This is a genomic window from Erysipelothrix inopinata, assembly GCF_014396165.1.
GTDB lineage: Bacteria > Bacillota_I > Bacilli_A > Erysipelotrichales > Erysipelotrichaceae > Erysipelothrix > Erysipelothrix inopinata.
Map to the genome: position 1 here is coordinate 1,211,102 of NZ_CP060715.1, position 55,043 is coordinate 1,266,144.

The following is a 55,043-nucleotide window of genomic DNA, read 5'->3' on the forward strand; positions in this document are numbered from 1 at the left end:
GAATTAAGTTGTAAATAGCGGTATTAATAAATACTGCCAGACTGCAGAAACCAACAGTTAATGCTACTTCAAAATATGTTAGTGTGGTTAATTGGAGTAAGGGTCTCATAATCATAATTGAACCTACGAAACCAATACAGTTAAGGACGTATACAATTTTTCGATAGCGGTTCATCGGAGAGTAAATAAGGAAAATAAGATACATGGACATCACGCCATTAATAAAGAATGAAATTGTTTGTGTATGAGCCAGTGATAGCCCTAGTGGACCTCTAAATATATTGAGAAGTACCCAGGTAATAATGATTGCAAGTGCTGATGGCAAACTGTAACGAAGTACGTGTTGTGATATCTTAATTTCTGGTTTGCTGTAGTTCTTTTCAAAGAGTAAGAGCAGAGATGGAAGTCCACTTGCAAAAATATTTGTTAATGTAACTTGAAGAGGAACAAATGGGAATGGAATGACCATTGCGATTGCCGCGAATGTGACAAAGAAAGTCATCAAAGTACGAAGATAAAACATTGAAGCAGAGCGCGTAATATTATGAATGACATTCCGTCCTTCTTTGAGAACATCAACTAATGTTGATAAACGACCGTCAGTAACGATGACTTGAGATACGTTTAACGCAGCATCACTTCCTTCACCCATCGCAATCGCACAGTTCGCAGTTTTAAGTGCAAGAACATCATTGATACCATCGCCCGTCATTGCCACGTGATTGCCTTCACTTTGAAGCTGTTTCACGAACTCTAATTTTTGTGCGGGAGTAGCTCGACCAATCACACTATGATTTAAAATAGCATCATGAAGTGCTTCTTCAGTGTGAAGCGTTCGTGCATCGACGGTATTATTGGCATCGAGAACACCAACTTTCTCCGCGATTTTAGAAACTGTGATTGGATTATCGCCAGATATAATTTTAACAGCTACACCATTATCTTGGAAAAAGGCAATCGCATCTTTTGCATCTTCACGAATTTGATCCTCAAGAATGATGAATCCGAGTGGTTTCACTGGTTGAAGGGGTTCATTTTTTTCAATGGGTAATTCGCAACTTCCCAATAAAATGATACGAGATCCATTTTGAATTGCCTGGGTAATTTTTTCAGGTGTGTTTAAATCAGGAGCTAATACCTCGGGTGCCCCCATGATGATATTTAAGTTTGATTCAAAGTTTAATGCTGCCCATTTTCTTTCGGATGAGAAGGGAATCATTGAATGAATGGATTCCGCATGTCCTTTATTAAAGTGTTCTTTAAGTGCGTCTGCTGTGAAGTTGGAATCTATATTATTTTTCGCATACCGTTCGATTGCATCTTCAAAGGAGTCATCCAAGGCGAGTGTATCAATGACTGATAACTTTCCGTAGGTAATTGTCCCTGTCTTATCAAGACAAAGTGCATCGACTTGAGACAATGATTCAATGGCATAGAGTTCTTGAATAAGGGCACGTTTGTTTCCAAGTTTAATCATACTTGCAACTAAAGAAGTTGTGGTGAGGAGTACTAATCCTTGAGGAAGCATTCCGAGTAGCGCGGATGCAGTATTTACGACGATACTGTTTAAAGGTTGATGTCTTACAATAAGACCTTGATAGATTAGAAGAGCACCCATGGGTAAAACAAATAAACTTGTAATTTTGGTAACGCGCTTGAATGTATACAAGAGTTTTGAAGTAACAGGGCGTTCGCTTACGGCATGATGTGTAAGCTTCATGGCATAACTATCAATACCCACATGCTTCGCAATTGCATGACACTCACCACTAACAACGTAACTTCCAGAGAAGAGTTGGTCGTTTATATTCTTTTCAATGGCATCTACTTCACCGGTAAGCAAAGATTCGTTAACTTCGAGCGAGCCGCTTAAGATGGTTGCATCAACACTGATTTGATTGCCTGCTTTTAAAATAAGAATGTCATCCAAAACAATCTCTTCATTTTTAATCAGTACTTCTTTCCCTTCGCGTAGAACCCAAGTTTTAGGACTTACTATAATTTGGAGTTTCTCAATAAGCTTTCGAGCTCTCATTTCTTGAATGATGAAAACCAAGGTGTTAGAAATAATAACGCCCATAAACATAAGACTAGAAAAAGCACCCACATAAATTAGTGCGGCTGCGATAACCATATTATAGAGATTAAACGGGTTAAATGTATTTGTAATTATTATTTCCCAGTTAGATTTTAACTTGCGATTTATAACGGCATTGGTTTGTTTGTTTTTAATGCGTTGTTTAATTTCTTCTTGAGTTAAGCCAGTATGTACGTTCATTCTTAATCACCTTTAGTTGTCTTGTATTACTATCTTAGTACAAACAAACCTTGACTACAATAATTGTGGTATAACTTCCATAATTGCTATATGATGAGGTATAGAGGTGATAATTATGAAAATCGCAGTTATTGGTGGAGGAATTGTAGGCAGTACAACTGCTTTTTATTTAAGTCAAAATAAAGACTTTGATGTGACACTATTTGATGAAGGCGTTGGCCAAGCAACATCTGCTGCCGTAGGAATTATTTGTCCGTGGGTAAGTCAACGTAGAAATAAAGAATGGTATGATTTGGTACGAGAAGGTGCAGAGTTTTACCAACCATTAATCTCTGATTTGGAAGACGACTCATTTTACTATAATAATGGTACCCTTATTTTTCATGATACGTTACTCGATAAACTGGAAAAGATTGCAATAAAACGATTACCAGATGCGCCAGCTATGAAATCAATTAAGAAACTCTCTGAATCTGAAGTTAAAGAGCTGCTCCCAGATGGTTTTACAGCAAAAGAAGCTTTATTTGTAGAAGGTGGATCTCAAATTGATGGAAAGCAACTTGTATGTCTTCTTAAAGATAAAGCATCACGAAATGGCATTCGACTTGAAGAAAAAAAGGTTGTGGTAACGTTTGAGAATGGACATTACATCATTGATGGTGAAGTGTTTGATGGCTGTGTCATGGCTACAGGAGCATGGATCAATCAGACTATGGATGGACTCTTATTTGATGTAAGACCCCAGAAAGGGCAACTGATAGAAACTAAGATACCTATCACTCACAATAACTTTCCAGTACTTATGCCAAAAGGAGAAATCGACATTCTGATCAATAAAGAAGGGAATGTTGTGGTTGGTGCCTCTCATGAAAATGATAAGGACTTTGATTTGAATCAAGATGAAGCGGTTATTGCGTCATTAATTCAAGGTGCTCACGAATGGATACCTGAATTGACACGAGATGATGTTGTATCGATCCGTGTTGGTACACGAGCTCACACGTCAAATTTCTCCCCGTTTTATGGTCCAGTGTCAAGTTATCCACATTTATACGTTGCTTCAGGCTTGGGATCAAGCGGATTAACGTCAGGTCCATATATTGGTTATATACTTGCGAAGGCGTTTGTTGAAGAGATTGAATCGTGGCCATTACATCCTGATCAATTTCGAATTCAATAAAATTTAAATTATGGTGATAGTGAACCAATAAATAGCATGTTATAATGAGGATAATCAAAAAATGAAAGAGGTGCGATCATGATTAATATTCATCTGTGTGATGATGATGTTGAAGTAATTGAGAACTATCGATATTTAATTAAGAAATATGCAATGTCGCGTTCTCTCGATGTTCACCTACAAAGCTTTAGCCGTGGTGAAGATCTTATTTTTGATCTCGAGGGGAATGTGTCGACACCTGATATTATTATCTTAGATATCTTTATGGATGCAATGAATGGTATTGAGACTGCTAAAAAAATAAGAAGTATGGGTTGTAATGCGCAAATCATCTTCTTAACAACGTCTTCGGATTTTGTATTTGAGGCATTTGACGTCAGTTCATTTAATTATCTTGTTAAAGGGGATACCAGTGACGAGCGTTTTCGCGAGGTCCTCGGAAAAGCGATTACAACAGTAGAAAAGAAGATACCAGATTTCTTTAACTGTTCTTTTGGATCGGAGTCTCGAAAGATTCCGTTCAGAGATATTACTCACTTTGAAATTTACCGTCGTGTTATGCGTGTACATTTTAATCAAAATGAAACGTTTGATTTTTATGAAACGATGGATCATCTTTCAGAAACTCTTGTAGAAAAAGGATTTGTACGGGTTCACCGCTCTTATTTAGTGAATCTAAAACACATTGCCTTATTTAAAAACCAGGCAATACGTCTTAGCAATGGTGAAGAATTGCCAATGGGTAAAGCTTACCAAGAGGATGTTAAGGAAGCCTTCAATCAATATGTAGCAGAAAATTGGTGATACTATGAAGTACTTGTTTATTTTTAATGTAATCAGTTCGACGCTGTTTCTTTATTACTATATATATAGTTCTATTGGAGTGATGGCAGAACTTGTGCCCTACAAACGCAATGCGCGATCTGCAATGATCCTTTCGGTTATTCTTAATTCGCTCATCTCTGCATGGGTGAGAATAAATAACATTGATTCATATGTCGCATATCTTCTTATTTTTCTAATTATGTTGCTGACATTTTATCTTTGTTTAAAAACCGATTGGCAAGTTGTGTTCTTTGCTGCAACGCGATTTGTATTCTATCTCTTTACTGCGAGAGGTTTTGTAATATCTTTATATTCTTTGATTATGCACCAACCTATTCGTGATATAAAGGGATACAGTTTCGAATATTCAATTATTTATTTGCTTTCGATTATCCTTGCACTACTGATTCATGCTTATTTGAAACGCAATGTTTTAATTAAAAGTCGTTTGCAGGTGCTCTTTCGAAATAAAGAACAAGTACTTTTCACGGCATCCATTAAATTTGTATTGGGATTATACTTAATGATTCTTACTTATGGTAATCATTACGAAGGGAACGATGTCTGGTTTTCATTGATTCAATTGTTATCGTGTTTTATAGTAACAGGCATTGCAGCGTTTGTTTTAGAAAATTCAATTCGATCTGCTGAAATTGTTGAACATGAAAGACAAACAATCTCTCTTCAAAAACAAGTAGACATGCAAGTCAATCATTACCATGCTTATCAAGAATTTACATCCCAATTTCAAGAATTCAAAAAGGAATATCTTGAAAACCTGTCAAAGGTTAATGAGTTATTGAGAAAAAATGACACAGATTCTGTAATCAAGATTTTGGATACAATGGGGTCATCTTTAACACGACGTGTGGGAGCGCATCACCAGTATTCCAACAATCCTTTCTTAGATGCATTGTTCCAAGAATTCGCAAACCAATGTCGTAGAAATGATATCGAGTTTGAATGTCGTGTATATTGGGATAAAGAAATCAATATTAGTGAATTAGAACTGGTACGTATTTTCTCAAATCTACTTCAAAATGCGTTTGAAGCAGTTGAGAAATTGAGTGATCATCGCAATATCAATATTAATACACAAGTACTGGATGAATGGATTGTTGTTGTTATTGAAAATAACTTTGAATTAAAAGAAGAGACAAACAATCTTGCAAAAGGATTAGGCATGCAAGTCGTTTCAAAAACGATGGAAGATATTGGCGGCCTTTATACATGGTCAACTAAAGAAAATACTTTCCGAGTATACCTCAATTTTCCGAAAAATAACTAAGGGCGATGGCTTTCGATAAACCAACGTGACCGCTCGTAATAGATATTACGACGTTCATTTTGAATCTGACATTCGTACATAATACCGCTTCCTCCCACTGGGGAGAAAGCTTTTTTTATGGCGTAAATTTTCTTAATTGGATATTGATCGCCTTTAAAATGAATGACTAAAGGTGTGAGTTCACCATAGGCATCCATATAAACTGTCACATCGATATATTTTTTGTACAAGTTCATAGTCTCACCTCGTAATCGAATTATACCAAATATGTTGCGTAATTCAACCGAATTATGCAACTTAACCTAAAATAATGACATAAAGTATCAAATAAAGTATAATATTTGCAAGAGGTGATTCTATGAAACTTTCGGAGTTAATTCAAATATTTCGTTCGCGTCAGAACTTATCTTTAGAAGAAATTGGTGACTATGTATCTGTAAGTAAATCTACGGTTTCACGATGGGAACGTGGTGAAATTAAAAATATATCCAGTGAAAAAAAAGAGAGACTATCGGCATTGTTTGGTATTGATGTTCAAGATTATCTTGACCACTACTTTTTTAAACCAATATTAGGGGATGTTCGCGCTGGTTATGATTTGCTTGCTTATCAAGATATATCTGGATATGAAGTTGTATCAAAACAAGAGTATGATAGTGGCGATTACTTTCTCAGAGTTCAGGGTGATTCAATGACAGGATCACGTATTAATGATGGTGACTTAATCTACGTTCAAAAAAGTAGTGTCGTAAATTCAGGTGACATTGCTGTAGTAATGCTTGAAAATGATGAAGTGACAGTAAAAAAAGTGATCTATAAAGACCACTTGATGATATTAGAAGCGACAAATCCTGAATATGAAACGCGCTATTTCACTGAAGAAGAAATAATGAGTCTTCCCGTTCAAATACTTGGGAAGGTTTTGAAGGTTCGGGTAAACTTTAATTAAAGTAGATCATGACGGTATAGGTAAATGACGGTGATAACCGTAATACTTAAACTCATGATAAAGACAATCAGTAACGCATGAGGATGATCTTGAAAAGGGAGATTGATATTCATACCATAAAAACTTGTGATAAAAGTTGGAATGGAGAGAATTAAGGTTATTGATGTGAGTGTCTTCATCGTTTTATTAAGCTTGTTAGAAAAAAGTGAATCCGAAACATTCATCATTGAATCAATAATCTGTTGATACATTTCAATGTTTTGATCCAATTGATTAATTTCAATTCGAATATTGGTGAAGTCACTCGCGTAAGTTTCATTCCAAAGTGGTGTATATTTTTCCTCGGTAATATATCGTGATATATCTCCAATTGCGTTTATTCCCGTTTGATAAAAAATAAGTTTGCGACTCATGCCAAAAAAGTTTTTAATATTTTCTTTTGATATTCCCGAATCCATAATATTTTCAAAATGGTCAATTCTTTGACTAATATCATTAATTAAATGTTCATATGTTTTGAGAATACTTAAAACAAGTTCTGGGAATGAATCAGGCTTTTGGTGGAGCAGATTGTCAAGGTTCTCTTTGACATAAACAGTTATTTCAGTTCCATCTGTTTCAACACAGAGGCGTTCTGTTGCAGTCTCATCTTTAGGGACGGTAAGAATAATATATGTTTTTGAGTCCAAGGATCGAATGTGAGCAAGCTCACGGCGGTCAGTTAAAGATTCAATAACATATTTAGGTAAATTAAGGTTCTGGGGGTCATTGTAACGAATATAGTTCATAATGTCTCTCCTGTTCTTTAACTTAATTTTAACTGAAATACGAAGAGAATTGAAATATAATTATAAAATTAGATATAATGTGTGTAGCAAGGAGTGATTGCGATGTATAAAATAATGATTGTGGAAGATGATGAAACTATCCGCACAGAGCTCAGTACATTTTTAGAAAATAATGGTTATGAAACTTATTGTGTAACCGATTTTAAAACTGTGGTGGAGCAAGTAACCCAAGAAGCAGTAGACTGCATTCTTTTAGATTTGTCTTTGCCAAATGTAGATGGATATTATTTAGCTCGAGAAATAAGAAAAATAAGTAGTGTTCCCATTGTCGTTGTGACAAGTAGAAACAGTACAATGGATGAATTGATGTCGATGAATTTGGGAGCAGATGATTTCATCACCAAACCCTATAATTTGCATATTCTACTCGCACGTCTTCAATCTGTATTGCGTCGCGCATATGAAACGGGAGAATCCCAAGTTTTAATATTAAAAGGGGTTGAACTTGACTTGCCACGTGGAATTGTAACCTATCAAGGGCAAAAACAAGAACTCACTAAAAATGAACTAAGAATTCTCTCTTTTCTCATCAGTAATCGTGGAAGTATTGTTTCGCGTCAAGATTTAATGCAGTATCTCTGGAATACAGACTGGTTTGTTGATGATAATACATTGACTGTGAATATTAACCGACTTCGAAAAAAATTAGAAGAAATTGGCGTCGTTGATTTCATTGAAACCAAACGTGGTATGGGGTATACCATTCATGAAGATTAAAGATTTTATTCACGACAAGCTCTATTTATGCGTCCTTGTTTTGGGAATCATGGGAATCCTGACTTTTTTTCTTGCAGTCTTGGGAATACAAAAAGAAATCATTATCATTATTGATGCATTCCTCATCCTAATTCTCGTAACGGTACTTGTTACCGAATATGGAAGACGTGCTGCTTACTATCAGGAATTACTATCAAACCTTGAAACATTGGATCAAAAGTATCTTATTTCAGAGCTTGTTCAGATTCCGAATTTTATGGATGGCGTCATCCTGCATGATATTCTTAAACAAAGTAACAAATCAATGGTGGATCAAGTCCGAACGTATCAAACTTTACAAGAAGACTATAAAGAATATATTGAATTATGGATCCATGAAGTGAAAACGCCTTTGTCAGGTGCTAAATTAATGGTTTCCAATCATCCATCATCGTTTGATAAAGATTTGATGCGAGAATTAAACCGAGTCGAAGATTATTTAGAACAGGCATTATTTTATGCTCGATCAAATGCTGTGGAAAAAGATTATATGATTCAGGCTGTGAACCTCGGAATGTATGTTCGTAATGTGATGAAACAGTTCGCAAGTATTTTTATTCAGAAGCAGGTTCATCTTGAACTGGAGGATTTAGATTGCACAGTCTATAGTGATCCAAAATGGTTGGAATTTATTTTAAAACAAATTGTTGATAATGCGCTAAAATATGTTTCCACTGAAACGGGTTCAATTCGCATTTATGCACAAGAAAAAGAACAAAGTGTTGTCCTTAATATTATCGATAATGGACCTGGAATTCCATCAAGTGACTTACCACGAGTTTTTGAACGGGGATTCACAGGAAGTTTGGGACGCTATCACAAGCAAGCTACAGGTATGGGATTATTCCTCGTAAAAAGACTTTGTGATAAACTGGAGATTGAAATTAAAATTGAGTCAGAAATAGGCGTTGGCACTTCAGTTCAACTTATCTTCCCCAAATCAGACATGATGTTCAAGTAGCCTTACAGAGATGTAAGGTCTTTTTTTATATGAATTCGGTTATAATACCAATAGGTGATCATGATGAATACATTGAAACTAGCTATGAGAAATGTAAAGAAAAGTTATAAAGAATTTGCAGTTTATTTTGTAACGCTTCTTTTTTCTGTGGCTCTTTTTTATGTATTTGGCTCTGTTGATTCTCAAATATCATTATTAAGTACTACAATTGATAATCATGGAGCAGTCACAGATGTCATGATGGTCATGCAGGTTCTTTCCTATTTTGTCATTTTTATTTTTGCATTCCTAATCATTTACGCGAATAAGTTTTTAATTAAAAGACGTAAGAAGGAGTTCGGTACCTATCTTCTCTTAGGGATGTCTCATTTTAAAATATCTTGGGTAGTTATTATAGAAACGGCTTTAATTGGAATGCTCTCATTGATCTTTGGGTTGATGCTAGGGATTGTGATATCTCAATTTGCTTCTGTTTTCGCAGCATATATTCTTAATACCTCGATCACATTTGAATTCATTTTCTCAATGAAAAGTTTACGTAATACCATCGTATGTTATGCCGTTGTATTTGCGTTGGTTAGTGTTTTTAACTTAAAAACGCTTCGCAAATATAGCATCTCCGATTTGCTAATTGCACATCGGAAGTCAGACACTTTTAGAAAATCGATTTTGTGGTTGTTGTTGGTGCTATCAGTTGGCGTATTACTTGTATATATTGCGTATAGATGGGCTATGGTTCCTTTCCATTTATTGGTAGCATTTCCTTTAATTTTTTTTATTGGATCTGTTGGAACATTCTTTATATTCTATGCAGTTGCGCATCTATTTATTGTCGTAATTCAGAAGTTTAAAAGATATTATTACAGGGAGTTGAATGTATTTATTCTTCGTCAATTCAGTTCAAAAATAATATCATCCTATAAAATGATGGCCACTGTATGTTTGTTAATGTTGACGTCACTCGCCGCTTTTATCGTTGGCTTTAATTTAAACAAAGTTTTAGAACAACAAGCTGAAATATCAGGATATTATGATATTTCTCTAGAGTTATCAGAAACATACTATGAGAGATTAGAAAATGAATACAGCCAATTGATTGATAGTTTAGATTACTATCATACGTATGAATCCGATGTATCACAACAGGATTTATTCACAACGAGTGAGGGGATTATTGTTGATCGCGATATTGCGATGATGAGACTTAGTGACTACAATCGTATTACGTCTGAAAGAAACATTCCAAGCATTCATCTTGGTGAATCGGAAGTTTATTTACACCATAGTGATGTGGAAATGGGAGCACAAATAAAAGATTTGAAAATAACCTCAGGAACAAAGATTGAAATTTTCGGGAGTACATTTGAGTTTATTACTGATTCTTCGGGTAATGACTTCAAATTAAGTAATGGTGGTATTGATGAATTGATTTTTGTAGTTGATGATGCGGTTATGGATGAATGGTCAAATGATGACATGCTTACCTTTAGACGAGAAGTTATAAATATAAAGATTAAAGATGATGTTGATGCCATCCAGTTAAAGAGTGACTTTATACTTGATAATAATGAGAATGAATTTACGTTTGTGACAACCCGTCAAGAAGTTTTGGAGACTTCATGGCAAATGAGACTCTTTATTACCTATGTTTGTGTATATTTAGGAGTAGTGTTCTTAATATGTGCCATGGTACTTATTGCTTTACAAGTTATGTCAGAAGTAAACGATTCAATCGATCAGTATCGTATTCTCGCTGATATGGGAGTGAGTGATGATCAAATTAGTCATATCCTTCGTAAACATGTAGCAATTTATTTCTTATTACCGTTAATGGTGGCATTGATTCATGCAACAGTCGGTGTTACGGCAGTGAATATGAACTTAGCAATTCTTAACTTGGCTCCAAGAGAAATGAATACCGCTGCGATTACGCTTGTTCTCTTCTTATTCATCTACTTTGTTTACTATACGCTAACGATGTTTAATGCGATGAGAATTCTTAAACAACGATAAAAAAAGAGTACTGTGTACTCTTAATTATTTATACATGATGAAATGATGTTCGCCGTTGTCATTGAAGAATTGATGACGGATGGTATAACCGAAAGGTTGATAGTCTGAGACCTCGTCAATTGAATGAGCGGAGAGAACAATGTGATTGTTTCGAGAATCAGCAGTATTTTGAATAAAATTCATAACTGAGCTCAAATCATTTTCATTGTCTGTATTCAAAACAATCTTCATAATATAAGTATATGGAATTTCAGTATTAAAGAGTTCATCGTAGTCGAATTGATCTTTAAAGCGCTTGAAGGTCTTCATGAAACGAATTGGGTGCATGATACATAGGCTTGCCCAAGATTGAAAGAGTTTTCCTTTTTCAGGGAATTCATCATGATACATGATGAGGTAAGTATTATCACCTTCAGCATATAAGATTTCTTCCTCAATACAGTGTTCTAAAAAACGCGTAATAAAAGAACGACTCAGGGGGTCTTCGTCTTCAGAGAATGATTCCAGTAAGTTATTAATAGTATTTTGATTGTTTTGATTCGTAATGGGTCGCATAGTGCCTCCTCTATAATGATATATTGTAGAATAAATTCAAACAGAAAGCAATATGACAAGCTTGTAAGGTAAGTGTAAGAAGAATCGATGGTTTGAAAAGTCGATAAAAACTATACTTGAGTTACAAGGAGGCGGTAGTTATGAAAAACAACGTCAATAAATATGAAGAAATGGAAGCACTATACTTCGAGTTTTGGAATAACATGGAGGAAGATCAAATGGTATTGATGGAGTTATCAGGTACCTTCTTCCCAGGAATTTAATAAAGGAGAAATATATGTCAACAGTATTAGATGTACAAAATATAGAAAAATATTACGGTAAAAGCGGCAACATCACAAAAGCATTGGATGGCGTTTCATTCAAAATTGAAGAGGGTGAGTTTGTCGGAATTATGGGACCTTCAGGTTCTGGTAAGACAACATTGTTGAATTGTATCTCAACGATTGATACGGTTACAAGTGGACACATTATTGTCAGCAACAATAATATTACAAATCTAAAGAAAGATCGTCTTCAAAAATTCAGACGTGAACAATTGGGTTTCATCTTCCAAGATTTTAATTTGTTAGATACATTAACGGCATATGAAAATATTGCACTTGCACTGACAATTCAAAATGTAAATTATAAAGAAGTGAATCATCGTATCCATGAAGTTGCGAAACTATTGGATATTGAAGACGTCTTACAAAAATTCCCATATCAAATGTCGGGTGGGCAACAACAACGTGTTGCGAGTGCTCGTGCCTTGATTACAAATCCAAGCCTTATTCTTGCTGATGAGCCTACAGGAGCTCTTGACTCGAAATCAAGCCGTATGTTACTGGAAAAACTTCAAGAATTAAATGAGGAACAAAATGCAACGATCATGATGGTTACGCATGATGCATTCAGTGCAAGTTATGCAAATCGTATTCTCTTCATCAAAGATGGAAAAATATTTAATGAACTTGTAAAAGGTAATGATTCACGTAAAGAATTTTTTGACAAGATAATCGATGTTGTCACCTTATTAGGAGGCGATGCATCAAATGTACTTTAAACTTGCGATGCGAAATGTTAAGAAAAGTTATAAAGACTTCTTTATATATTTTATCACCTTAACATTTTCGGTATCATTATTCTACGTCTTTAATTCATTTGAAAATCAAGCAGCAATTATGGAATTATCCGAAGGCCAAAATATGATGGTAAAGGCTCTGACAACAGTCATGAGTGTTATGTCGGTAATTGTTGCTTTTGTTTTCGCCTTTTTGATCCTTTATGCGAATAGTTTTCTAATAAAACGTCGTAAAAAAGAGCTGGGACTTTATACACTCTTAGGGATGCAAAAGAAAAAAATATCACTGATTCTTATTACAGAAACGCTATTTATTGGTGTTATCTCACTGGTAACTGGACTGTTACTGGGTTATGTACTAACTCAAGGAGTTACTGTATTAAGTGCTCATATGATGGCAGTTAATATAAATTATAAGTTTGTCTTCTCGTTAAGCGCTACTGTTAAAACAATCTTAAGCTTTGGAGTAATCTTCTTAATCGTTATGATATTTAATCAAACAATATTAGGGAAATTTCAACTCATTGACTTACTTCGTGCCAATCGAATTAACGAAGAAAGTAGTATTAAAAGAATGTGGGTTGCAGTTGTATTCTTCATTATTGGAGTGATAGGACTTGGTGCAGCATATCGTTGGGCGCTTGAACCACAACAGTTAATTATGAGTTTGGGACCTATTGTATTATTAGGGAGTGTTTCAACATTCATTATCTTTAAGTCATTCTCTGGATTTTTACTGAAGTTCATGCAAACGAACAAACGTCATTACTTTAAAGGTCTGAATATGTTTGTATTGAGACAAGTGAGTGCTAAAGTTAACTCAACATATAAAATGATGGCATTGATTAGTTTGATGTTGTTGTTTGGTATCGGAACATTGGTAACTGGATTTAATCTAAACTCAGTTATGAATTCACAATTAGAAGCTACGACACCATACGACCTTACAACCTCTGTGATGCAAACAACAGATCCTCAATCAGACGTAATGTCAAAAATTGGTATCAATAGCATTGAAGGCGTTAAACACGCACAACAACTTGAAATCATCGGTATTGGCTTAGATACATCCATCTTCAATGATTCATTAAAACCAGGCAAAGAGTTTGGCTTTGATTCTTCAGTATCATTTGCAAAATTAAGTCAATACAATCAATTTAGACAACATGCTAATAAAGAACCACTTGTCTTAACAGGTAACCAAGTCTATTTACACAAAACAGGAATGGAATCACAAATGAGCATGTCCAATGTTCATGAGATTGTGGATCTTGATAAAGCGCATGTTACCATCAATAATGCTGAATATTCAATTTTACATGATGATCAAACACTCGCTGTACAAAATGGCGGCTTTATGGAAACCTTATTTATTGTGAATGACGATGTGTATGAATCCATGAGACCATCTGTTGATTATATTAATACAGTCGTGGCGGTAGACTTAGAAGAAGAAAATAATAGTAAAGTTGAATCTACTTTAAACCAACGTTTTGAAGCACTTGTAGGTGAAAATGGTCATGTGTACAGTCTCTCATCAAAAGATATGATTGAAAACATGCAAGGTATTGAGCTTATGTTTACTTACATTGGACTATACTTGGGAGTTGTCTTCTTGGTAAGTAGTGTTGTTGTCTTAGCACTTCAACAAATCTCTGAAGCAAGCGACAACCAACAACGCTATCAAATTCTTAACAAAATTGGTGTTGAAGAGAAGATGAGCAATCGTTCCATCTTCAAACAGAATGCTATGTATTTTATGATTCCTCTCGTCGTTGCTTTAGTCCACTCTTATGTCGGAATTAAAGCTGTAAATATTAACTTGAATCTTGCTGGACTTGCACCCACAACATTACAACCAGCAATTATTACAATGACTATGGTACTCTCGATCTATCTCATTTATTTTGTTATTACCTACATGACAAGTAAATCAATTATCAAAGGTAAGTAAAATTTCTAATTCGAGAGTGGTAATATTCCAACATTATGATAATATATTATAGGTTGGAAGGAGATTGAAATGAAAAAATTAGGAATGTTATTAATGGCTTTTGTCCTTGTAGGATGCTCTTCATCAAAAGATGTAAGTATGACTGCAGAATCAGAAACATTAAAGAGTGATGTTACTCTTAAAGTTAAGGATGACAAAGTTGTGGGATGGACTGAAAAAGATGTAATTCCAATGTCAAAAGAGGAACTTGACAAGTCTTATGGAAGTCTATACGCACAATTTGCAAATTCAAAACAAGTACCGGGAGTTACATTTGAATATGATCATAATGGTAAAGAAGTTGTGATTAATATCGATGTAGACTTTAGTAAAACAGAGGGCGAAATTGTTAAGGACTACTATAGCTATCTTGAAAATTCTGCAACAAGTTTAATCTTTAAATCAGAAGATAAAGGTGTTTCAGTAATTAAAGAACTTCTAGAATCACAAGGAAGTTACAAAACTAAGTAGTCAAAGACCTATATCAATAAAAATACCGAGATGTCTCAATAGAGAAGTCTCGGTATTTTATTATCTAAGATACGATATATTAGCGAATTGCTTTACATGCGTCTTTAGCAGTAAATGCATCCAGTTGTTTAACTGTTAATTTTTGATTAACATTTAATGATAATTCAGTATCCGTAGCAACAAAATGGAAGTCGAAAACTTTACCACCAGCTACTGGTAGGTATTTGTTTGCCCCTTCTTTATTGACGCGTGCAAAATAAGTGTACTGTCCTACAGGTTCTGTTGTAGCAGTATCGACTTCTTCGGATCCTTTCTTACCAATAGTAAGTGCTCCGTCTGTAAAGGTGGCGATGACATCATCCCCGCAGTCATAAGAAATATTGGTGAGGACTGCCCCTATAGATTCTGGTTGGTAACCATCGAGTTCTTTTGGTTTTGTAGTTTCTTCTTTGGGTTTGGTTGCTGTTTCAGTAGCTTTGTCATCTTTCTTTTCCTCTTCTTTAGGAGTGCTTGAACAACCAACGAGTAGTAATACCATCATTAATCCTATAACTAATTTTTTCATATCATATCCACCTTTCCTTGTGTTGCTTCCATTTTAACCTATTTAAAACACAAATGAAAGTCTTTTCATGAAAAAGATTGAAATAGATGTAAAAAATTATGAAACAATGTTTCATAATTTGCAATCAGGATTTAAAATGTTCGTTACGGTCAATCAAAGCAAAAAAAAAACGGCCGAAGCCGATTCGTTTAATTTCTGGAGCAGGTGAGGGGAATTGAACCCCCGCCTCAACCTTGGCAAGGTCGTGTTCTACCATTGAACTACACCTGCAAAATGGCGGTCCAGACGGGACTCGAACCCGCGATCTCCTGCGTGACAGGCAGGCATGTTAACCACTACACCACTGGACCATTTTACAACACTGATAAAGAGCATAAATCGTTTCTGGAGCAGGTGAGGGGAATTGAACCCCCGCCTCAACCTTGGCAAGGTCGTGTTCTACCATTGAACTACACCTGCAAAATGGCGGTCCAGACGGGACTCGAACCCGCGATCTCCTGCGTGACAGGCAGGCATGTTAACCACTACACCACTGGACCATTTTACAATTAGAATGGCGGAGATGGGGAGATTTGAACTCCCGCGCCAGTTTCCCGACCTATACCCTTAGCAGGGGCACCTCTTCAGCCACTTGAGTACATCTCCGTGTTGATTTATTTACTCTTTATTTGAGTGCTAATACATACTAACATATGTTTTAGACTTAGGCAATACTCTTTTTCACTTTTATTTATAAATTAATTCGGAATCAGTTATAATAGAGATAACTTCGCAAAATTTACCTATTTTGTCGACGTTAAGCCGATTATTAGGAGGTAGCATGGAAAAAAGAAAATCATTCATTATCAACGTAATCTATTTTATATTAGTTTTGGGAATCGCTGGGATAGGAACTTACTTCGCTTTTAGTTATCTTATGCCGTTCATCATTGGTTTCTTAATTGCATTTATTTTAAGACCGGTAATCTATAAATTAACCCGTCACTTTGGAAATAAAAAATGGATATCGCTTCTTGTCATTTTTCTTTTCTATATATTAATAGGATTTGCAGTTTTCTGGATTTCAATCGCTGCAATTTCGGGAATTGAAAAATTCGCAGTAAAACTACCTGGATTCTACAACAATACACTTGCACCTTCTCTTGCAAATCTTTTCGATGGATTTGATGGTGTCTTTTCATCAAGTGATCCAAACATTGCAAGTACCGTTCAGGAAATTACGGCAGTATTAACAGCAAATGTAAAAAATATTGTACAAGGACTTTCGACAGGTGCCTTAAACTTTATTACAAAAGTTATCTCATCGGTACCAAGTTTACTAATTTCGACATTAATTGCAATTATTTCGTCGTTCTTCTTTACCACTGACTATAGAAACATTGTTAATAACATATTTAATGTCATTCCAGAGAAACGTCGCCAACTTGTTCTTGATATCAAAGATGGCCTTGTAGGAACAATTGGAAAGTATCTTCAAGCCTATGCTAAACTTATGAGTCTAACATTCGTGGAGCTATCACTTGGATTGTGGTTGGTAGGAATTACAAACCCTATTGGTACCGCATTTATTATCGCGATTGTTGATATCCTTCCCGTACTTGGAACTGGAACTGTCATGATTCCATGGTTTATCATTGAACTTATCTTAGGAAACTTTACACGAGGTATTGCGCTTGCCGTAATTTATGTCTTAATTACAGTTGTAAGAAATGTACTAGAACCTAAGATTGTTGGTGAACAAATTGGGCTTCATCCACTTGCAACGTTAATCCTTATATATGTGGGAATGAAGTTATTTGGATTTGCTGGGTTATTTGGATTGCCTATCGGTGTAACAATCGTTAAAACACTTCATGATGAAGGAAAAATACAGTTCTTCAGAAACATCTCAGATTCAAGAAATGAATCTAAAAATCAGCTTGAAGAAATACAGGATTAAATCTTTACAATATAGCACAACGGTGTTATAGTATTCACGCATATAAAAATGATCAAAAATATATTGACAATTGACATATGTATGTTAAGATAGAAAAGCTTGTGAATAAATAGGGTTTCTCTTCGGAGAAGCCCTAATAATATCAAGTCCACGGCACGCTTGGTAATGTGTGCATAATTTATTAGAGGAAGGAGATAATAAATGCCTACAATTAATCAGTTGATTCAAAAAGGTCGTACACGTCGTGTGTATAAATCAAAATCACCGGCACTTGGTCGTAGTTTGAATACGATTAAACGTCAAACAACAAAAGTTAACAGCCCACAAAAACGTGGAGTATGTACTCGTGTTGGTACAATGACACCTAAGAAACCTAACTCAGCTTTACGTAAGTACGCTCGTGTTCGTTTGAGTAATGGTATGGAAGTTACGGCTTATATTCCTGGAATTGGACACAATCTACAGGAACATAGTGTTGTATTAATTCGTGGAGGTCGTGTTAAAGACTTACCTGGGGTTCGTTACCACATCGTTCGTGGAGCAATGGACTGTGCAGGAGTTAACGAACGCCGCCAAAGCCGTTCATTATACGGTACAAAGAAACCAAAAGAAAATTAATAAATATCTAGAATGAGAGGAGTGAATTAATATGCCAAGAAAAGGACATGTTCCAAAGCGCGATGTAGTTGCTGATCCAATTTACAATTCAAAATTAGTAACACGCTTAATTAACAGAATCATGGTTGATGGTAAAAAAGGTAAAGCCCAATCAATTCTGTATAATGCATTCGCAATTATCGAGGAAAAAACAGGTCGTCAACCAATGGAAGTTTTCGAGGAAGCTCTCGATAACGTATTGCCAGTTTTAGAACTTAAAGCTCGCCGTATTGGTGGATCAAACATTCAAATTCCAGTTGAAGTAACCCAAGAACGTAGATTAACTCTAGGACTTCGTTGGATTGTTCAATATTCACGTTCACGTGGAGAAAAAACAATGGAAGAACGTTTAGCAGCAGAGATTATCGATGCAGCAAACGGAACTGGTGCATCAGTTAAGAAACGTGATGATGTACATAAAATGGCTGAAGCTAATAAAGCATTCGCACATTACCGTTGGTAAGAACATTAACGAAAGGAGAGAATTAAACTATGGCACGTGACTTTGATTTAAACATGATGCGTAATATCGGGATTATGGCCCATATTGACGCTGGTAAAACTACAACTACGGAACGTATTCTTTATTATACAGGACGTACACACAAAATCGGGGAAACTCACGATGGAGCAGCTACCATGGACTGGATGGCTCAGGAGCAAGAACGTGGTATCACGATCACTTCTGCAGCTACAACAGCAGCATGGAAAAACCACCGTATCAATATTATTGATACCCCTGGCCACGTTGACTTTACAGTTGAAGTTGAACGTTCCCTTCGTGTTCTTGATGGTGCGGTAACAGTTCTTGATGCTAAATCAGGAGTTGAACCTCAAACTGAAACAGTTTGGCGTCAAGCTACGAAGTACAACGTACCTCGTATCGTTTTTGTAAATAAAATGGATGCAACCGGAGCTGATTTCTACATGGCGGCTAATACAATTGTTGACCGTCTTGGAGCTAAATCTGCACCAATTCAACTTCCTATTGGAGTTGAAGATAACTTTACAGGACTTATTGATATTGTTGAGGAAAAAGCACACATCTTTGCTGATGTTACTCAAAAATCCGATGATATCGTTGAGGTTCCTGAAGAATTTAAAGAACAAGTAGCGCAAGCTCGTGAAGTTCTTTTCGATCAAATTGCAGACTTTGATGAAGACTTTATGATGATGATCCTTGAAGGTGAAACACCATCAATCGATCAAGTAAAATCTACAATCCGTAAAGCTGTAATTAGCGGGGAATTCTTCCCTGTACTATGTGGTGCTGCATATAAGAATAAAGGTGTTATTGCTATGCTTGATGCCGTTATTGATTACTTGCCATCACCATTAGACATCCCACCAGTTTCTGGTACATTACCAAATGGTGAAGAAACAGTTCGTCTCGCTAGCGATGAAGAACCATTCTCAGCTTTAGCATTTAAAGTTGCTACTGACCCATTTGTTGGACGTCTAACATACTTCAGAGTGTACTCAGGTGTTGCTCAATCTGGCTCTGGTGTTTACAACTCAGTTAAACAAAAACGTGAGCGTTTCGGTCGTATCATGCAAATGCATGCTAACCACCGTCAAGAAATCGAAGAAGTATATGCTGGAGAAATCGCAGCTGCTATCGGTTTAAAAGTTACAGGTACTGGTGATACACTTTGCGATGAAAAACACGAAGTCGTGTTAGAATCAATGATCTTCCCAGAACCAGTTATCAACGTTGCCTTAGAACCAAAAACTAAAGGTGACCAAGATAAAATGGGTCTTGCACTTGGAAAACTTGCTGAAGAAGATCCAACATTTAAAACTTATACTGATGAAGAAACAGGACAAACAATCATTGCCGGAATGGGTGAGTTACACTTAGACATTCTTGTTGATCGTTTGAAACGTGAATTCCATGTAGAAGCTAATGTTGGTAAACCACAAGTTGCTTACCGTGAAACAATTCGTGGTACAGCAGAGTGTGAAGGTAAATTCGTACGTCAATCCGGTGGACGTGGACAATATGGACACGTTTGGATTAAATTCGAACCAAACCCAGGCAAAGGATTTGAATGGGTCGATGCTGTTGTTGGTGGTACTGTTCCTCGTGAATATATCAAACCTGCACATGATGGACTTGAAGCTTCACTTCAAAATGGTTTAATTGCTGGATATCCTGCAATTGACATTAAAGCTACATTATTCGATGGATCATCTCACGATGTTGACTCGAGTGAAATGGCTTATAAAGTTGCTGCAAGCTTAGCATTCAAAGAAGCTGCTAAAAAATGTAACCCAGTTCTATTGGAACCTGTTATGGATGTTGAAATTACAGCACCTGCAGAATACCTAGGACCAGTTATGGGAGATATTTCATCCCGACGCGGACAAATTCGTGATCAAGAAGAACGTAACAATGCAGTTACTGTTAAAGCGTTCGTTCCACTTTCAGAAATGTCCGGATATACAACAGACTTACGTTCATTTACACAAGGACGTGGTAACTCATCAATGCAATTCGATCACTACGAAGAAGTGCCAAAGAGCATTGCTGAAACTGTTGCAAAAAGAAAAAAATAAATTCTGATACATAGTTATTGATTTTAAATTGTGTTTATCTTAATATATAGATGAAAGGCAATATTTGATACAGGAGGAAAATTGCAAATGTCAAAACAAAAATTTGATCGTTCTAAACCACACGTAAACGTTGGTACATTAGGACACGTTGACCACGGTAAAACTACTTTAACAGCTGCTATTACAACAGTATTAGCTAAGAAAACAGGTGGACAAGCTTCAGCTTACGACCAAATCGATAAGGCTCCAGAAGAAAAAGAACGTGGAATCACAATCTCAACATCACACGTTGAATACGAAACAGACGCACGTCACTACGCTCACGTTGACTGCCCAGGTCACGCTGACTACGTTAAAAACATGATTACAGGTGCTGCACAAATGGACGGTGCTATCTTAGTTGTTTCAGCTACAGATGGTCCTATGCCTCAAACTCGTGAGCACATCTTGCTTGCTAAACAATTAGGAGTTCCTTACTTCGTAGTGTTCTTGAACAAATGCGACATGGTTGATGACGAAGAGTTAATCGATCTTGTTGAAATGGAAGTTCGTGAAGCATTATCAGAACAAGGTTACGACGGAGATAACTGCCCAGTTATCCGTGGTTCAGCTCTTAAAGCATTAGAAGGCCAACCAGAATGGGAAGAAAAAATTATCGAACTTATGGATGCAGTTGATGCAAACGTTCCAGAACCAGTTCGTGATACAGACAAACCATTCTTAATGTCAGTAGAAGACGTATTCACAATCTCAGGTCGTGGTACAGTTGCTACAGGACGTGTTGAACGTGGAGAAATCAAAATCAACGAAGAAGTTGAAATCGTTGGTATCCATGACACATCAAAAACTGTTGTTACAGGTATCGAAATGTTCCACAAGATGTTAGACTCAGCTATGGCTGGAGATAACGTTGGAGCACTTCTTCGTGGAGTTAGCCGCGACGATATCGAACGTGGACAAGTTATTGCTAAACCAGGAACAGTACACCCACACAAAGTCTTCAAAGCACAAGTTTATATCTTGAGCAAAGAAGAAGGTGGACGTCATACTCCTTTCGTTAACAACTACCGTCCTCAATTCTACTTCCGTACAACAGACGTTACAGGAACTATTCAATTACCAGAAGGTGTTGACATGGTTATGCCTGGTGACAACGTTGAAATGACAGTAGAACTTATCGCTCCTATCGCTGTTGAGCAAGGTACAACTTTCTCAATCCGTGAAGGTGGACGTACAGTTGGTGCTGGTAACGTTACAGAAATCGTTAAATAATTTAACAAACTTAAAGAGAGGCTTGCCTCTCTTTTTTTATGTTCTTTTTGTTCAATTTCTTGTAATATGTAGATAAATTTGAACGAATCACTTATAATTAATAAGTTAGAAGAAAGCATGGAGTACTTATGAAAAAAACATTCATTATATTAATGATCTTGTCTCTAGTCTTGTTAGGCTTTGTAAGTAATAAAGATCAACAAACTATTATTGTATATTCAAGTGCAGAACAATTCCGAAACGAAGAATTACAAAAACAACTCAACGAAGAATTCCCTGAGTTAAGTGTTCGGGTAATGTATACACCAACCGCTAAGGCAGCAGCCAAAATCTTTGTTGAAAAAGAAAATACGGACGCTGACATAATATTAGCTCTTGAGACGAGTTATATGAATAAAATCAAGGACGCACTTGCGCCTATAGACGGGTTGTCTCGTATCGACTATGTCGATGAGTTTAAACCTGAAGTTGTCGATAATCAATACGTCATTTGGGAACGACAAGCTGGATCATTCATTATTAATGAAGATGTTTTAAAGAAGCATAATTTACCAATACCAACTTCATATGAAGAACTTCTGGATCCAATGTATAAAGATTTAATTGCAATGCCTGATCCTAATTCTAGTGGTACAGGTTACTTCTTTTATAAAAACCTCGTCAATACGATGGGAGAGGAAGAAGCACTTGCTTATTTTGATAAACTTTCATTAAATGTTAAACAATTTTCCGAATCTGGATCAGGCCCTATTAAACTCCTTAAACAAGGAGAAGTAGGAATTGGTTTGGCTTTAACATTCCAAGCTATGAACGAAATAAATAAAGGAATGCCTTTATCCATTCTCTTCCCTGAAGAAGGTTCACCATATTCAATGACAGGTACTGGTATTGTAAAAGGCAGAGAGACTAACGCAGATGTCATGCGAGTCTTCGATTATATTATTAATGATTTCATTAAATATGATAAAGAACATTTCTCGCCTGAACAAATTATGAATAATCAAGTGAACAGTATTAAAGATTATCCAACAGGATTTAAGTATGCAGATATGCAAGGAATCGATTCAATTAAAGAAAAGGAACGTTTATTAAAATTATGGAAATACTAAAAGATAAAGAAATTCTAAAAGTATCAGAATTAAATAAAACATTTGGGGACAAATTAATTTTAAATGATTTAAACTTTACTGTTAAAGAAGGAGAATTTTTAAGTGTTTTAGGTCCGAGTGGTTGTGGTAAAACAACGCTACTAAGAATCTTAATTGGTCTTGAGACTCAAGATTGTGGAACAATTCTTCGAGATGGTGTAGATATCTCAAAGCTTCAACCCCATGAACGTGAAATGGGAATTGTATTTCAAAACTATGCGCTATTCCCTAATATGACTGTTTTAGAAAATGTTTCTTATGCTCTAAAAAATCGTCCTGATATGAAATCTCAAGCTGACGAGATTGCCAAAAAAACACTGGACATGATTGGGATGACAGATCAGTTAAATAAAAAACCACACCAATTGTCTGGTGGGCAACAACAACGTGTTGCTATTGCAAGAACACTGGCAACCAATCCACGTATTATCCTACTGGATGAGCCAATTTCTGCACTTGATGTTGAGAACCGTGAAATCATGAAAAAAGAATTAAAATCAATTCAATCAAAATTTAATGCAACGATGATTTTTATTACTCACGAACAAGAAGAAGCATTCTATCTCTCTGATAGAATTATGATACTTCGTGAGGGTGTTATAGAACAACTCGATACACCTGTGAATATTTATCAACATCCAGCAAATGACTATGTTCGTCGTTTCGTAAATGATCATCTTGATCAAAAGTATGATTCTCTTGTGAAGACTACAGGTAAAGCCCTATGAAAAATAACAAGCTAAGAACATCGACAATACTTGTTCTAGCGATATTGTGTGTTACAGTTGTATTCCCAATTATTACTTTATTAATGAGTATTAATTTAGCAGATTTTAAAGAAGTATTTGGGTCACAACAATTTATGACACTTCTGAAGAACTCTGTCGTAACAACATTAATCGCAACCGTACTGTCAGTGACACTTGCTATGACATTAGCATGGTGTTTAAATCGTTCAAACATGAAAGCTAAGAACATATTTTCTGTTTGGTTTACACTGCCGATGTTAATTCCTTCCATTTCACATGCTATGGGACTTCTACTCTTGTTAGGGGATAATGGTATCCTTACCAACGTGCTAGGTATAAACATTGGATTGTATGGATATACTGGAATTATCATGGGATCAATTCTTTACTCTTTCCCAGTAGCTTTCCTACTTCTTACGGATAGTTATCGTTATGAGGATTATACAACTTATGAATCCGCTCAGGTTTTAGGACTTACCAAATTCCAACAATTTGTTTCAATTACATTGCCAAACCTTAAAAGACCTCTAATATCTGCATTCTTTGCTGTATTCACTATGATCTTTACAGACTATGGTGTGCCATTGATATTGGGTGGTAAACATATGACTTTATCGGTTTATATGTATCGTGAGGTTATCGGCCTTCTAAACTTCTCTAAAGGTGCACTGATTGGTACCGTGCTCTTGATACCTGCAGTTATTGCATTTATTGTAGATTTAAAACAAAGTTCAAGTAGCAACCAATCTACCGTTGTGAAACCTTATAATATCCAAGAGAATAAACTACGTGATGTTATTTCAACGATATATAGTTTCGTGATGGCGTTTCTAGTTTCGTTACCTATAATGGCATTCATCTACTTGTCATTTGTAAAGAAATTCCCAATTGATATGAGTTTCTCACTTGATAACATTCGTCATTCGTTTGAACTAGGGGTAGGATCTTATCTCTTGAACTCAATCACTATTGCATTACTCAGCGCGATCTTTGGTGTCGTGATTACTTACTTTACGGCTTATTTAACGAGTCGCAACTCGGGTGGTAAATCGAAGATGGTTCTTCATCTTATTGCTATCATTACGCTCGCAATTCCTGGTGTTGTATTGGGTCTTGCATATGTTCTATTCTTTAATGGAACATTCTTCTATCGAACACTCTTAATACTTGTGTTAGTTAATATCACGCACTTCTTTGCTTCGCCTTATCTTCTTGCTTACAACTCATTAAAGAAATTTAATAGTAACTTAGAGGATGTATCAAGTAGTTTAGGAATCAGTTCTTTGAAGATGCTAACCGATGTTTATATTCCATGTACACAAGATACTATTATTGAAATGTTTACATATATGTTTGTAAACGCAATGGTTACAATTTCAGCTGTATCATTCCTTGCAAACTTGAGAACAATGCCTATCGCATTATTAATTCCTCAATTTGACTCTCAATCTCTTATTGAGGGTGCAGCATTCATTTCAGTTCTCATTTTAGTGATAAATCTTATTGCAAAATTAATCATAAATGTGTATCGTAAGTATGCAGTCAATACAGTCGTAGAATAAGGAGATAACATGTTAACAAAAATAGAATTTGAAATATTATCTGGAGCGGTCCAAAATCGTCAATTAGACGAAGTTAAAAATGCATTAGCAAATGCTTACCAATGGTCACAAGTGGATCTTGATGAGACTCTAGCAAACTTGGTTGAGAAAGACCTATTGGTTGACGGGGAATATGCGTTAACTCAAAAAGGATTGGATGCATTAGAACCTTATAGAGTAAAAAAGGCAATTATACTTGCAGCAGGTTTTGGTTCACGCCTTGTCCCTGTTACACTTAACACACCTAAACCTCTTATCAAAGTTAATGGTGTTAAAATGATTGAATCAATGTTGGATTCACTACTAGAAGTTGGAATCACAGATATTACTCTTGTACGTGGATACATGAAAGAATACTTTGATGTATTATTGTATAAATATCCAATGCTTAAATTTATTGATAATGATGCATATAATGAAGCTAATAATATTTCTTCATCAGTCCTTGTTAAGGATATGTTAGATCATGCTTATGTAGCAGAAGCGGACTTGATGGTTTACAATCATCAAATTATTCGAAAATATGAATATAACAGCAACTACCTTGGAATTAAAATGGAAGAATCAGATGACTGGTGTATTGAAGTCAATAATGAAACCAAAGAAGTTCTTGATGTTCATGTTGGATTCAAAGGGAATAATAATTACCAAATGGTTGGAATCTCATACTGGTCATCAGAAGAAGCAGCAAACTTTGCAGATGATGTCATGGAAGTTTACAATAAAGAGGGCGGAAAACAAAAATACTGGGATGAAGTAGCACTTCGATTCCATAAAGATAAGTATTCATTCTTTGTAAGACCTTGTGTAGATTCAGACATCATCGAGATTGATACTTTCGCAGAATTACAAGAAATTGATGATGCATACAAAATATAGATATTGGAGAAATCCGATATCTTTTTTTATGTTTAAAGTCATTGATCAAAATGGTGAAAACAGGATTAAAATCATCAAAAAGCACCAAAATAAAAAAAAGAAAAAAACTGTGTTAAAACCCTTGAAATCTCTCTGTTATAGTGTATAATACTAAAGCGACTGCATAGAAGTGCGAGGTTGCCGGCACACTGGAGTACGTTGTCATGGCCAGTGAGAAGTCGGGGAATTTGCATGGAGCAGGCCTGTTTAACAGGCGGAAGAAGGAGGATTTCCATGGCGAAAAATTTTATTCGTATACGTTTAAAAGCTTACGAATCACGTACTATCGACATTGCTGCACAAAAGATTGTTCAAGCAGCTAATGATCATGGTGCTCAAAAAGTTGTTGGTCCCGTACCGTTACCAACAGAAAGAGAAATTGTTACAGTATTAAGATCGGTGCACGTTAATAAGGATTCTCGTGAACAATTTGAATCAAGAACTCACAAGAGATTGATTGAAATTGTAGGACCTACAGCAGAGACAATCGACGCATTAAGTCGTTTAGATCTACCAAGTGGTGTCGACATCGAGATTAAACTTTAGTAGAAGGGAGAAATCATGAAAGGATTACTAGGACGTAAATTAGGAATGACACAAGTTTTCACAACTGACGGTTCATTGATTCCTGTAAGTGTTGTTGAAGTATTACCAAACGTTGTTTTACAAAAGAAAACAATCGAATCAGACAACTACGAAGCAGTTCAATTGGGCGCATTTGATGTGAAAGAACAACGTGCAAACAAATCTGAGATTGCTCACGCTGCTAAGGCAAATACAGCACCTAAGAAATTTGTGCGCGAAATCGCTGGCTCAGAAATGATGAATTTCGAAGTCGGAGATGAAATCAAAGCTGATTTATTCAGCGCAGGCGACTTTGTAGATGTTACCGGAATCTCACGAGGTAAAGGATACCAAGGAGCTATTGTTAGAGGAAACCAAAAACTTGGACCTAAAGCTCACGGATCAGGATTCCACCGTGGAATCGGATCATTAGCAACTGGTGGATTGAACCCAGCAGTTATTAAAAAAGGTGGAGTTATGCCTGGACAAGACGGCGGATTCACTACAACAAACCAAAAATTAGAAATTATCAAAGTAGATACAGAAAACAACTATCTATTAATCAAGGGAAATATCCCTGGACCACGTCGTGGATTTGTAACTGTTAAATCAACAGTTAAACGAGTAAAATCAACATCTCCAGTGGAATTAGTAGATTATACTAAGGAGGATTCTGAAAATGCCTAAGATTGATGTCTTAAACCTTGAAGGCAAGAGTCTTCGTACACTTGACTTAAGCGATGCGGTATTTGGTATTGAACCAAATAACCAAGCAATCTTTGATGCAGTTGTAATGCAACGTGCTTCAATGCGTCAAGGTACACACTCAACAAAAAACCGTACAGAAGTTCGCGGTGGTGGACGTAAACCATGGCGTCAAAAAGGAACAGGTCGTGCTCGTCAAGGGTCAATCCGTTCTCCTCAATGGCGTGGTGGTGGAATCGTATTCGGTCCTAAACCAAGAAGTTACAAATACAACCTTAACCGTAAGGTTCGTCGTTTAGCATTACGTTCAGCATTATCACAAAAAGTTATCGATACAAATGTTACAGTTGTTGAAAATCTTGAATTTGCAACAATCAAAACAAAAGATTTCTTAAACGTAATGAGCGCATTAGAATTAAACAACAAGACACTATTTGTAGTAACAAATGAAGAAGATGCAACAAACGCATACTTATCAATGCGTAACTTACCAAACACAATGTTATTAAACGTTGAAGGTTTGAATGTTTACGATATTGTTAATGCAGATCGTCTTGTATTTACTGAAAAGGCAGCTGCTCAAGCTGGGGAGGTGTTCGCATAATGAAACGTAACCCTAGAGATATTATCGTTCGCCCAATCATCACTGAAAAAACTGTTGCAATGCAACAAGATGATAACAAAGTAACTTTCGAAGTTGCTAAGGGTACAAACAAAATTGAAATTCGTCAAGCAATTGAAGAAATCTTCAATGTTAAAGTTTCAAAAATCAACGTAGTTACAGTATTACCTAAGAAAAAACGTGTTGGACGTTACGAAGGTAAAACTAAAGGATACCGTAAAGCAATCGTTAAACTTGCTGAAGGTTCAACAATCGATCTTCTTTAATTAGAAAGTCGGTAAAAATTTATCGGAAGAATTACGCTATTTCCGGACAATTTGCGTAGGGAGGAAATTTATTAATGGCAATTAAAAAATATAAGCCAACTACTCCTGGACGTCGTGGGATGACTACTCTTGCTAACGAAACGTTATCAAAAAATGTTAAACCTGAGCGTTCATTAGTAGCTCCACTTGATAAGACTGGTGGACGTAATAATACAGGTCGTATTACTACACGTCACATCGGTGGTGGACACAAACGTCAATACCGTATTATTGACTTCAAACGAAATAAAGATGATATTGCAGGTAAAGTTGCAACTATCGAATATGATCCAAACCGTTCAGCAAACATTGCATTATTGCACTATGCTGATGGAGAAAAACGTTACATCTTAGCTCCTAAAGGACTTAAAGTTGGAGACGTAGTATTTAGCGGTTCTGAAGCAGATATCAAAGTTGGTAATGCTAAAGAATTAAGCCAAATGCCAGAAGGTACAATTATTCATAACATCGAATTAAAACCAGGACGTGGGGCACAATTAGTTCGCTCAGCTGGAACATCAGCACAAGTTCTTGGTATTGAAGAACGTTATGTAACAGTTCAACTTGCTTCTGGTGAAGTTCGTAAGATTCTTGGAACTTGCCGTGCAACAATCGGTGAAGTTGGAAACTCAGAACATTCACTTGTAACAGTTGGTAAAGCAGGTCGTATGCGCCACATGGGCGTTCGTCCAACAGTTCGTGGTTCTGCAATGAACCCTGTTGATCACCCTCACGGTGGTGGTGAAGGACGTACACCAATTGGACGTAAATCACCAATGACACCATGGGGCAAAAAAGCTATGGGTGTTAAAACTCGTAATAAGAAAAAAGCTTCGACAGACTTAATCGTACGTCGTCGTAATGAAAAATAAACGAAAGGAAGGAAAGAGATATGAGTCGTAGTTTAAAAAAAGGACCATTTTGTGACCTTCATTTATTGAACAAAGTTGAAAAACTTAATGCAGAAAATAAAAAAGAAGTAATCAAAACATGGTCACGCCGTTCAACTATTTTCCCTCAATTCGTTGAGCATACGTTTGCGGTACATAATGGTAAAGAACATGTTCCTGTATTTGTTTCAGAAGACATGGTTGGACATAAGTTAGGTGAATTTGTTCCAACACGTCGTTATACAGGTCACGCAGCTGATAAGAAGGCGGGTCGTAAATAATGGAAGTTAAAGCAATAGCTAAAACAGTACGTGTTACTCCACGTAAAGCACGTCTAGTACTTGATGAAATTCGTGGACTTGATGTAGATCATGCAGCAGCAATCTTGCAATACACACCTAATGCTGCTTCAGAAGTAATTGCAAAGGTTTTAAAATCAGCAGTTGCTAACGCTACAAATAACCATCAATTAGAAGAAGAAAAATTGTACATCTCAGCATGCTATGCGGATGAAGGGATGACAATGAAACGTTTCAGACCACGTGCTAAGGGGTCTGCAGCGCCAATCATGAAGCGTACGAGCCACATTACTGTTGTGGTTTCGGAACGCGTATAATAGGAGGATAAACATGGGACAAAAAGTACATCCGATCGGTATGCGCGTTGGTGTTATTCGTGATTGGGAATCACGTTGGTATGCAGAAAATGATTTTGCAGAACTATTACACGAAGACGTATTAATTCGTGAATATATCTTTAAAAATCTTAAAGATGCATACGTATCACGCGTAGAAATCGAAAGATCAAAAAATCGTGTTGACGTAATCATCCGTACAGCTCGCCCAGGAGTTGTTATTGGAGTTAATGGTGCCAACATTGAAAAAACAAAAAAAGACATTGCTAAAATGTCAAAAGGTAACACAGTAAATATTAAAGTTGTTGAAGTAGCTAACCCGGATTTGGACGCTCACTTAGTAGCTCGTAATATTGCTGAGCAACTTGAACAACGTGCTTCATTTAGAACTGCACAAAAACGTACAATTCAACGTACAATGCGTTCAGGTGCTAAAGGAATCAAAACTGCTGTTTCAGGACGTCTAGGCGGAGCTGATATGGCACGTTCAGAAGGATATGCAGAAGGAATCGTTCCTCTTCATACACTTCGTTCAGATATCGACTATGCTCACTATGAAGCAAATACACAATTCGGTATCTTAGGTGTTAAAGTTTGGATCTGTCGTGGAGAAGTATTACCAGGACAATTAGTTCAAGAACCAGAAGCACCAAAAGGTGGAAAATTTGACCGCCCACGTCGTCGTCGTAACGACCGCCGTCAACGCCCACAACAAAATGCTAAACCAGCTGCAAATGCAGGGGAAGCAAAAAACGAGCAAGGAGGTAACTAGACATGTTAATGCCTAAACGTACGAAATATAGAAAACCACATCGTCTTTCATATGAAGGTCGTTCAAAAGCTGGACGTACTGTTGCCTTTGGCGAATATGGATTAGTTGCTGAATCAGGTAACTATGTAAGTAACCGTCAAATTGAAGCAGCTCGTATTGCGATGACACGTTATATGAAACGTGGTGGTAAAGTTTGGATTAAGATTTTCCCACACTTAGCAGTAACTAAAAAACCATTAGAAGTCCGAATGGGATCCGGTAAAGGTTCTCCTGAAGGATGGGTAGCAGTTGTAAAACCAGGACGTGTTATGTTCGAAATTGCTGGCGTTCCAGAAGAAGTCGCAAAAGAAGCATTCCGTCTTGCATCACACAAACTCGCTGTTAAAACAAGATTTGTCCGCAAAGGAGAGGAGGAACAAGTATGACAAAAATTACAGAAATCCGTGAATTAGAAAACACAGCGCTCTTAGCTGAGATTGATTCATTAAAAGAAGAATTATTCGACTTACGTTTACAACAAGCAATTGGTCAACTTGAAAATCCTGCTCGATTAAGAGAAATCCGTAAAACGATTGCTCGTATCAAAACAGTAATCACTGAGCGTGAGCTTAGTGACAATAAGTAGGAGGTCACAAAGCTATGGAAAGAAATAAACGCAAAGTATACCGTGGTACTGTTGTATCCGATGCAATGGACAAAACGGTAGTAGTAGAAGTTAAAACATCAAAACGTCATCCATTGTATGGAAAACGTGTTAATTATTCGAAAAAATTCAAGGCTCATGACGAAGCAAACGAATTTGCAACTGGAGATATCGTAGAAATTATGGAAACTCGTCCATTATCAGCTACAAAACATTTCCGTGTAACTCGCTTGATCGAAAAAGCCGTAGTATTGTAGGAGGTTGTCAGAATGATTTCAAATGAATCAAGATGTAAAGTCGCAGACAACACCGGAGCTAAGGAAATCTTAGTTATCCGTTCATTAGGTGGTAGCGTTCGCCGTTCATCAAACATTGGAGACATTGTTGTTGGAACAGTTAAAGTTGCTATTCCTGGTGGAACAGTTAAAAAAGGTGATGTCGTTAAAGCGGTAGTAGTTCGTACAAAATACGGTGTGCGTCGTGAGAATGGATCATACATCAAATTTGATGACAACGCAGTTGTTATCCTAAAAGATGATATGACACCTCGTGGAACTCGTATTTTTGGACCGGTAGCACGTGAACTTCGTGAGAAAAACTTCATGAAGATTGTATCGTTGGCTCCGGAAGTGTTATAGGGAGGCTTTTATGAAAATCAAACGTAATGATAAAGTTCAAATAATTACTGGATCTTACAAAGGCACCATTGGTGAGGTCATTGAAGTCCTACCTAAACAAAACAAAGTTAAGGTTGAAGGTGTTAGCTTAGTTAAGAAACACATGAAACCTAACCAAATGAATCCAGATGGTGGAATTATTGAACAAGAAGCATGGATTCATGTTTCTAACGTAGCACTATACGATCCAAAAGCTAAGGCTCCAAGTCGTGTAGGTTACAAAGATGAAAAAGGTAAAAAAGTTCGTGTCTACAAAAAATCAGGCACTATCGTTAAATAAGGAGGTATAGATAAATGAACTTAAAAGAACAATATACAACTCAAGTTATTGAAACTCTAGTTAAAGAATTTAACTATACTTCAGTAATGCAAGTTCCAAAACTTGAAAAAATCGTAGTTAACATGGGTGTTGGTGATGCAATCAGCAATGCTAAAGTGTTAGAAGATGCTGTTAATGATTTAACAATCATCACAGGTCAAAAACCAGTAGTTACAAAAGCTAAAAAATCAATTGCTAACTTCAAATTACGTGAAGAAATGCCAATTGGTACAAAAGTTACACTACGTGGTGAAAAAATGTACGATTTCTTAGAAAAATTAATTAAAGTTGCACTTCCTCGTGTACGTGACTTCCGTGGTATTCCTGGTGGAGCATTCGATGGACGTGGAAACTATACACTTGGTATCAAGGAACAATTAATTTTCCCAGAAATTGATTACGATAAAGTAAACAAAGTTCGCGGTATGGACATTACAATTGTGACTACAGCGAAATCAGATCAAGAAGGTTATGCTTTACTTAGAGAGTTAGGCATGCCATTCAAGAAGGAGGGTAACTAATGGCTAAAAAATCAAAGATTGCTCGTCAAAAACAACGTGAAGAAGTCGTAGCACGCTACGCTGATAAACGCGCTCAGTTAAAAGCTGAAGGCGACTATATTGGATTACAAAAATTGCCACGTGATGCTTCACCTGTTCGTCTACACAACCGTGATAAGGTTGATGGACGCCCTCGCGGTTATTTACGTAAATATGGAATGTCTCGTATTCGCTTCCGTGAATTAGCTCATAAAGGGCAAATTCCTGGCGTACGCAAGGCAAGCTGGTAGTTAAAGGAGGAGCTTTTCAAAATGTATGTAACAGATCCAATTGCGGATTTCCTTACTCGTGTTCGTAATGCTATTCAAGCAAAACACGATATTGTAGAGATCCCAGCAAGTAAAGAAAAAGAAGAAATAGCTAGAATTTTGAAACAAGAAGGTTTCATCCGTGACTACCTTGTTTCCGGTGAAGGAACTAAAAAGAGCATTACTGTTGTTCTTAAATATGGTCCTAACGGAGAACGCGTAATTAGCGGTTTAAAACGTATTTCAAAACCTGGTAAACGTGTATACGCAAAAGTGGACGAAATTCCTCGCGTATTAAACGGATTAGGAATTGCAATTATTACAACATCTGACGGAATGCTAACAGATAAACAAGCACGTGCAAAACACGTTGGTGGTGAAGTGTTAGCTTACGTTTGGTAAGAGAGGAGACACTATGTCACGTATCGGAAATAAAACGATTACCATTCCGGCTGGCGTTGAAGTCGATGTAAAAGCTGGCAATGAGGTGACAGTCAAGGGTCCTAAAGGAACTTTAACTCGTCAGTTCAATGAAGTTTATACAATCGAAGTCGCTGAAGGCGAAATCAATGTTAAACGTCCGAATGATACAAAAGCAGTAAAACAATTACATGGAACAACTCGCTCATTAGTTGCTAATATGATCGAAGGTGTTCACGAAGGATTTAAGAAAGAACTTGAGTTAGTTGGTATCGGGTATCGTGCATCTAAGTCAGGAAACACATTAGTCTTGAATGTTGGATACTCACATCCAATCGAGTTTGAAGTTGAAGAAGGTCTTGAAGTTGAAGTACCAAGTGCAACATCAATTATCGTTTCAGGAATTGACAAACAAATGGTAGGAGAGCTCGCTGCAAATATTCGTGCTACTCGTAAACCAGAACCATATCTTGGAAAAGGTATTAAATACAAAAATGAAGTTATCCGTCGTAAAGAGGGTAAAACTGCAGCTAAGAAATAGTGGGAAAGGAGAAATTGAACGATGGCAAAGAAATTATCTAGAAATCAAGAACGAGTTCGTCGTCATGCTCGAGTTCGTCGTAAAGTCAGTGGAACGCAAGAACGCCCACGTCTTAGCGTGTACAGATCAAATAGCCACATCAATGTACAAATCATTGATGATGTTGCTAAAGAAACATTGGTTTCAACAGGATCAGTACAATTGAAACTCGAAAATGGTGGAAACATTGAAGCAGCAACTAAAGTTGGTGCAGAAGTAGCTAAATTAGCTAAAGACAAAGGAATTACTAAGGTTGTATTCGACCGTGGAGGTTATATCTACCACGGACGTGTTCAAGCCCTAGCAGAAGCAGCTCGTGAAGCTGGACTAGAGTTTTAAAGGAGGCGCATGATGAATCGTAAACCAAAAAGAGAACAACGTGAACAAGAATTTGAAGAACGTGTTGTTGTCATCAATCGTGTAACTAAGGTAGTTAAAGGTGGACGTCGTTTCCGCTTCGCAGCTCTAGTTGTCGTTGGTGATAAAAAAGGACGCGTTGGATTTGGAACAGGTAAAGCAAATGAAGTTCCAGATGCAATCCGTAAAGCAGTTGAAAGTGCTAAAAAGAACCTAATTACTGTAGACTTAGTAAATGGTACATTACCACATGCTAACACAGGAAACTTCGGTGCTGGAGAAGTATTCGTACGTCCTGCATCAGAAGGTACTGGAGTTATCGCTGGTGGTGCAATCCGTGACATTATGGAATTAGCTGGTGTTACAGATGTTCTTACAAAATGCATTGGTTCCCGTACACCAATCAACATGGTTCGTGCAACATTTGATGCACTTGAAACAATGAAAACTGTTGATGAAGTTGCGAAATTAAGAGAAATTAAAGTCGAAGACGTACGATAGGAGGCCTTTATGAAATTACATGAATTAAAATATAATGAAGGTGCACGTCAAGATCGTAAACGTCTTGGACGTGGTCATGGTTCAGGTACAGGTAAAACTTCAGGTAAAGGTCACAAAGGGCAAAATGCTCGTAGTGGCGGTGGAGTAGCACTTGGATTTGAAGGGGGCCAAACACCTTTATTCAAACGTATTCCAAAACGTGGATTTAAAAACGTTAACCGTGTTGAGTATGCAGTAGTTAATCTATCATCATTGAACGTGTTCGAAGATGGCGCAGAAGTTACAATTGCAGAACTTAAAGCAAAAGGAATCGTAAAAAACACACTTGACGGAGTTAAAGTACTTGGTCAAGGAGAATTAGAGAAAAAATTAACTGTTAAAGTTAACGCATTCTCAAAATCAGCAATTGAAAGCATTGAAAAAATGGGTGGAAAAGCAGAGGTGATCTAATGAGATTATTCACTGATTTATTCAAAAATAAGGAAATCAGAGTAAGAATCATTTTCACACTTGCAATGCTACTTGTCTATCGTTTAGGAACAGTAATCCCTGTTCCTAATGTTGATAGTGTAAAGCTTGCAGGAATGGCCGCTAGTTTAGAGTCTAATTCTTTAGTTGGAATGATGAATATTCTAGGTGGAGGTATGCTCCAATCACTATCAATCTTTGCATTGGGTGTTGGTCCATATATCACCGCATCAATTATCATACAATTATTATCCATGGACGTTATTCCTTACTTGACTGAATTATCAAAATCTGGTCAAAAAGGAAAAATGCAATTGGACAAGATTACACGTTATTTAGGTGTGGTACTTGCTTATGTCCAAGCAATTGGAATGGTAAGCATTTTCCAAAATCAATATTCAATACTTTTAAGTAGTACACCTGCCGATTACTTCTTCATGGGTACCATCATGGCTGCGGGAACAATGTTCCTATTGTGGCTTGGTGACCAAATTACTCAAAAAGGGGTCGGTAATGGGTTGTCATTAATTATCTTTGCAGGTATCGTTTCTAGTCTACCTAAGACATTTATCGATACATGGTCAACAATGACTGTTGCTAAAGATGTTGCTGGATATTTATGGTTTGCCCTATTTGTTGTATCCTACATTGCAATTATTGTATTAGTTATCTTCATGAACAACGCTGTTCGTAAGATTTCAATTCAATACACATCAAATGTAGCTGGTGCAGGTCGTGGTAAATCAATGAATCATCTACCATTAATGATCAACTCAGCATCCGTTATTCCTGTGATTTTCGCAGGAGCAATTATGAATGCACCTATCATTGCATTAAGCTGGTTTAACCAAGGTTCTGTTTATCAATTCTTGAATAAATGGTTATCCTTACAAAATGGTGGTCCAGTTGCATTGACAGTATATGCATTACTCATTATTGCATTTACCTTCTTCTACACTAATTTACAGGTTGATCCTGAAAAACTAGCTGAAGATTTTGGTAAAAATGGTTCATACATTCCTGGCGTTCGTCCTGGAAAAGATACCAAAAATTACATCAGTACAATTCTTAACCGTATTACTGTATTAGGAGCATTGTTCTTAACATTCATTGCGCTTCTACCACATATTATGCCAATCATTACCTTTGGTAATATTCCATCATCTACAGCATTAGGTGGAACTGGTATCATTATCGTTGTCGGGGTTGCTCTTGAAACTGTGAAAGAGCTCGAAGGACGTTTAACACAACGTTCTTATACAGCATACAAAGGGTTATTCAACCGATAGGAGGAACTTATGAATTTATTAATTATGGGTCCTGCTGGAAGTGGAAAAGGAACAATGTCTGCACAAATCGTGAAAGACTTTGATATTACTCATGTTTCAACGGGAGATATGTTTAGAGATGCAATCTCTAAACAAACCCCAGTTGGACTTGAAGCAAAATCATTCATTGATCAAGGTAAACTTGTACCAGACAGTGTTACCGATCGTATGGTAAAAGAACGTATTTCTCAAGACGATTGTCTTAAAGGGTACTTATTAGATGGCTACCCAAGAAATTTAGGACAAGCTAATGCTCTTGATGAAATCACAAAAGAAATTAATCGTCCAATCGATTTAGTAATTAACCTAGTTGTTGATTATGAACAACTCGTTTCGCGAATTACAGGTCGTCGTATCTGTAAAGAGTGTGGTGCGATTTATCATATTGATAATAATCCGCCTAAAGTAGAATCTGTTTGTGATATTTGTGGTGGTGAACTCTATCAAAGAAGTGACGATACTGAAGAAAAACTTGCAGTACGTTACCAAGAGTATAAAAATTTAACAGAACCTGTCATCGATTATTATCGTGAAAAAGGTTTAGTTCATGATGTGAATGCATCTCAAGACGCAGAAGCAGTTATGAACGATATAAGAATCATATTGGAGGCGGTTTAATGATATCAACCAAGTCTGAACGTGAATTAGATTTAATGCGTGAAGCAGGACGAATTGCATTCGAAGCACAAGAAATTGTCAAGGAAGCAATCAAACCTGGCGTATCTACAAAATATTTAGATAGCTTAGCCGAAGCGTATATACTAACTCAAGGTGCAACACCAGCGTTTCTTGGTTATGAAGGATTTACCGGTTCAATATGTGCTTCAATAAATGATGTTTTAGTTCATGGAATCCCAAGTTCTGAAGTAATTCTTAAAGAAGGCGACATCATTACAATCGATGTTGGTGCCATTTATAAAGGTTACTATAGTGATCATGCTTGGACTTATCCCGTTGGTGAGATAAGTGAGGAAGCTAAACAGTTATTAAAAGTAGCTGAAGAATCATTATTTGCAGGTATTGAAGCTGCTATTGCAGGGAATCGTGTAGGGGATATAGGGCATGCAGTCATGTCAGTAGTAGAGCCTCATGGTTATGGACTTCCTGTTGAGTATTCAGGCCACGGGCTTGGAACCTCGATGCATGAAGCACCATTCGTTCCAAATGTTGGAAACCCTGGAAAAGGTGTGCTGTTACGCAAAAATATGGTAATTGCAATTGAACCTATGGTTCAAATTGGAACAAATAAAATCGCAGTTCTGGATGATGAATGGACAGTGGTTTCGGAAGACCGATCACTTACTGCACATTTTGAACACAGTGTCGCTGTTTTAGATAATGGCTTTGAAATACTAACGAGAACAAAGGAGGCTTACAAGCACTAATGAGCAAAGAAAATGTCATAGAAGTTGAAGGAGTAGTTCTTGATACATTGCCAGGAGCAATGTTTAAGGTGGAACTCAGTAATGGTCATGAAATTTTAGCTCACGTATCTGGTAAAATCCGTATGCACTACATTCGCATTTTACCGGGAGACCGCGTGACTGTTGAGATTTCGCCTTACGATTTATCACGTGGGCGCATTACATTTAGACATAAATAAGATAGTTTTAGGAGGATAATACTAATGAAAGTAAGACCATCTGTAAAACCAATGTGTGAAAAATGTAGAGTTATTCGACGCAAAGGTAAAGTAATGATTATTTGTGAAAATCCAAAACACAAACAAAGACAAGGATAGGAGGACGTACATTTAATGGCACGTATAGCAGGAGTCGACATTCCACGTAACAAACGCGTGGTTGTCTCATTAACATATATTTACGGTATCGGATTGCCAACATCACAAAAGGTATTGGCAACAACAGGAATTGACGAAAACATCCGAGTTAAAGATTTAACTGAAGATCAAGTTAACGCAATCCGCCGTGAAATCGAACAAATTAAAGTTGAAGGGGATCTTCGTCGTGAAGTTAACCTTAACATTAAACGTCTTATGGAAATCGGTAGTTTCCGCGGTATTCGTCACCGTCGTGGATTACCAGTTCGTGGACAACGTACTAAAACAAATGCACGTACACGTAAAGGACCTCGTCGTACAGTAGCAAACAAAAAGAAATAGTTTAAATAGGAGGAAAACGTAAAATGGCAAAAGCAAAAGTAGCTCGTAAAAAACGTGTCCGCAAGAATATAGCACGTGGTGTTGCTCATATTCATTCGACATTTAACAATACAATTGTTTCTATTTCCGATGAGCAAGGAAATGTTATTGCTTGGTCAAGTGCTGGAGCATTAGGCTTCAAGGGTTCACGTAAGTCAACTCCTTATGCTGCACAAATGGCTTCTGAAGCAGCAGCAAAAGCAGCAGTTGAACATGGAATGAAAGCAGTTGAAGTAAGCGTAAAAGGACCTGGACCAGGTCGTGAATCAGCAGTTCGTGCATTACAAGTTGCAGGATTGGAAATTAGTGTAATTAATGATGTAACGCCAGTTCCACATAATGGATGCCGCCCACCAAAACGCCCACGTGGATAAAAAAACTATAACAGGAGGTATTCATAGATGAACAAATTTGAACGTGCGAAATTTGAAGTTAAAGAATTCGATGAAACAGCAAACTATGGTAAGTTCGTTATTGAACCACTTGAACGTGGGTTTGGTACGACACTCGGAAACGCTTTAAGACGTGTTCTCTTGTCTTCATTACCAGGTGCTGCAGTTTATTCAATCAAAATTGAAGGTGTATACCATGAGTTTACATCTATTGCAGGAATCGGTGAAGACGTTACAGGAATCGTTCTAAACGTTAAAGATTTAGTCTTAAATGTTGCAGACGATGAAATTTATACACTTCGTTTATCACAAAAAGGACCTAAAGTTGTAACTGCAGGAGATATCGAATGTCCTACTAATGTAGAAATCTTAAATAAAGATCATATTATTGCTACATTAGCTGAAGGTGCAGTTTTAGAAATGGAGCTTAAAGCTCGTAACGGTCGTGGCTATGTGAGCTCAGATGAGAATAAACTTATCTATCAAAATGCATCACAAGGCATTGGCACGATTTTTACTGATTCTATTTATACTCCAATTGAAAGAGTCAATTATCATATTGAACCAACACGTGTAGGTCAAAACTCAAAATATGACCGTGTTGTGATGGAAGTTTGGACAAATGGTTCCATTCAACCTCAAGTCGCATTATCATTAGCATCCAAAATCTTAATGGATCACTTAGAACAAATTGTTGCGATTAAAGATTCAGTTTATGAAAGTGAATCAGTAATCAAACCAGATGTTTCAGGTGTAGAAAATCCTATGGCAACAATGATGATTGAAGACCTTGATCTATCAGTTCGTTCATATAATTGCTTAAAACGTGCAGGGATTCAAACTGTTGAAGAGTTAACTCTTAAAACAGAAGATGAAATGATGCGTATAAGAAATCTAGGTAAAAAATCACTTAAAGAAGTTAAAGACAAGCTCCATGAACTTGGACTTGGATTTAAATCATTTGAATAGGAGGATATAGAATGAGAAACCGTAAATTAGGTCGTGACTCAGCACACCGTAAAGCACTATTACGTAACCTTTCAACAAGCTTGATCGTTAATGGTCGCATCGAAACAACAGAGAAAAAAGCAATGGAACTTCGTTCTGTAGCAGACAAACTTGTTACACTAGCAAAACGTGGTGACTTACACGCTCGTCGTGAAGCAGCTAAAATCGTTTATAATGTTGTAGCTGATGAAGCAACTGGACAAACAGCTTTACAAAAGCTATTTGATGAAATTGGACCAAAATATGCAGACCGCCAAGGTGGTTACACACGCGTTATCAAAACTGAAATGCGTCGTGGAGATGCAGCTCCAATGGCAATCATTGAGTTTGTTTAATTCACAAATAATATCAAAAACACCCTTAAACAGGGTGTTTTTCTTTGTAATTGTGTGAAAAAAATAAGGTTCATACGATAATTGTTTCACTAATATTAACGTTTAATCGATATTTAAAATATATAAATGAATTAATAGTCACTATAGAGTGGGTATTTTAGATTTGGAAAATATTTTCATGTAATATTATTTCAAAAAGAAATGAATAACAATGAAAAAGTTGTATTGACATCGGTTACATTTTGAAGTAAATTATAGGTGTGATACATAGTATCAAGGAGGAGAGAAATGGAAGCTCTAACAAGATTCATGGACGAGAAATTAGCTGGTCCAATGACTAAGCTTGCAAATCAAAAACACTTGCGAGCACTAAGAGATGGTATGGTTGCTACATTGCCAATAATCATTGTAGGATCATTCTTTTTAATTATCGGGGGTAACTTACCTCTACCAGCTGACTGGGGATTGCAAATTTTCTTAAAAGCAAACGCAGCAGCTATCGTTTTACCTTACCGTTTATCAATGGGGATTATGGCATTATATGCTACATTTGGTATCGGTCACAGTTTAGCAGAATCATATGACCTTGACGGATTGTCAGGTGGTATCATTGCTACTCTTGCATTCTTATTAACATTCACACCTGTTAACGTACCTGCTGATTTACAAGCTGGTGTTGCAGGATGGGTACTTCCAATGGGTAACCTTGGTGGTGGCGGAATGTTCGTTGCTATCGTAACTTCAATGTTAGGTGTTGAAATCTTTAGATTTACAGACCGTTCTGGTTTAAAAATCAAAATGCCTGAACAAGTTCCTACTTCAGTAACACGTTCATTCGAAGCAATCTTCCCAACAGCAATTATCTTAATTGTATTTGGTGCTATTACTTACTGGTTAGGATTTAACTGGCATACATTTATTTCACAACTTGTTTCACCATTAGTATCTGCAGCAGATAGCTATGGTTCAGTAATGTTACAAACATTCTTGAACTCATTCTTCTGGGTATTTGGTATTCACGGTGCTTCAATCGTTGGTAACATTGCACGTCCAATCTGGGTTGTTCTTCTTGAACAAAACCAAACATTACTTGCAGCTGGACAACCATTGCAAACAATCGCTTCAGAACCATTCTTCCAATGGTTTATCTACATCGGTGGATCAGGAGCTACATTGGGTCTTGCAATCGCTATGGTTACTGTTGGTAAATCATCATTCTCAAAACAACTTGGGAAAACAGTTTTCGTACCTGCATTGTTCAACATTAACGAACCATTAATGTTCGGTACACCAATCGTTATGAACCCTATCTTAATGATTCCATTTGTTGTTACACCATTAATCTTAGGTACTATCGCATGGTTTGCAACATCATGGGGACTTGTGTCAAAAGTGTCAACAATCGCTCCATGGACATTGCCTGGACCAATTGGTGCATTAATGGCTACAGGATTTGACTGGAGAGCAGCTGTTCTTAACATCATCTTGATTGTTATCGCAACACTTTGCTACATCCCATTCTTCAAGATTTATGACAAGAGTTTATTAGCTGAAGAACAAGGAAATTAATGTTTAAAGGTCTTGTGTAAACAAGGCCTTTTTTAAAAAGGAGTGCAATATGAAAAAAGCAGACAAAAAAAGAGTAGAGAAAAAAAGCGTCGTTCGAAAACAAAAAGCTGAAAACATTCAACCTGTGGAAGAAAAGAAACATCAGTTTGTACGTTTCTCAGTTAAAAGTTCATTCATAATCCTTTTTGGTATTTTATTATCGTCTTTATTCATTCCACTACTACTTGATAACTTAGGACTACAACTCTTACCGTTGCGCGTTATCTTAATAGGACTCACTACCGGATTTGTTGTTAGTTACTGTCTGTATTTTGTAGATTCAAAAAGAGGGGTTACACGTGGATTCTGGATTGTATTTGCTTTAGTGGCATCATTATCCATGATCATATCTTACTTCTGGGTGTATGAAATTTACTTTATTTAAAAGAAACATCATTAACACATATTTGTAAGTTAAAATAGATTTGAAATTATTTTGGAGGCATTATGAGAAAATTAGGAATATCCATTTATCCGGATAAATCTTCAATTGAAGAAATGAAAAATTATATTGTGAAAGCAGCTGACGCAGGATTCTCAAGAATCTTCTCATGCTTACTTTCAGTAGATAAACCACGCGAAGTTATCAAAGATGAGTTTATCGAAATCAACCAATTCGCTAAAGAACATGGTTTTGAAATCATCGTTGACGTAAGTCCTAAGGTTTTTGCTGACTTAGGCATCAGTTATGATGATCTATCATTCTTCCATGAAATTGGTGCTGATGGATTACGCTTGGATGCTGGATTTGGTGGAAGCCATGAATCATTAATGACATTCAACCCTTACGATTTAAAAATTGAAATTAACATGAGTCAAGATATTCATTATATTGATACAATTATGGATTACCAACCAAATCAATATAACTTGATTGCTTGCCATAACTTCTACCCACATCCATATTCAGGATTGACAGAAGAACTATTTGACTCTGCTACCAAGCGATTCAAAAAATATGGTCTTCGTACTGCAGCATTCGTTTCAAGTCAAGCAGACGGTGCTTACGGGCCTTGGCCAGTAGATGATGGACTTGTTACTCTAGAGAAACACCGTCATTTACCATTACATGTTCAAATTAAAGATTACATTGCAATGAATGAAATTGATGATATCATCATTTCAAACTTCTATCCAAGTGATGAAGAACTTGCTGAAATCAAAAACATCAATTTAACAAAACTTAACTTAAAAGTTGAACTTGTAGATTCAATTCCTGAAATTGAACGCAAAATTGTTTTAGAAGAGCCCCACTTTAACCGTGGCGATGTATCTGCTTACTTCAAACGTTCAACCATGAGCCGTGTTAAATATAAAGGACACGACTTCAAGATCTTTAACGCTCCTGAAATGATTCGTCGTGGAGACTTAATTATTGAAAGCAGCGACTTTGGACACTATGCTGGTGAACTTCAAATTGCTACACAAGACATGAAGAACACAGGGAAGTCAAACGTTGTGGGACGTATCGCTGAAGATGAAGTATTCTTAATCGATAACATCAAACCATGGCAAAAATTTGAGTTCTCACTATGAGACATTATTTAGGTGTTGATGCTGGAGGTACCTTTACAAGATTTGTCCTTTTTGATGAATCAGGAAAGCAAGTCGAACGTCATGTTATCGACAGCATTCATTTTATGAAAATTGGTTTTGATGGAATTCAAGATCAATTAAGCCAAGTGAAAAAACATTTTGAATCTTTAAACTATAATTTTGATCATATTGATGTTGTCATTGGTATGGCAGGTTATGGTAAAGACCAAACAATTCGTGACAATATTGAGAAAGCTGTATGGGCAGTATACCCTCACGCAATCTTAATGAATGATGCACAAATTGCAATGATATCAGCACTTGATAATCAAGATGGTGTCTATGTTATATCTGGAACAGGTTCAATAGCTTTCAGAAAACTGGGTTGTGTTGAGGATCGCCGTGGCGGTTTTGGATACTTACTGGGTGATGAAGGTTCTGCATTCTGGATAGGACGTCAACTTTTAGCGCTTTTTACAAAACAAGCAGATGGTCGCTTACCACAAGGGGGCTTCTATCGTGAAGTTATGTCACACTTTGAGCTAACATCACCTTATGATCTCATCGGAATTGCGAATGCGCAAAAAGACGAATATCGTAACTGGGTTGCACAATTAAGTGGACTCGCAAGTAAATTTACAGACGAACCAGAGGTTCATCATGTATTCAAACAAGCAGGTCTTGAACTTGCGGAACTTGCAAATAATTTTGAACTTGAAGCACCAACAAATATTGCTGTAGGTGGTGGTGTTCTAAAACACAATGAAATTGTGAGAAATACCTTCATCGAAAATCTAAAATCAGATTTTATACTTGTTGATAACAAGCAACCAGTAGAATATACAGCCTATATTTTGTGTGCTAAATAGTTGAATATTGAATAAACTAAAACTTCTTGAAAAAGAAGTTTTTTTTCTGATTGTAAATCAAGAATGCGGTTAAAAAATAGTGTATAATGATTATCAATAGGAGATGGTTAATATGATTAAACTAATAGCTTTCGATATCGATGGTACATCAATTAACCATCTTCGTAAGGTAGACCCTGAAACTTTGAGTTTTTTTAAAGAATATCATAAAAAAGGTTATCAATTCATTCCAACTACAGGAAGAAGTCTTGATGGGATTCCTCAAGCAATGCTCGACTTAGGGATTATGGATTATGCTATTTCTTCCAACGGAGCTCGTGTTACTAATTTAAAAACAGGTGAAGATATTTTTGCACATTTGTTGAGTCCTGAAAGAGCCGCGGAGTTGATTGATTTAATCAAGCCCTATAACGTTAGAGTTACGGTTCATGCTAATGGGGTTTGCTATGATACTGGAAGATTTCAACGATTGGGAAGAAAGATACTCTTCCATTCTGAATTTGAAGAAACACCTATTGTTAGAGATCTTGCGACATTTATTCGTGAAAATCAGTTAATGGTAGAAAAAATTCAACTTTTCTCATTATCTAGAAAAAGACTGATGAAGCTTCAAAGAAAGCTTGATGAATTTAAAGACATCTCGTATCCAATGTCTTCCAGCAACTATTTCGAAGTTACAAAGAAAGGTGCAAATAAAGGACGTGCCTTAACCTATTTATCTGGCTATCTAGAAATTCCTTTAAATGAAATCTTAGTCATTGGTGATGATTCTAATGATATCGCCATGTTTAAAGTGATTGAAAATTCTATAGCAATGGAAAATGCGAGTGATCGTGTTAAAAATCATGCAAAGTTTGTTGGCTTTCCCAATCGCAAAGGCGGATTTTCGAAATCCATCATTGCGTATTTTGAAAAATATGGAGTTTAATGTGAAAAACTTTAGTTTCCCCATAGGCTGTGTTAAACTAAGATTATGAAAGGCAGGAACCATTATGAAAAAATTATTTCCACTTGCAATCATCGGTGCCGCAGTTGGAGCTGCAGCATACTACTTTGATCAAAATAATAAGAAACATGTCGAAAAGACATTAAATGCTTTAGATGAAATTAGTGAAACTGCTGAATCAACAGTGAAAGACTTAGCTCAAGACCTTGTTGATGCACCTAAAGAATAAAGATACTCCGGTATCTTTTTTTATTGGGGTGTAAAGACAGGCGATTCTTAATGAAATATGATAAAATAGACAAGATGAATAGAATGAGGGATACTATGAAAAATATACTAATAGAACGATTACTTCGTTATACCAAAATTAATACAAGATCAGATGGAAATTCAGAGTCAATTCCATCCACAAAGATTCAGTTTGATTTAGCACATGTACTTCTAAAAGAATGCGAAGATATTGGCTTGCAAAATGTTGAAATGGATGACCATGGTATTGTGACGGCACTGCTCCCTTCTAATATCAATCGAGAAGTCCCAACAATCGGTTTTTTATCACATATGGATACGGCAGACTTTAATTCTGATAATGTTAAACCACGCGTGATTGAAGATTACGATGGTAAAGATATTGTCTTAAATGAAGAATTGGGAATTGTCTCAAAAACGGATGTTTTCCCTAGTTTGAAAAAACATATTGGTAAGACACTTGTTGTGACAGATGGTACAACACTTCTTGGTGCTGATGATAAGGCAGGAATTGCGGAAATTATGACTGCAATGGAATACCTTATAAGTCATCCTGAAATTGAACATGGTAACGTTCGCGTTGCATTCACAATCGATGAGGAAATTGGTACGGGTGCGGATTCATTTAATGTTGAAGCATTTGGTGCAGACTTTGCATATACTGTTGATGGATCAGGCTTAGGAGAAATGGAATATGAAACTTTTAATGCTGCAGAATCAACAGTTACTATTAAAGGTGTAAGTGTTCATCCAGGGAGCGCAAAAGATACGATGATTAATGCTTCCGTTGTAGCTCATGAATTCTTTGCTGCCCTACCTGCAGAAGAGCGTCCCGAACATACAGAAGGATATGAAGGATTCTATCTTCTTACGGATATGACTTCTACTATAGAAGATGCTAAGATGACTTTCATCATTCGTGATCATGATTCTATTAAGTTTAATGAACGAAAAGAAAAACTTGAAACGATTGCTCGTGAATTAAATGCTAAATATGGTGCAAATACAGTGACCGTTGATACGAAAGATTCATACTATAATATGAGAAATATTATTGAAGAGAATATGAGTATTGTAGATCTGGCTAAGGATGCAATGCTACGCCTTGATATTAAACCAATTATCGAACCAGTACGTGGTGGGACAGATGGCTCACGCTTATCTTACATGGGACTTCCTACACCAAATCTCTTTACGGGTGGTGAGAACTTCCACGGAAAACACGAATTCGCAGTTGTTGAAACAATGGAAAAAGCAACTGAGGTAATCGTAAACATTATTAAAATTAACGCTGAAAAATAGTTTGGAGTGAATGACTTGAAACAACTAGAAGTAAACAATCTGAAATTCTCATATGATAATGAACACATGGCTGTAAATAATGTGAGTTTTGATGTAAATAAAGGTCAATATGTTACGATTATTGGCCACAATGGTAGTGGAAAATCTACACTCGCAAAACTAATCATTGGTTTGATTGTGTCTCAAAGTGGCGCAATTCAAATTGATGGCATTACATTGACTGAAGCTAATGTGTATGAAGTTCGCGAAAAAATAGCTATCGTATTCCAAAACCCAGACAACCAATTTATCGGATCAACTGTGCGAGATGATATTGCATTTGGTCTAGAAAATAGAATGGTTGAACCCACGAAAATGGATGCAATTATTGAATCTTACTCTGAACGCGTAGGCATGCGTGAATACCTTAATCACGAGCCCACCAAACTTTCGGGAGGACAAAAACAGCGTGTCGCTATTGCAGGTGCGCTTGCAATGCATCCGGAAATTCTTCTTTTAGATGAAGCAACAAGTATGCTTGACCCGAAAGGTCGTAAAGAAGTTAATGATTTGGTTCATGAATTGCACCATAAGAATGAGATGACGATTGTATCGATTACTCATGATATTGAAGAAGTTACAATGAGTGATTATGTTATTGTTATGAATGAGGGTGAAATCTATATGCAAGGAACACCAGAGGAAATCCTAGTGCGTTCTTCTGAGCTTGTTGAGTTGCAATTGGATATTCCATTCAGTCTGAAGTTTTATAATGCAATGAATAAATTAGGGATTACACTTTCAACGCCCTATGATTTAGAAGGGATGGTTAAAGAATTATGGCAATAAAATTTGAAAATGTTTGTCACGATTACGCACCCAATACACCTTTCTCATATGCCGCTTTGAAAGATATTAATCTTGAAATCCGTGATGGTAAAATGACTGCAATTATTGGTGCAACAGGAAGTGGTAAATCAACATTGGTTCAACACTTGAATGGCCTATTACGTCCAACATCTGGAAGTGTTCAAATTCTTGACCACATGATTATTGCAAATGAAAAAGCAAAAAATCTAAAAGCGTTGCGATCAAAAGTAGGGCTAGTATTCCAATTCCCTGAAATGCAATTGTTTGAAGAAACAATTTATAAAGATGTAAGTTTTGGGCCTAAAAACTTTGCTTTTGATGAAGAAACATTGAATAATTCTGTACATTCTGCTTTAAATCTTGTAGGTATCGATCAATCACTATGGGAACGCTCACCATTGGACCTCTCGGGCGGTCAGAAACGTCGTGTTGCGATTGCGGGAGTCTTAGCTACGAATCCTGAAATCATTGTTCTCGACGAACCTACGGCTGGTCTTGACCCACAGGGAAGCAAAGACATGATGGATTTATTTATTAAACTCAATCAGGAATATCAAAAGACAATTATCATGGTAAGTCATGATATGGATCATGTACTTAAATACAGTGATGATGTTGTTGTCTTAAAAGATGGTGAAATCTTCTATGCAGGAGATACTAAAGCATTCTTTAAAGAAGCGGACTTATTAGAGGAACTCGGATTTGTGGCACCAAAAATTCTCCAACTTAAACGCATGTTAAAAAAACAAGGTCTCGATACAAAAGATGAACTTGATATTGAAAATATTGCGAAAATGGTCAAGGAGGCTCGAAAATGAAAAACGTAGCTCTTGGTCAGTACATTCCCTTAGATTCAAAAGTTCATAAGCTCGATCCACGTATCAAAATTGTGTCAATGATTTTATTAATGGTTGGAATCTTCTCGGTTAATAATTTCTATGCAAATGGATTTATGTTTGTCTTTCTTGCATGTGCAATTTTAGCATCGAAACTAACATTCAAATTTATTCTTAAATCGTTGAAACCAATGGGCTTTATGTTGATTTTCTTATTCATACTCAACATATTTGCGATTCGCGAAGGGCGCGTCCTTCTTGAAATATGGAACTTTAAACTTTACTCAGGTGCTTTATATCAAACATTCTTTATTGTGACACGTCTTATTCTAATGGTCATGGTGACAACCTTACTGACAGCAACAACACCACCATTGGATTTAACTTTAGGTATTGAAGATTTACTAAATCCACTGCGTGTTATTAAAGTACCTGCTCATGAAATTGCAATGATGATTTCCATTGCGTTACGTTTTATTCCAACTTTGATCGAAGATACACAACGAATCATGAATGCGCAAGCAAGTCGTGGTGTTGACCTTGATGAAGGAAGTCTTAAAGAAAAAATTAGTGGCGTTGTTTCAATGATTATTCCGCTCTTTATTTCATCATATCATCGTGCTGAAGATTTGGCGGATGCTATGGAAGCGCGTGGTTATTACCCAGGGAAAGAACGGACACGCTATAAACAATTGAAAATTAAATTCTCAGACTGGTTGATTCTTGTTATTTGTATTGCTGTGATGGTTATATCCATCTCAATTGGTCGATATATATGAGATTAAAGGCGACAGTTGCCTACGACGGTTCTGCCTTTGTTGGATGGCAAAAACAGCCAAATGGCAATAGTGTTCAAACAGAAATTGAAAAAGCGGTTTCTTTAATTAATAAAGAAAAGACACGGGTATTCGGATCAGGAAGAACTGATGCTGGTGTTCACGGATTGGGGCAAGTGTTTCACTTTGATTCACCGTTTGAGATACAGGGTAAGGCTTGGATTAAAGCACTTAACTCAATGCTTCCACTGACAATTCGTATTGTAGACGTTGAACCTGTCGATGATTCTTTTCATGCACGTTATAGTGCTAAAACAAAAACTTACGAATACCGTGTCAATAACGGAGAATATGATTTGTTTAAGAGAGAATACGAATGTTACTACCCAGAAAAGTTAGATTTAGGAAAAATTGAAGAAGCTTGCCAGAGGTTTCTGGGTGAACATGATTTCACATCCTTCAATGCTACAAAGCTTGAAGTGATAGAAAATCAGGTTAGAACAATCTATCGTTTTGATTTTGAAGTAATTGATAACCATATTATCTTCACAATTTGCGGGAGTGGATTCTTAAAATATATGGTTCGAATGATGATTGCTACCTGTCTAAAATGTGGTACAGGAAAGATCAAACCAGAGAAAATAACAGAAATGTTAGAAGCTAAAGATAAAGATGTAATGCAGTACAATATAGAACCAAACGGGCTTTACTTAAAAAAAGTTAATTATTGAAAGAATGTTAAGGAACTTGCCTTGACATATTTGCTAAAAAAGCATACAATAATAACCGGCACTTTATGCCAATAGTAGCCCCGGAAACTACTTTTGGTTTAGGAGGAAAATAACATGCGTCAAACAACTATGACGAAACCAGCAGAGGTTGTGCGCCAATGGTACATTGTTGATGGAGCAGATATGACTTTAGGTCGTTTATCAAGCGAAGTTGCAACAGTATTACGTGGAAAACACAAACCAACATTTACACCAAACGTTGATTGCGGAGATTATGTGATCGTTATCAATGCCGACAAGATTAAAGTGAGTGGAGATCAAGAATACAAAAAATTCTACTACAGCCATTCATCATATCCTGGAGGATTAAGAACACGTTCAACTCGCGTTATGCGTGAACAATATACTGTAGAATGGGTTGAAAAATCAATTCACGGTATGTTACCACATACAAAATTAGGAGACAAACAACGTACACACTTGTTTGTTTACAAGGGAGATAACCACCCTCATGCAGCTCAACAGCCAATTGAAATGGTTATTAAGGGATAGGAGACAATATGACACAAAAGAAAAAGAATGCTGTAACATATTTAGGTACAGGACGTCGTAAGACATCTGTTGCTCGTGTTTATCTAACTCCTGGAACAGGTGTGATTACAATTAATCACAAATCAATCGAAGAATATTTACCATCAGAATTGTTACAAATGGTTGTTCGCTCACCATTTGAAGCAACTGCTACACAAAACACATTTGACGTTAAAGTTAATGTATTTGGTGGCGGACTTACAGGTCAAGCCGGAGCAATCCGTCACGGTATCTCACGTGCTTTATTAGAAGCATCAGCAGATTACCGTCCAGCACTTAAGGCAGCTGGATTCTTAACACGTGATCCACGTGCTAAAGAACGTAAAAAACCAGGTCTTAAGAAAGCTCGTAAAGCTTCACAATTCTCAAAACGTTAATCTCAAAGATTATCAAATTTGGAAACTCTCACTCTTGTGGGAGTTTTTTTGTTTTCTATGTGTGGGAGAAATCTAGGGAAGTATGATATACTAGCTCCATAAAAGAAAAGGGTGGATATAATGGGGGAAATACAAGAAAATAAAGTAATAATTTTTACTGATGATACTTTGAATGTTGAGGTAAATGTTAGTCCAGAAGAAGATACAGTCTGGCTATCTTTGAATGATATTTCTGAATTATTCGATAAAAATAAATCAACAATTTCTCGACATATTAATAACATTTTTAACGAAGGTGAATTGGATAAAAGTTCAACTGTTGCAAAAAATGCAACAGTTCAAAAGATACAGTTTGGTTAAATAGAAATCAAATTGCAACACTGTTTGAAAGAGATGTAAAAACAATTGGTTAACATATTAATAATATTTTAGTGGAGGAATTGGATCGTGAAGCAGTTGTCGCAAAATTTGCGGCAACTGCTTCCGATGGGAAAGTATATCAAACGGATTTTTATAATCTCGATATGATTATTTCAGTTGGTTATCGAGTTAAGTCTAAAAGAGCAACAAAATTTAGAAAATGGGCTACTTCGGTACTAAAAGAATATGCAATTAAAGGTTACGTGCTAAATGAAACTAAAATTAATTATGAAAAACAATTGCAATTGATAAAAATTTTAGAAAGAACCGATAACCAAATTGAATCAAAAGAAATACTGAATATTCTTGAACAATATACATTAGATTTGCAACTTCTTGATGACTATGATCATCAAAGAATTGCAAAACCAAAAGGAGTTTCATCAACTTATGTTCTAAAATATGACGAGTGCAAAATGTTTATTGATGAGATGAAACGTGAACACGAATCAGATGTTTTTGGTATTGAAAGAGAAGGGGCTTTTAAGTCGAGTATAGGAGCAATTTACCAAACTTTCGATAACGAAGAGCTATACCCGTCTGTGGAAGAGAAAGCATCTCATCTCTTATACTTTCTTGTAAAAAATCATGGATTTATAGATGGAAATAAAAGAATTGCTGCTGCATTATTTGTATATTTTTTGGACAAAAATAATGCGCTAATACAAAATGGTATGCCAATAATTGATAATAAAACTCTCGTAGCACTGACGATTTTACTTGCTGAATCAAATCCAAATGAGAAAGAATTATTAATCAATCTTATTATGAATTTATTAAGATACTAGAATCTTTGATGTTAAATTGTAAATATAAGTAAAAGTCGTAAATACTGTGTTGTATGCATTATGTCTCTAAGTGAATCTAGTCAATCCACTTATTTTACGTTGATGGGCATATTGCCAAGCCTAATAGTTGAAAGAAGCTGTAGGCAAAAACGATGTTGCGACATCAAGGCCTGGAGGAAGTTGATTGCTGTATATTGAAACAAAGCGTATCAAACCGAATTGGCTCATAAGACGGATATCGCTGCCTAAAGTGATCAAGTTCAAAAAATCAGAATAATCATATACGTTATGTCAGCCGTGAACTGAATTCTTGAGTTTCATAGTATGCTAAAGTATGATGGTTTTGTATGATGGAGATCTTCATAGGTTCTTTGAGGTTCCTAACATAGTAAGACTTTATCGCCTAAAGGATTTTTTTGGGAGGAATAGATGAAAATATTATTACTAAAAAGAATTAAATCGTTTGTAGATGTTCTATCAATAATAGTTGTTAACTTGATTTCAATCTATGCTATATTCGAAATAATTGAAAAAGTACCAACAAACAGTTCCTTGTTGACAGGTTTTACATTACTGTTTTTATACTTGAATTTTGTAAACATTCAAGTAAGGGTGGCGAAGGAAAGAAAAAAATCCCTTTTAAGAAGAATTCATAATTAATCTATTATTCACTAATACCGCTAAAAGACTGCATAATTTGACAATGCAGTCTTTTGTCCTTATACTTTTAGAGGAGGTAGAGCTTTGAATATATTTATTAAACTAGGGTTAGTGTTGGTTTTTGGTTTTATGGGAGGAAAGCTTGCGAGCAAACTGAATCTTCCAAATGTTACGGGGTATTTAATTGGAGGGATATTTTTAGGAACATCCTTTTTTAATGTCATTACCCAAAGTGATTCACAAGTAATCAATTTCATCAATGAGTTCACATTATCTGCAATCGCATTTAATATTGGAGGTGAGTTCTTGTGGGACACGATTAAGAAATTAGGAAAAGATGTTGTGATTATTACCATAGCAGAAGTTATTGGTGCGGTAGTGATTGTCTTTATTCTGATGTACTTTATAATGGGTCAAGATTTTGTATTTAGTCTTATGGTGGCATCTATGTCGGCAGCAACAGCACCGGCAGGTACGATGCTTGTAATTAAGCAGTATCGCGCTAAAGGGCCTATGACTGATATGATATTGCCTATCGCAGCACTTGATGATGCTTTAGGGATTATGGTGTTTGGACTTGCTTTATCGTTATCCAAAGTTGTATTGGGTAAGGTGAGTGGGTCTACATTATCATTAGTATTGGCACCATTCATAGAAATTGCTGCATCATTATTATTGGGGTTTGTTATTGGATTTATCCTCTCAAGAATTTCCAAACATATTAAGTCATCGCAAGAGTTAGTAGTGGTTATAATTCTTACGTTATTGCTTACATCAGGTCTTTCAATGTTACTGAACTTGAGTTCATTGCTGTGTGCCATGATGGTAGGTGCAACTTATATAAACTTGGGACAAAACCCTTCGAGAACATTTAATGCAATTAATAATTTTGTTCCACCTTTTAACATTCTATTCTTCGCGTTAGCAGGGTCGTCATTAGATTTATCGATACTGACAAATATTGGATTAATTGGTATTGTATATGTAATGGGTAGAATGTCAGGGAAAGTTCTAGGAACGCGCTTAGGGGCTGTCAGTGTAGGAAGCTCAGAAACTATAAGAAAATACCTTGGATGGGCACTATTACCTCAAGGAGGGGTTTCTATTGGACTCTCAATGATAGTAAGTGCTCAGTTACCAGAGTATCGCGAAGAAATAGTCGGACTCATCTTATTTTCAGTGTTAATATTTGAAATAATTGGCCCGATACTCGCGAAGATATCGATTACTAAAGCAAAAGAAATTACAGTTTAGGAGGATCATTATGAACGTTCTATTTATTGTACTAAATCAAGTTGATACTTTAGAAGATGTTTTAACATCGTTGACACAGGTAGGAGTTCGAGGTGCAACTATCTTGGATTCTCAAGGTATGGGATCTGCGATTTATGAATATGACAATCAAATGAGTGCACTCTTCGGTTCCTT

The 55,043-nt window shown here is 36.4% G+C and carries 71 protein-coding genes and 5 tRNA genes (2 of these 76 running past the window's edge); 66 read left to right on the forward strand and 10 right to left on the reverse strand.

Annotated features, from left to right (window positions below):
- On the reverse strand, positions 1-2,278 hold the 5' portion of the coding sequence (locus H9L01_RS05790; RefSeq protein ID WP_187533038.1) for an HAD-IC family P-type ATPase. The gene continues 20 nt to the left of window position 1, outside the view; only the first 2,278 of its 2,298 coding nucleotides appear in the window; the start codon lies at positions 2,276-2,278; the stop codon falls past the left edge of the window.
- Positions 2,279-2,393: 115 nt separating this feature from the next.
- Between H9L01_RS05790 and H9L01_RS05795 the strand changes: the two genes are divergently transcribed.
- From H9L01_RS05795 to H9L01_RS05805, 3 genes are all read left to right on the forward strand, one after another.
- The gene (locus H9L01_RS05795; protein ID WP_246448934.1) at positions 2,394-3,458 is read left to right on the forward strand and encodes an NAD(P)/FAD-dependent oxidoreductase; all 1,065 of its coding nucleotides are present in this window, start codon (positions 2,394-2,396) and stop codon (positions 3,456-3,458) included.
- Between the two features lie 78 nt (positions 3,459-3,536).
- Positions 3,537-4,262 (forward strand): LytR/AlgR family response regulator transcription factor, encoded by a 726-nt coding sequence (locus tag H9L01_RS05800; RefSeq protein WP_187533039.1) that lies wholly within the window; start codon positions 3,537-3,539, stop codon positions 4,260-4,262.
- A 4-nt stretch (positions 4,263-4,266) separates the two neighbouring features.
- Positions 4,267-5,571: a GHKL domain-containing protein gene (locus H9L01_RS05805; protein ID WP_187533040.1), complete on the forward strand. Its 1,305-nt coding sequence runs from the start codon at positions 4,267-4,269 to the stop codon at positions 5,569-5,571.
- Here H9L01_RS05805 and H9L01_RS05810 read toward each other — a convergent pair.
- Positions 5,568-5,807 (reverse strand): hypothetical protein, encoded by a 240-nt coding sequence (locus H9L01_RS05810; protein ID WP_187533041.1) that lies wholly within the window; start codon positions 5,805-5,807, stop codon positions 5,568-5,570. The genes H9L01_RS05805 and H9L01_RS05810 overlap by 4 nt on opposite strands.
- Before the next feature lie 122 nt (positions 5,808-5,929).
- Between H9L01_RS05810 and H9L01_RS05815 the strand changes: the two genes are divergently transcribed.
- A complete protein-coding gene (locus H9L01_RS05815) occupies positions 5,930-6,520 on the forward strand; it encodes a LexA family protein (protein ID WP_187533042.1) in 591 nt (196 codons plus the stop codon).
- Here H9L01_RS05815 and H9L01_RS05820 read toward each other — a convergent pair.
- Complete coding sequence (locus H9L01_RS05820; RefSeq protein WP_187533043.1) at positions 6,517-7,308, reverse strand: magnesium transporter CorA family protein; 792 nt, start codon at positions 7,306-7,308, stop codon at positions 6,517-6,519. The genes H9L01_RS05815 and H9L01_RS05820 overlap by 4 nt on opposite strands.
- A 102-nt stretch (positions 7,309-7,410) precedes the next feature.
- On the opposite strand from H9L01_RS05820, the gene H9L01_RS05825 reads away from it, so the two are divergent.
- The 3 genes from H9L01_RS05825 to H9L01_RS05835 are packed head-to-tail and all read left to right on the forward strand — an operon-like array spanning position 7,411 to position 11,098.
- Positions 7,411-8,085, forward strand: coding sequence for a response regulator transcription factor (locus H9L01_RS05825; RefSeq protein WP_187533044.1), 675 nt, complete (start codon positions 7,411-7,413; stop codon positions 8,083-8,085).
- Complete coding sequence (locus H9L01_RS05830; protein ID WP_187533045.1) at positions 8,075-9,085, forward strand: sensor histidine kinase; 1,011 nt, start codon at positions 8,075-8,077, stop codon at positions 9,083-9,085. Before H9L01_RS05825 ends, H9L01_RS05830 begins: the two co-directional genes overlap by 11 nt.
- Positions 9,086-9,145: 60 nt before the next feature.
- Positions 9,146-11,098, forward strand: coding sequence for an FtsX-like permease family protein (locus H9L01_RS05835; protein ID WP_187533046.1), 1,953 nt, complete (start codon positions 9,146-9,148; stop codon positions 11,096-11,098).
- Between the two features lie 24 nt (positions 11,099-11,122).
- Here H9L01_RS05835 and H9L01_RS05840 read toward each other — a convergent pair whose 3' ends face one another.
- Entirely contained in the window at positions 11,123-11,653 is a 531-nt protein-coding gene (locus H9L01_RS05840) for a hypothetical protein (RefSeq protein ID WP_187533047.1), read from the reverse strand.
- A gap of 140 nt (positions 11,654-11,793) precedes the next feature.
- Here H9L01_RS05840 and H9L01_RS10875 point away from each other — a divergent pair, with 140 nt between their 5' ends.
- From H9L01_RS10875 to H9L01_RS05855, 4 genes are all read left to right on the forward strand, one after another.
- Positions 11,794-11,916: a hypothetical protein gene (locus H9L01_RS10875; RefSeq protein WP_281381166.1), complete on the forward strand. Its 123-nt coding sequence runs from the start codon at positions 11,794-11,796 to the stop codon at positions 11,914-11,916.
- A 14-nt stretch (positions 11,917-11,930) separates the two neighbouring features.
- Positions 11,931-12,698: an ABC transporter ATP-binding protein gene (locus tag H9L01_RS05845; RefSeq protein WP_187533048.1), complete on the forward strand. Its 768-nt coding sequence runs from the start codon at positions 11,931-11,933 to the stop codon at positions 12,696-12,698.
- Entirely contained in the window at positions 12,688-14,670 is a 1,983-nt protein-coding gene (locus tag H9L01_RS05850; protein ID WP_187533049.1) for an ABC transporter permease, read from the forward strand. The genes H9L01_RS05845 and H9L01_RS05850 overlap by 11 nt, the downstream gene beginning before the upstream one ends.
- A 69-nt stretch (positions 14,671-14,739) precedes the next feature.
- The gene (locus tag H9L01_RS05855; protein ID WP_187533050.1) at positions 14,740-15,180 is read left to right on the forward strand and encodes a DUF1307 domain-containing protein; all 441 of its coding nucleotides are present in this window, start codon (positions 14,740-14,742) and stop codon (positions 15,178-15,180) included.
- A 79-nt stretch (positions 15,181-15,259) separates the two neighbouring features.
- On the opposite strand, the gene H9L01_RS05860 is transcribed toward H9L01_RS05855, so the two are convergent.
- From H9L01_RS05860 to H9L01_RS05885, 6 genes are all read right to left on the reverse strand, one after another.
- Complete coding sequence (locus H9L01_RS05860; protein ID WP_187533051.1) at positions 15,260-15,745, reverse strand: hypothetical protein; 486 nt, start codon at positions 15,743-15,745, stop codon at positions 15,260-15,262.
- A 196-nt stretch (positions 15,746-15,941) separates the two neighbouring features.
- Positions 15,942-16,015: transfer RNA gene (locus tag H9L01_RS05865), tRNA-Gly, on the reverse strand.
- 4 nt (positions 16,016-16,019) lie between these two features.
- A tRNA-Asp gene (locus H9L01_RS05870) sits at positions 16,020-16,095 on the reverse strand.
- A 35-nt stretch (positions 16,096-16,130) separates the two neighbouring features.
- Positions 16,131-16,204 (reverse strand) — tRNA-Gly (locus H9L01_RS05875).
- 4 nt (positions 16,205-16,208) lie between these two features.
- A tRNA-Asp gene (locus H9L01_RS05880) sits at positions 16,209-16,284 on the reverse strand.
- A gap of 15 nt (positions 16,285-16,299) precedes the next feature.
- Positions 16,300-16,390: transfer RNA gene (locus H9L01_RS05885), tRNA-Ser, on the reverse strand.
- 175 nt (positions 16,391-16,565) lie between these two features.
- Between H9L01_RS05885 and ytvI the strand changes: the two genes are divergently transcribed.
- The 55 genes from ytvI to H9L01_RS06160 all read left to right on the forward strand — a co-directional run.
- Complete coding sequence (gene ytvI, locus H9L01_RS05890; protein WP_187533052.1) at positions 16,566-17,684, forward strand: sporulation integral membrane protein YtvI; 1,119 nt, start codon at positions 16,566-16,568, stop codon at positions 17,682-17,684.
- 201 nt (positions 17,685-17,885) lie between these two features.
- Positions 17,886-18,302: a 30S ribosomal protein S12 gene (gene rpsL / locus H9L01_RS05895; RefSeq protein ID WP_187533053.1), complete on the forward strand. Its 417-nt coding sequence runs from the start codon at positions 17,886-17,888 to the stop codon at positions 18,300-18,302.
- 31 nt (positions 18,303-18,333) lie between these two features.
- Positions 18,334-18,804, forward strand: a complete 471-nt coding sequence (gene rpsG / locus H9L01_RS05900) for a 30S ribosomal protein S7 (RefSeq protein ID WP_187533054.1) — start codon at positions 18,334-18,336, stop codon at positions 18,802-18,804.
- A gap of 29 nt (positions 18,805-18,833) precedes the next feature.
- Entirely contained in the window at positions 18,834-20,900 is a 2,067-nt protein-coding gene (gene fusA, locus H9L01_RS05905) for an elongation factor G (RefSeq protein ID WP_187533055.1), read from the forward strand.
- Positions 20,901-20,987: 87 nt separating this feature from the next.
- Positions 20,988-22,172, forward strand: a complete 1,185-nt coding sequence (gene tuf, locus H9L01_RS05910) for an elongation factor Tu (protein WP_187533056.1) — start codon at positions 20,988-20,990, stop codon at positions 22,170-22,172.
- A 128-nt stretch (positions 22,173-22,300) separates the two neighbouring features.
- Positions 22,301-23,281: an extracellular solute-binding protein gene (locus tag H9L01_RS05915; protein ID WP_187533057.1), complete on the forward strand. Its 981-nt coding sequence runs from the start codon at positions 22,301-22,303 to the stop codon at positions 23,279-23,281.
- Entirely contained in the window at positions 23,269-24,048 is a 780-nt protein-coding gene (locus tag H9L01_RS05920; protein ID WP_187533058.1) for an ABC transporter ATP-binding protein, read from the forward strand. The genes H9L01_RS05915 and H9L01_RS05920 overlap by 13 nt, the downstream gene beginning before the upstream one ends.
- Positions 24,045-25,631, forward strand: coding sequence for an ABC transporter permease subunit (locus H9L01_RS05925; RefSeq protein WP_187533059.1), 1,587 nt, complete (start codon positions 24,045-24,047; stop codon positions 25,629-25,631). Before H9L01_RS05920 ends, H9L01_RS05925 begins: the two co-directional genes overlap by 4 nt.
- A gap of 9 nt (positions 25,632-25,640) precedes the next feature.
- The gene (locus H9L01_RS05930) at positions 25,641-26,549 is read left to right on the forward strand and encodes a sugar phosphate nucleotidyltransferase (protein WP_187533060.1); all 909 of its coding nucleotides are present in this window, start codon (positions 25,641-25,643) and stop codon (positions 26,547-26,549) included.
- 273 nt (positions 26,550-26,822) lie between these two features.
- Positions 26,823-27,134, forward strand: coding sequence for a 30S ribosomal protein S10 (gene rpsJ / locus H9L01_RS05935; protein WP_187533061.1), 312 nt, complete (start codon positions 26,823-26,825; stop codon positions 27,132-27,134).
- 15 nt (positions 27,135-27,149) lie between these two features.
- Positions 27,150-27,839, forward strand: coding sequence for a 50S ribosomal protein L3 (gene rplC, locus H9L01_RS05940; protein ID WP_223151001.1), 690 nt, complete (start codon positions 27,150-27,152; stop codon positions 27,837-27,839).
- On the forward strand, positions 27,832-28,461 hold the full coding sequence (gene rplD / locus H9L01_RS05945) for a 50S ribosomal protein L4 (RefSeq protein WP_187533062.1): 630 nt from the start codon (positions 27,832-27,834) through the stop codon (positions 28,459-28,461). Before rplC ends, rplD begins: the two co-directional genes overlap by 8 nt.
- Positions 28,461-28,745: a 50S ribosomal protein L23 gene (gene rplW, locus H9L01_RS05950; RefSeq protein ID WP_187533063.1), complete on the forward strand. Its 285-nt coding sequence runs from the start codon at positions 28,461-28,463 to the stop codon at positions 28,743-28,745. The genes rplD and rplW overlap by 1 nt, the downstream gene beginning before the upstream one ends.
- Before the next feature lie 74 nt (positions 28,746-28,819).
- The gene (gene rplB, locus H9L01_RS05955; RefSeq protein WP_187533064.1) at positions 28,820-29,656 is read left to right on the forward strand and encodes a 50S ribosomal protein L2; all 837 of its coding nucleotides are present in this window, start codon (positions 28,820-28,822) and stop codon (positions 29,654-29,656) included.
- Between the two features lie 20 nt (positions 29,657-29,676).
- On the forward strand, positions 29,677-29,955 hold the full coding sequence (rpsS, locus tag H9L01_RS05960) for a 30S ribosomal protein S19 (protein WP_187533065.1): 279 nt from the start codon (positions 29,677-29,679) through the stop codon (positions 29,953-29,955).
- Positions 29,955-30,290 (forward strand): 50S ribosomal protein L22, encoded by a 336-nt coding sequence (gene rplV, locus H9L01_RS05965; RefSeq protein ID WP_187533066.1) that lies wholly within the window; start codon positions 29,955-29,957, stop codon positions 30,288-30,290. Before rpsS ends, rplV begins: the two co-directional genes overlap by 1 nt.
- Before the next feature lie 13 nt (positions 30,291-30,303).
- Positions 30,304-31,080, forward strand: a complete 777-nt coding sequence (gene rpsC, locus H9L01_RS05970; protein ID WP_187533067.1) for a 30S ribosomal protein S3 — start codon at positions 30,304-30,306, stop codon at positions 31,078-31,080.
- A 2-nt stretch (positions 31,081-31,082) separates the two neighbouring features.
- Positions 31,083-31,505, forward strand: a complete 423-nt coding sequence (gene rplP, locus H9L01_RS05975; RefSeq protein WP_187533068.1) for a 50S ribosomal protein L16 — start codon at positions 31,083-31,085, stop codon at positions 31,503-31,505.
- A complete protein-coding gene (gene rpmC / locus H9L01_RS05980; protein ID WP_187533069.1) occupies positions 31,502-31,705 on the forward strand; it encodes a 50S ribosomal protein L29 in 204 nt (67 codons plus the stop codon). Before rplP ends, rpmC begins: the two co-directional genes overlap by 4 nt.
- 14 nt (positions 31,706-31,719) lie before the next feature.
- The gene (gene rpsQ / locus H9L01_RS05985; RefSeq protein ID WP_187533070.1) at positions 31,720-31,980 is read left to right on the forward strand and encodes a 30S ribosomal protein S17; all 261 of its coding nucleotides are present in this window, start codon (positions 31,720-31,722) and stop codon (positions 31,978-31,980) included.
- Positions 31,981-31,992: 12 nt separating this feature from the next.
- Positions 31,993-32,361, forward strand: coding sequence for a 50S ribosomal protein L14 (gene rplN / locus H9L01_RS05990; RefSeq protein ID WP_187533071.1), 369 nt, complete (start codon positions 31,993-31,995; stop codon positions 32,359-32,361).
- 10 nt (positions 32,362-32,371) lie between these two features.
- Positions 32,372-32,680 carry a 50S ribosomal protein L24 gene (gene rplX / locus H9L01_RS05995; protein WP_187533072.1) on the forward strand — a complete coding sequence of 103 codons (309 nt, stop codon included), beginning with the start codon at positions 32,372-32,374 and terminating at the stop codon, positions 32,678-32,680.
- Between the two features lie 14 nt (positions 32,681-32,694).
- Positions 32,695-33,240, forward strand: coding sequence for a 50S ribosomal protein L5 (gene rplE / locus H9L01_RS06000; protein WP_187533073.1), 546 nt, complete (start codon positions 32,695-32,697; stop codon positions 33,238-33,240).
- Positions 33,240-33,509, forward strand: a complete 270-nt coding sequence (gene rpsN, locus H9L01_RS06005; RefSeq protein ID WP_187533074.1) for a 30S ribosomal protein S14 — start codon at positions 33,240-33,242, stop codon at positions 33,507-33,509. The genes rplE and rpsN overlap by 1 nt, the downstream gene beginning before the upstream one ends.
- A gap of 21 nt (positions 33,510-33,530) precedes the next feature.
- Positions 33,531-33,929, forward strand: coding sequence for a 30S ribosomal protein S8 (gene rpsH, locus H9L01_RS06010; protein ID WP_187533075.1), 399 nt, complete (start codon positions 33,531-33,533; stop codon positions 33,927-33,929).
- A 13-nt stretch (positions 33,930-33,942) separates the two neighbouring features.
- A complete protein-coding gene (gene rplF, locus H9L01_RS06015) occupies positions 33,943-34,488 on the forward strand; it encodes a 50S ribosomal protein L6 (protein ID WP_187533076.1) in 546 nt (181 codons plus the stop codon).
- A 21-nt stretch (positions 34,489-34,509) separates the two neighbouring features.
- Positions 34,510-34,866, forward strand: coding sequence for a 50S ribosomal protein L18 (rplR, locus tag H9L01_RS06020; RefSeq protein WP_187533077.1), 357 nt, complete (start codon positions 34,510-34,512; stop codon positions 34,864-34,866).
- Between the two features lie 12 nt (positions 34,867-34,878).
- Entirely contained in the window at positions 34,879-35,385 is a 507-nt protein-coding gene (gene rpsE, locus H9L01_RS06025; protein WP_281381167.1) for a 30S ribosomal protein S5, read from the forward strand.
- 9 nt (positions 35,386-35,394) lie between these two features.
- The gene (gene rplO / locus H9L01_RS06030; RefSeq protein ID WP_187533079.1) at positions 35,395-35,835 is read left to right on the forward strand and encodes a 50S ribosomal protein L15; all 441 of its coding nucleotides are present in this window, start codon (positions 35,395-35,397) and stop codon (positions 35,833-35,835) included.
- Positions 35,835-37,142 carry a preprotein translocase subunit SecY gene (gene secY / locus H9L01_RS06035; protein WP_187533080.1) on the forward strand — a complete coding sequence of 436 codons (1,308 nt, stop codon included), beginning with the start codon at positions 35,835-35,837 and terminating at the stop codon, positions 37,140-37,142. Before rplO ends, secY begins: the two co-directional genes overlap by 1 nt.
- A 9-nt stretch (positions 37,143-37,151) precedes the next feature.
- Positions 37,152-37,799 (forward strand): adenylate kinase, encoded by a 648-nt coding sequence (locus tag H9L01_RS06040; protein ID WP_187533081.1) that lies wholly within the window; start codon positions 37,152-37,154, stop codon positions 37,797-37,799.
- Positions 37,799-38,566 (forward strand): type I methionyl aminopeptidase, encoded by a 768-nt coding sequence (gene map, locus H9L01_RS06045; protein WP_187533082.1) that lies wholly within the window; start codon positions 37,799-37,801, stop codon positions 38,564-38,566. Before H9L01_RS06040 ends, map begins: the two co-directional genes overlap by 1 nt.
- On the forward strand, positions 38,566-38,784 hold the full coding sequence (gene infA / locus H9L01_RS06050; protein WP_187533083.1) for a translation initiation factor IF-1: 219 nt from the start codon (positions 38,566-38,568) through the stop codon (positions 38,782-38,784). Before map ends, infA begins: the two co-directional genes overlap by 1 nt.
- A 24-nt stretch (positions 38,785-38,808) precedes the next feature.
- The gene (gene rpmJ / locus H9L01_RS06055; protein WP_018579485.1) at positions 38,809-38,922 is read left to right on the forward strand and encodes a 50S ribosomal protein L36; all 114 of its coding nucleotides are present in this window, start codon (positions 38,809-38,811) and stop codon (positions 38,920-38,922) included.
- 15 nt (positions 38,923-38,937) lie between these two features.
- On the forward strand, positions 38,938-39,303 hold the full coding sequence (gene rpsM, locus H9L01_RS06060; RefSeq protein ID WP_187533084.1) for a 30S ribosomal protein S13: 366 nt from the start codon (positions 38,938-38,940) through the stop codon (positions 39,301-39,303).
- 23 nt (positions 39,304-39,326) lie between these two features.
- Positions 39,327-39,716, forward strand: coding sequence for a 30S ribosomal protein S11 (gene rpsK, locus H9L01_RS06065; RefSeq protein WP_187533085.1), 390 nt, complete (start codon positions 39,327-39,329; stop codon positions 39,714-39,716).
- Positions 39,717-39,743: 27 nt separating this feature from the next.
- Complete coding sequence (locus H9L01_RS06070; RefSeq protein WP_187533086.1) at positions 39,744-40,703, forward strand: DNA-directed RNA polymerase subunit alpha; 960 nt, start codon at positions 39,744-39,746, stop codon at positions 40,701-40,703.
- 11 nt (positions 40,704-40,714) lie between these two features.
- Positions 40,715-41,077, forward strand: coding sequence for a 50S ribosomal protein L17 (gene rplQ / locus H9L01_RS06075; RefSeq protein ID WP_187533087.1), 363 nt, complete (start codon positions 40,715-40,717; stop codon positions 41,075-41,077).
- 288 nt (positions 41,078-41,365) lie between these two features.
- Positions 41,366-42,646, forward strand: a complete 1,281-nt coding sequence (locus tag H9L01_RS06080) for a PTS sugar transporter subunit IIC (protein WP_187533088.1) — start codon at positions 41,366-41,368, stop codon at positions 42,644-42,646.
- A gap of 49 nt (positions 42,647-42,695) precedes the next feature.
- Positions 42,696-43,070 (forward strand): hypothetical protein, encoded by a 375-nt coding sequence (locus tag H9L01_RS06085; RefSeq protein WP_187533089.1) that lies wholly within the window; start codon positions 42,696-42,698, stop codon positions 43,068-43,070.
- Positions 43,071-43,132: 62 nt separating this feature from the next.
- Positions 43,133-44,221, forward strand: a complete 1,089-nt coding sequence (locus tag H9L01_RS06090; protein WP_187533090.1) for a DUF871 domain-containing protein — start codon at positions 43,133-43,135, stop codon at positions 44,219-44,221.
- Positions 44,218-45,090, forward strand: coding sequence for an N-acetylglucosamine kinase (locus H9L01_RS06095; protein ID WP_187533091.1), 873 nt, complete (start codon positions 44,218-44,220; stop codon positions 45,088-45,090). Before H9L01_RS06090 ends, H9L01_RS06095 begins: the two co-directional genes overlap by 4 nt.
- Positions 45,091-45,202: 112 nt before the next feature.
- Positions 45,203-46,018, forward strand: a complete 816-nt coding sequence (locus tag H9L01_RS06100) for an HAD family hydrolase (protein ID WP_187533092.1) — start codon at positions 45,203-45,205, stop codon at positions 46,016-46,018.
- Positions 46,019-46,082: 64 nt separating this feature from the next.
- On the forward strand, positions 46,083-46,265 hold the full coding sequence (locus tag H9L01_RS06105) for a hypothetical protein (RefSeq protein WP_187533093.1): 183 nt from the start codon (positions 46,083-46,085) through the stop codon (positions 46,263-46,265).
- Between the two features lie 95 nt (positions 46,266-46,360).
- Positions 46,361-47,587, forward strand: a complete 1,227-nt coding sequence (gene pepT / locus H9L01_RS06110) for a peptidase T (protein WP_187533094.1) — start codon at positions 46,361-46,363, stop codon at positions 47,585-47,587.
- A 15-nt stretch (positions 47,588-47,602) separates the two neighbouring features.
- Positions 47,603-48,415 carry an energy-coupling factor transporter ATPase gene (locus H9L01_RS06115; RefSeq protein ID WP_187533095.1) on the forward strand — a complete coding sequence of 271 codons (813 nt, stop codon included), beginning with the start codon at positions 47,603-47,605 and terminating at the stop codon, positions 48,413-48,415.
- Positions 48,406-49,254, forward strand: a complete 849-nt coding sequence (locus H9L01_RS06120) for an energy-coupling factor transporter ATPase (RefSeq protein WP_187533096.1) — start codon at positions 48,406-48,408, stop codon at positions 49,252-49,254. The genes H9L01_RS06115 and H9L01_RS06120 overlap by 10 nt, the downstream gene beginning before the upstream one ends.
- Positions 49,251-50,051 carry an energy-coupling factor transporter transmembrane component T family protein gene (locus tag H9L01_RS06125; protein ID WP_187533097.1) on the forward strand — a complete coding sequence of 267 codons (801 nt, stop codon included), beginning with the start codon at positions 49,251-49,253 and terminating at the stop codon, positions 50,049-50,051. Before H9L01_RS06120 ends, H9L01_RS06125 begins: the two co-directional genes overlap by 4 nt.
- On the forward strand, positions 50,048-50,779 hold the full coding sequence (gene truA, locus H9L01_RS06130; protein ID WP_187533098.1) for a tRNA pseudouridine(38-40) synthase TruA: 732 nt from the start codon (positions 50,048-50,050) through the stop codon (positions 50,777-50,779). The genes H9L01_RS06125 and truA overlap by 4 nt, the downstream gene beginning before the upstream one ends.
- A gap of 114 nt (positions 50,780-50,893) precedes the next feature.
- On the forward strand, positions 50,894-51,331 hold the full coding sequence (rplM, locus tag H9L01_RS06135; RefSeq protein ID WP_187533099.1) for a 50S ribosomal protein L13: 438 nt from the start codon (positions 50,894-50,896) through the stop codon (positions 51,329-51,331).
- Between the two features lie 8 nt (positions 51,332-51,339).
- A complete protein-coding gene (gene rpsI, locus H9L01_RS06140; protein WP_187533100.1) occupies positions 51,340-51,747 on the forward strand; it encodes a 30S ribosomal protein S9 in 408 nt (135 codons plus the stop codon).
- A 120-nt stretch (positions 51,748-51,867) separates the two neighbouring features.
- Complete coding sequence (locus H9L01_RS06145) at positions 51,868-52,107, forward strand: virulence RhuM family protein (protein ID WP_187533101.1); 240 nt, start codon at positions 51,868-51,870, stop codon at positions 52,105-52,107.
- Positions 52,108-52,187: 80 nt separating this feature from the next.
- Positions 52,188-52,955: a type II toxin-antitoxin system death-on-curing family toxin gene (locus H9L01_RS06150; protein ID WP_223151002.1), complete on the forward strand. Its 768-nt coding sequence runs from the start codon at positions 52,188-52,190 to the stop codon at positions 52,953-52,955.
- A gap of 744 nt (positions 52,956-53,699) precedes the next feature.
- Positions 53,700-54,869, forward strand: coding sequence for a cation:proton antiporter (locus H9L01_RS06155; RefSeq protein ID WP_187533102.1), 1,170 nt, complete (start codon positions 53,700-53,702; stop codon positions 54,867-54,869).
- Positions 54,870-54,879: 10 nt separating this feature from the next.
- Positions 54,880-55,043 carry the 5' end (the start) of a P-II family nitrogen regulator gene (locus H9L01_RS06160; protein ID WP_187533103.1) on the forward strand. 181 nt of this gene lie beyond the right edge of the window, so 164 of the gene's 345 nt are visible here — the first part of the coding sequence; it begins with the start codon at positions 54,880-54,882; its stop codon lies beyond the right edge, outside the window.

Excerpts from the sequence above, each read along its gene's own strand:
- ytvI (WP_187533052.1), top strand. The coding sequence starts at position 16,566 with ATGGAAAAAAGAAAATCATTCATTATCAACGTAATCTATTTTATATTA.
- rpsC (WP_187533067.1), top strand. The coding sequence starts at position 30,304 with ATGGGACAAAAAGTACATCCGATCGGTATGCGCGTTGGTGTTATTCGT.
- rplW (WP_187533063.1), top strand. The coding sequence starts at position 28,461 with ATGAAACGTAACCCTAGAGATATTATCGTTCGCCCAATCATCACTGAA.
- H9L01_RS05830 (WP_187533045.1), top strand. The coding sequence starts at position 8,075 with ATGAAGATTAAAGATTTTATTCACGACAAGCTCTATTTATGCGTCCTT.
- H9L01_RS05915 (WP_187533057.1), top strand. The coding sequence starts at position 22,301 with ATGAAAAAAACATTCATTATATTAATGATCTTGTCTCTAGTCTTGTTA.
- rpsN (WP_187533074.1), top strand. The coding sequence starts at position 33,240 with ATGGCTAAAAAATCAAAGATTGCTCGTCAAAAACAACGTGAAGAAGTC.
- map (WP_187533082.1), top strand. The coding sequence starts at position 37,799 with ATGATATCAACCAAGTCTGAACGTGAATTAGATTTAATGCGTGAAGCA.
- H9L01_RS06100 (WP_187533092.1), top strand. The coding sequence starts at position 45,203 with ATGATTAAACTAATAGCTTTCGATATCGATGGTACATCAATTAACCAT.
- H9L01_RS10875 (WP_281381166.1), top strand. The coding sequence starts at position 11,794 with ATGAAAAACAACGTCAATAAATATGAAGAAATGGAAGCACTATACTTC.
- rplD (WP_187533062.1), top strand. The coding sequence starts at position 27,832 with ATGCCTAAGATTGATGTCTTAAACCTTGAAGGCAAGAGTCTTCGTACA.
- H9L01_RS05855 (WP_187533050.1), top strand. The coding sequence starts at position 14,740 with ATGAAAAAATTAGGAATGTTATTAATGGCTTTTGTCCTTGTAGGATGC.
- H9L01_RS06070 (WP_187533086.1), top strand. The coding sequence starts at position 39,744 with ATGAACAAATTTGAACGTGCGAAATTTGAAGTTAAAGAATTCGATGAA.
- H9L01_RS05800 (WP_187533039.1), top strand. The coding sequence starts at position 3,537 with ATGATTAATATTCATCTGTGTGATGATGATGTTGAAGTAATTGAGAAC.
- rpmC (WP_187533069.1), top strand. The coding sequence starts at position 31,502 with ATGACAAAAATTACAGAAATCCGTGAATTAGAAAACACAGCGCTCTTA.
- H9L01_RS05860 (WP_187533051.1), bottom strand. The coding sequence starts at position 15,745 with ATGAAAAAATTAGTTATAGGATTAATGATGGTATTACTACTCGTTGGT.
- secY (WP_187533080.1), top strand. The coding sequence starts at position 35,835 with ATGAGATTATTCACTGATTTATTCAAAAATAAGGAAATCAGAGTAAGA.
- H9L01_RS05805 (WP_187533040.1), top strand. The coding sequence starts at position 4,267 with ATGAAGTACTTGTTTATTTTTAATGTAATCAGTTCGACGCTGTTTCTT.
- truA (WP_187533098.1), top strand. The coding sequence starts at position 50,048 with ATGAGATTAAAGGCGACAGTTGCCTACGACGGTTCTGCCTTTGTTGGA.
- infA (WP_187533083.1), top strand. The coding sequence starts at position 38,566 with ATGAGCAAAGAAAATGTCATAGAAGTTGAAGGAGTAGTTCTTGATACA.
- H9L01_RS05810 (WP_187533041.1), bottom strand. The coding sequence starts at position 5,807 with ATGAACTTGTACAAAAAATATATCGATGTGACAGTTTATATGGATGCC.
- H9L01_RS05920 (WP_187533058.1), top strand. The coding sequence starts at position 23,269 with ATGGAAATACTAAAAGATAAAGAAATTCTAAAAGTATCAGAATTAAAT.
- H9L01_RS06080 (WP_187533088.1), top strand. The coding sequence starts at position 41,366 with ATGGAAGCTCTAACAAGATTCATGGACGAGAAATTAGCTGGTCCAATG.
- H9L01_RS06105 (WP_187533093.1), top strand. The coding sequence starts at position 46,083 with ATGAAAAAATTATTTCCACTTGCAATCATCGGTGCCGCAGTTGGAGCT.
- pepT (WP_187533094.1), top strand. The coding sequence starts at position 46,361 with ATGAAAAATATACTAATAGAACGATTACTTCGTTATACCAAAATTAAT.
- rplB (WP_187533064.1), top strand. The coding sequence starts at position 28,820 with ATGGCAATTAAAAAATATAAGCCAACTACTCCTGGACGTCGTGGGATG.
- H9L01_RS05845 (WP_187533048.1), top strand. The coding sequence starts at position 11,931 with ATGTCAACAGTATTAGATGTACAAAATATAGAAAAATATTACGGTAAA.
- rpsJ (WP_187533061.1), top strand. The coding sequence starts at position 26,823 with ATGGCGAAAAATTTTATTCGTATACGTTTAAAAGCTTACGAATCACGT.
- H9L01_RS05850 (WP_187533049.1), top strand. The coding sequence starts at position 12,688 with ATGTACTTTAAACTTGCGATGCGAAATGTTAAGAAAAGTTATAAAGAC.
- rplO (WP_187533079.1), top strand. The coding sequence starts at position 35,395 with ATGAAATTACATGAATTAAAATATAATGAAGGTGCACGTCAAGATCGT.
- rpsI (WP_187533100.1), top strand. The coding sequence starts at position 51,340 with ATGACACAAAAGAAAAAGAATGCTGTAACATATTTAGGTACAGGACGT.
- rplX (WP_187533072.1), top strand. The coding sequence starts at position 32,372 with ATGAAAATCAAACGTAATGATAAAGTTCAAATAATTACTGGATCTTAC.
- H9L01_RS05840 (WP_187533047.1), bottom strand. The coding sequence starts at position 11,653 with ATGCGACCCATTACGAATCAAAACAATCAAAATACTATTAATAACTTA.
- H9L01_RS05825 (WP_187533044.1), top strand. The coding sequence starts at position 7,411 with ATGTATAAAATAATGATTGTGGAAGATGATGAAACTATCCGCACAGAG.
- rplV (WP_187533066.1), top strand. The coding sequence starts at position 29,955 with ATGGAAGTTAAAGCAATAGCTAAAACAGTACGTGTTACTCCACGTAAA.
- H9L01_RS05930 (WP_187533060.1), top strand. The coding sequence starts at position 25,641 with ATGTTAACAAAAATAGAATTTGAAATATTATCTGGAGCGGTCCAAAAT.
- H9L01_RS06040 (WP_187533081.1), top strand. The coding sequence starts at position 37,152 with ATGAATTTATTAATTATGGGTCCTGCTGGAAGTGGAAAAGGAACAATG.
- H9L01_RS05925 (WP_187533059.1), top strand. The coding sequence starts at position 24,045 with ATGAAAAATAACAAGCTAAGAACATCGACAATACTTGTTCTAGCGATA.
- rplF (WP_187533076.1), top strand. The coding sequence starts at position 33,943 with ATGTCACGTATCGGAAATAAAACGATTACCATTCCGGCTGGCGTTGAA.
- rplP (WP_187533068.1), top strand. The coding sequence starts at position 31,083 with ATGTTAATGCCTAAACGTACGAAATATAGAAAACCACATCGTCTTTCA.
- rpsK (WP_187533085.1), top strand. The coding sequence starts at position 39,327 with ATGGCAAAAGCAAAAGTAGCTCGTAAAAAACGTGTCCGCAAGAATATA.
- H9L01_RS06095 (WP_187533091.1), top strand. The coding sequence starts at position 44,218 with ATGAGACATTATTTAGGTGTTGATGCTGGAGGTACCTTTACAAGATTT.
- H9L01_RS06125 (WP_187533097.1), top strand. The coding sequence starts at position 49,251 with ATGAAAAACGTAGCTCTTGGTCAGTACATTCCCTTAGATTCAAAAGTT.
- H9L01_RS05815 (WP_187533042.1), top strand. The coding sequence starts at position 5,930 with ATGAAACTTTCGGAGTTAATTCAAATATTTCGTTCGCGTCAGAACTTA.
- fusA (WP_187533055.1), top strand. The coding sequence starts at position 18,834 with ATGGCACGTGACTTTGATTTAAACATGATGCGTAATATCGGGATTATG.
- rpsE (WP_281381167.1), top strand. The coding sequence starts at position 34,879 with ATGAATCGTAAACCAAAAAGAGAACAACGTGAACAAGAATTTGAAGAA.
- rpsH (WP_187533075.1), top strand. The coding sequence starts at position 33,531 with ATGTATGTAACAGATCCAATTGCGGATTTCCTTACTCGTGTTCGTAAT.
- rpsS (WP_187533065.1), top strand. The coding sequence starts at position 29,677 with ATGAGTCGTAGTTTAAAAAAAGGACCATTTTGTGACCTTCATTTATTG.
- H9L01_RS06145 (WP_187533101.1), top strand. The coding sequence starts at position 51,868 with ATGGGGGAAATACAAGAAAATAAAGTAATAATTTTTACTGATGATACT.
- H9L01_RS05820 (WP_187533043.1), bottom strand. The coding sequence starts at position 7,308 with ATGAACTATATTCGTTACAATGACCCCCAGAACCTTAATTTACCTAAA.
- rpsM (WP_187533084.1), top strand. The coding sequence starts at position 38,938 with ATGGCACGTATAGCAGGAGTCGACATTCCACGTAACAAACGCGTGGTT.
- rpsQ (WP_187533070.1), top strand. The coding sequence starts at position 31,720 with ATGGAAAGAAATAAACGCAAAGTATACCGTGGTACTGTTGTATCCGAT.
- H9L01_RS06090 (WP_187533090.1), top strand. The coding sequence starts at position 43,133 with ATGAGAAAATTAGGAATATCCATTTATCCGGATAAATCTTCAATTGAA.
- H9L01_RS05795 (WP_246448934.1), top strand. The coding sequence starts at position 2,394 with ATGAAAATCGCAGTTATTGGTGGAGGAATTGTAGGCAGTACAACTGCT.
- rplN (WP_187533071.1), top strand. The coding sequence starts at position 31,993 with ATGATTTCAAATGAATCAAGATGTAAAGTCGCAGACAACACCGGAGCT.
- rpmJ (WP_018579485.1), top strand. The coding sequence starts at position 38,809 with ATGAAAGTAAGACCATCTGTAAAACCAATGTGTGAAAAATGTAGAGTT.
- rplM (WP_187533099.1), top strand. The coding sequence starts at position 50,894 with ATGCGTCAAACAACTATGACGAAACCAGCAGAGGTTGTGCGCCAATGG.
- rplQ (WP_187533087.1), top strand. The coding sequence starts at position 40,715 with ATGAGAAACCGTAAATTAGGTCGTGACTCAGCACACCGTAAAGCACTA.
- rplC (WP_223151001.1), top strand. The coding sequence starts at position 27,150 with ATGAAAGGATTACTAGGACGTAAATTAGGAATGACACAAGTTTTCACA.
- H9L01_RS05835 (WP_187533046.1), top strand. The coding sequence starts at position 9,146 with ATGATGAATACATTGAAACTAGCTATGAGAAATGTAAAGAAAAGTTAT.
- H9L01_RS06085 (WP_187533089.1), top strand. The coding sequence starts at position 42,696 with ATGAAAAAAGCAGACAAAAAAAGAGTAGAGAAAAAAAGCGTCGTTCGA.
- rplR (WP_187533077.1), top strand. The coding sequence starts at position 34,510 with ATGGCAAAGAAATTATCTAGAAATCAAGAACGAGTTCGTCGTCATGCT.
- rpsG (WP_187533054.1), top strand. The coding sequence starts at position 18,334 with ATGCCAAGAAAAGGACATGTTCCAAAGCGCGATGTAGTTGCTGATCCA.
- tuf (WP_187533056.1), top strand. The coding sequence starts at position 20,988 with ATGTCAAAACAAAAATTTGATCGTTCTAAACCACACGTAAACGTTGGT.
- H9L01_RS06120 (WP_187533096.1), top strand. The coding sequence starts at position 48,406 with ATGGCAATAAAATTTGAAAATGTTTGTCACGATTACGCACCCAATACA.
- rplE (WP_187533073.1), top strand. The coding sequence starts at position 32,695 with ATGAACTTAAAAGAACAATATACAACTCAAGTTATTGAAACTCTAGTT.
- rpsL (WP_187533053.1), top strand. The coding sequence starts at position 17,886 with ATGCCTACAATTAATCAGTTGATTCAAAAAGGTCGTACACGTCGTGTG.